At 72.8% G+C, this 51,376-nt stretch carries 52 protein-coding genes, 1 tRNA gene and 1 pseudogene; 19 read left to right on the plus strand and 35 right to left on the minus strand.

Features of this window, described 5'->3' with window-relative positions:
- The 3 genes and pseudogenes from MCBG_RS15415 to mca all read right to left on the minus strand — a co-directional run.
- Positions 1 to 729 (minus strand): annotated as a pseudogene (locus tag MCBG_RS15415) (GGDEF-domain containing protein); the annotation flags it as partial.
- A gap of 222 nt (positions 730 to 951) precedes the next feature.
- On the minus strand, positions 952 to 1,236 hold the full coding sequence (locus MCBG_RS15420) for a hypothetical protein (RefSeq protein WP_043326501.1): 285 nt from the start codon (positions 1,234 to 1,236) through the stop codon (positions 952 to 954).
- Positions 1,237 to 1,284: 48 nt separating this feature from the next.
- Positions 1,285 to 2,166 carry a mycothiol conjugate amidase Mca gene (mca, locus tag MCBG_RS15425; protein ID WP_043326504.1) on the minus strand — a complete coding sequence of 294 codons (882 nt, stop codon included), beginning with the start codon at positions 2,164 to 2,166 and terminating at the stop codon, positions 1,285 to 1,287.
- A 238-nt stretch (positions 2,167 to 2,404) separates the two neighbouring features.
- Between mca and MCBG_RS15430 the strand changes: the two genes are divergently transcribed.
- Both MCBG_RS15430 and greA read left to right on the plus strand, forming a co-directional pair.
- Entirely contained in the window at positions 2,405 to 2,839 is a 435-nt protein-coding gene (locus MCBG_RS15430; RefSeq protein WP_043326506.1) for a DUF4307 domain-containing protein, read from the plus strand.
- 144 nt (positions 2,840 to 2,983) lie between these two features.
- Positions 2,984 to 3,484, plus strand: a complete 501-nt coding sequence (greA, locus tag MCBG_RS15435; RefSeq protein ID WP_043326508.1) for a transcription elongation factor GreA — start codon at positions 2,984 to 2,986, stop codon at positions 3,482 to 3,484.
- 151 nt (positions 3,485 to 3,635) lie between these two features.
- Here greA and ilvA read toward each other — a convergent pair whose 3' ends face one another.
- The 4 genes from ilvA to MCBG_RS15455 all read right to left on the minus strand — a co-directional run bounded on the left by ilvA (position 3,636) and on the right by MCBG_RS15455 (position 8,384).
- Positions 3,636 to 4,856 carry a threonine ammonia-lyase gene (gene ilvA, locus MCBG_RS15440; RefSeq protein WP_043326509.1) on the minus strand — a complete coding sequence of 407 codons (1,221 nt, stop codon included), beginning with the start codon at positions 4,854 to 4,856 and terminating at the stop codon, positions 3,636 to 3,638.
- Entirely contained in the window at positions 4,853 to 5,665 is an 813-nt protein-coding gene (locus tag MCBG_RS15445) for a DUF4328 domain-containing protein (RefSeq protein ID WP_223201235.1), read from the minus strand. Before MCBG_RS15445 ends, ilvA begins: the two co-directional genes overlap by 4 nt.
- Positions 5,666 to 5,812: 147 nt before the next feature.
- On the minus strand, positions 5,813 to 7,225 hold the full coding sequence (locus tag MCBG_RS15450) for an amidase (protein ID WP_043326513.1): 1,413 nt from the start codon (positions 7,223 to 7,225) through the stop codon (positions 5,813 to 5,815).
- Between the two features lie 16 nt (positions 7,226 to 7,241).
- Complete coding sequence (locus MCBG_RS15455) at positions 7,242 to 8,384, minus strand: cystathionine gamma-synthase (protein ID WP_043326515.1); 1,143 nt, start codon at positions 8,382 to 8,384, stop codon at positions 7,242 to 7,244.
- A 100-nt stretch (positions 8,385 to 8,484) separates the two neighbouring features.
- Here MCBG_RS15455 and MCBG_RS15460 point away from each other — a divergent pair, with 100 nt between their 5' ends.
- The 4 genes from MCBG_RS15460 to msrA all read left to right on the plus strand — a co-directional run bounded on the left by MCBG_RS15460 (position 8,485) and on the right by msrA (position 10,780).
- On the plus strand, positions 8,485 to 8,814 hold the full coding sequence (locus MCBG_RS15460; protein WP_223201236.1) for a hypothetical protein: 330 nt from the start codon (positions 8,485 to 8,487) through the stop codon (positions 8,812 to 8,814).
- A complete protein-coding gene (locus tag MCBG_RS15465; RefSeq protein WP_043326519.1) occupies positions 8,814 to 9,506 on the plus strand; it encodes a nucleotidyl transferase AbiEii/AbiGii toxin family protein in 693 nt (230 codons plus the stop codon). The genes MCBG_RS15460 and MCBG_RS15465 overlap by 1 nt, the downstream gene beginning before the upstream one ends.
- 124 nt (positions 9,507 to 9,630) lie before the next feature.
- Positions 9,631 to 10,044 carry an HIT family protein gene (locus tag MCBG_RS15470; RefSeq protein WP_043326522.1) on the plus strand — a complete coding sequence of 138 codons (414 nt, stop codon included), beginning with the start codon at positions 9,631 to 9,633 and terminating at the stop codon, positions 10,042 to 10,044.
- A gap of 76 nt (positions 10,045 to 10,120) precedes the next feature.
- Positions 10,121 to 10,780: a peptide-methionine (S)-S-oxide reductase MsrA gene (gene msrA, locus MCBG_RS15475; protein ID WP_043326524.1), complete on the plus strand. Its 660-nt coding sequence runs from the start codon at positions 10,121 to 10,123 to the stop codon at positions 10,778 to 10,780.
- A gap of 348 nt (positions 10,781 to 11,128) precedes the next feature.
- Here msrA and MCBG_RS15485 read toward each other — a convergent pair whose 3' ends face one another.
- Positions 11,129 to 11,596: a hypothetical protein gene (locus tag MCBG_RS15485; protein WP_043326527.1), complete on the minus strand. Its 468-nt coding sequence runs from the start codon at positions 11,594 to 11,596 to the stop codon at positions 11,129 to 11,131.
- Between the two features lie 206 nt (positions 11,597 to 11,802).
- Between MCBG_RS15485 and MCBG_RS15490 the strand changes: the two genes are divergently transcribed.
- From MCBG_RS15490 to MCBG_RS15510, 5 genes are all read left to right on the plus strand, one after another.
- Positions 11,803 to 13,593, plus strand: coding sequence for an N-acetylglutaminylglutamine amidotransferase (locus tag MCBG_RS15490; RefSeq protein ID WP_043326529.1), 1,791 nt, complete (start codon positions 11,803 to 11,805; stop codon positions 13,591 to 13,593).
- A 2-nt stretch (positions 13,594 to 13,595) separates the two neighbouring features.
- Positions 13,596 to 15,434, plus strand: a complete 1,839-nt coding sequence (gene ngg, locus MCBG_RS15495) for an N-acetylglutaminylglutamine synthetase (RefSeq protein WP_043326531.1) — start codon at positions 13,596 to 13,598, stop codon at positions 15,432 to 15,434.
- Positions 15,431 to 16,615, plus strand: coding sequence for an osmoprotectant NAGGN system M42 family peptidase (locus MCBG_RS15500; protein ID WP_030501323.1), 1,185 nt, complete (start codon positions 15,431 to 15,433; stop codon positions 16,613 to 16,615). Before ngg ends, MCBG_RS15500 begins: the two co-directional genes overlap by 4 nt.
- Before the next feature lie 309 nt (positions 16,616 to 16,924).
- Positions 16,925 to 17,854 carry a ribonuclease Z gene (locus MCBG_RS15505; RefSeq protein ID WP_043326533.1) on the plus strand — a complete coding sequence of 310 codons (930 nt, stop codon included), beginning with the start codon at positions 16,925 to 16,927 and terminating at the stop codon, positions 17,852 to 17,854.
- Positions 17,851 to 18,360 carry a GNAT family N-acetyltransferase gene (locus tag MCBG_RS15510; protein ID WP_043326535.1) on the plus strand — a complete coding sequence of 170 codons (510 nt, stop codon included), beginning with the start codon at positions 17,851 to 17,853 and terminating at the stop codon, positions 18,358 to 18,360. Before MCBG_RS15505 ends, MCBG_RS15510 begins: the two co-directional genes overlap by 4 nt.
- Positions 18,361 to 18,449: 89 nt before the next feature.
- On the opposite strand, the gene MCBG_RS15515 is transcribed toward MCBG_RS15510, so the two are convergent.
- Positions 18,450 to 19,820, minus strand: a complete 1,371-nt coding sequence (locus MCBG_RS15515) for a cystathionine beta-synthase (RefSeq protein ID WP_043326537.1) — start codon at positions 19,818 to 19,820, stop codon at positions 18,450 to 18,452.
- 76 nt (positions 19,821 to 19,896) lie between these two features.
- On the minus strand, positions 19,897 to 20,253 hold the full coding sequence (locus MCBG_RS15520) for a YkvA family protein (protein WP_013474058.1): 357 nt from the start codon (positions 20,251 to 20,253) through the stop codon (positions 19,897 to 19,899).
- Positions 20,254 to 20,394: 141 nt separating this feature from the next.
- Here MCBG_RS15520 and MCBG_RS15525 point away from each other — a divergent pair, with 141 nt between their 5' ends.
- From MCBG_RS15525 to MCBG_RS15540, 4 genes are all read left to right on the plus strand, one after another.
- Positions 20,395 to 21,441: an SGNH/GDSL hydrolase family protein gene (locus tag MCBG_RS15525; RefSeq protein WP_043326540.1), complete on the plus strand. Its 1,047-nt coding sequence runs from the start codon at positions 20,395 to 20,397 to the stop codon at positions 21,439 to 21,441.
- A gap of 102 nt (positions 21,442 to 21,543) precedes the next feature.
- Positions 21,544 to 22,356 (plus strand): SGNH/GDSL hydrolase family protein, encoded by an 813-nt coding sequence (locus tag MCBG_RS15530; RefSeq protein WP_043326542.1) that lies wholly within the window; start codon positions 21,544 to 21,546, stop codon positions 22,354 to 22,356.
- Between the two features lie 58 nt (positions 22,357 to 22,414).
- Positions 22,415 to 23,677 carry an acetyl-CoA C-acetyltransferase gene (locus MCBG_RS15535; protein WP_043326544.1) on the plus strand — a complete coding sequence of 421 codons (1,263 nt, stop codon included), beginning with the start codon at positions 22,415 to 22,417 and terminating at the stop codon, positions 23,675 to 23,677.
- A 40-nt stretch (positions 23,678 to 23,717) separates the two neighbouring features.
- Positions 23,718 to 25,202, plus strand: coding sequence for a CYTH and CHAD domain-containing protein (locus MCBG_RS15540; protein ID WP_043326545.1), 1,485 nt, complete (start codon positions 23,718 to 23,720; stop codon positions 25,200 to 25,202).
- A gap of 100 nt (positions 25,203 to 25,302) precedes the next feature.
- Here MCBG_RS15540 and MCBG_RS15545 read toward each other — a convergent pair whose 3' ends face one another.
- From MCBG_RS15545 to MCBG_RS15560, 4 genes are all read right to left on the minus strand, one after another.
- The gene (locus MCBG_RS15545; protein WP_043326547.1) at positions 25,303 to 25,623 is read right to left on the minus strand and encodes a hypothetical protein; all 321 of its coding nucleotides are present in this window, start codon (positions 25,621 to 25,623) and stop codon (positions 25,303 to 25,305) included.
- A gap of 38 nt (positions 25,624 to 25,661) precedes the next feature.
- Complete coding sequence (locus tag MCBG_RS15550; protein WP_043330636.1) at positions 25,662 to 26,420, minus strand: Bax inhibitor-1/YccA family protein; 759 nt, start codon at positions 26,418 to 26,420, stop codon at positions 25,662 to 25,664.
- A 123-nt stretch (positions 26,421 to 26,543) separates the two neighbouring features.
- Positions 26,544 to 27,389, minus strand: coding sequence for a Bax inhibitor-1/YccA family protein (locus MCBG_RS15555; protein WP_043326550.1), 846 nt, complete (start codon positions 27,387 to 27,389; stop codon positions 26,544 to 26,546).
- Between the two features lie 110 nt (positions 27,390 to 27,499).
- Positions 27,500 to 27,580, minus strand: a tRNA-Leu gene (locus tag MCBG_RS15560).
- Between the two features lie 101 nt (positions 27,581 to 27,681).
- Here MCBG_RS15560 and MCBG_RS15565 point away from each other — a divergent pair.
- Positions 27,682 to 29,499, plus strand: coding sequence for a hypothetical protein (locus MCBG_RS15565; RefSeq protein WP_223201237.1), 1,818 nt, complete (start codon positions 27,682 to 27,684; stop codon positions 29,497 to 29,499).
- A gap of 54 nt (positions 29,500 to 29,553) precedes the next feature.
- Here MCBG_RS15565 and MCBG_RS15570 read toward each other — a convergent pair whose 3' ends face one another.
- From MCBG_RS15570 to MCBG_RS15625, 12 genes are all read right to left on the minus strand, one after another.
- The gene (locus MCBG_RS15570) at positions 29,554 to 30,885 is read right to left on the minus strand and encodes an NAD(P)/FAD-dependent oxidoreductase (protein ID WP_043326553.1); all 1,332 of its coding nucleotides are present in this window, start codon (positions 30,883 to 30,885) and stop codon (positions 29,554 to 29,556) included.
- 103 nt (positions 30,886 to 30,988) lie between these two features.
- Positions 30,989 to 31,552 (minus strand): hypothetical protein, encoded by a 564-nt coding sequence (locus tag MCBG_RS15575; RefSeq protein ID WP_043326554.1) that lies wholly within the window; start codon positions 31,550 to 31,552, stop codon positions 30,989 to 30,991.
- Positions 31,553 to 31,607: 55 nt separating this feature from the next.
- Complete coding sequence (locus MCBG_RS15580) at positions 31,608 to 32,969, minus strand: DUF58 domain-containing protein (protein ID WP_043326555.1); 1,362 nt, start codon at positions 32,967 to 32,969, stop codon at positions 31,608 to 31,610.
- Complete coding sequence (locus tag MCBG_RS15585) at positions 32,969 to 33,967, minus strand: AAA family ATPase (RefSeq protein ID WP_043326556.1); 999 nt, start codon at positions 33,965 to 33,967, stop codon at positions 32,969 to 32,971. Before MCBG_RS15585 ends, MCBG_RS15580 begins: the two co-directional genes overlap by 1 nt.
- Complete coding sequence (locus MCBG_RS15590; RefSeq protein WP_043326557.1) at positions 33,967 to 34,551, minus strand: hypothetical protein; 585 nt, start codon at positions 34,549 to 34,551, stop codon at positions 33,967 to 33,969. Before MCBG_RS15590 ends, MCBG_RS15585 begins: the two co-directional genes overlap by 1 nt.
- Complete coding sequence (locus MCBG_RS15595) at positions 34,548 to 35,279, minus strand: DUF4129 domain-containing protein (RefSeq protein ID WP_043326558.1); 732 nt, start codon at positions 35,277 to 35,279, stop codon at positions 34,548 to 34,550. Before MCBG_RS15595 ends, MCBG_RS15590 begins: the two co-directional genes overlap by 4 nt.
- A 20-nt stretch (positions 35,280 to 35,299) precedes the next feature.
- A complete protein-coding gene (locus tag MCBG_RS15600) occupies positions 35,300 to 36,013 on the minus strand; it encodes a uracil-DNA glycosylase (protein WP_043326559.1) in 714 nt (237 codons plus the stop codon).
- Positions 36,014 to 36,032: 19 nt separating this feature from the next.
- A complete protein-coding gene (locus MCBG_RS15605; RefSeq protein WP_043326560.1) occupies positions 36,033 to 36,737 on the minus strand; it encodes a dienelactone hydrolase family protein in 705 nt (234 codons plus the stop codon).
- A 247-nt stretch (positions 36,738 to 36,984) separates the two neighbouring features.
- Positions 36,985 to 38,169, minus strand: a complete 1,185-nt coding sequence (locus tag MCBG_RS15610; protein ID WP_083297081.1) for a DDE-type integrase/transposase/recombinase — start codon at positions 38,167 to 38,169, stop codon at positions 36,985 to 36,987.
- A 142-nt stretch (positions 38,170 to 38,311) separates the two neighbouring features.
- On the minus strand, positions 38,312 to 39,244 hold the full coding sequence (locus MCBG_RS15615; protein ID WP_043326561.1) for an HAAS signaling domain-containing protein: 933 nt from the start codon (positions 39,242 to 39,244) through the stop codon (positions 38,312 to 38,314).
- Entirely contained in the window at positions 39,241 to 39,573 is a 333-nt protein-coding gene (locus MCBG_RS15620; RefSeq protein ID WP_043326564.1) for a PadR family transcriptional regulator, read from the minus strand. Before MCBG_RS15620 ends, MCBG_RS15615 begins: the two co-directional genes overlap by 4 nt.
- 48 nt (positions 39,574 to 39,621) lie before the next feature.
- Positions 39,622 to 39,810, minus strand: a complete 189-nt coding sequence (locus tag MCBG_RS15625) for a hypothetical protein (RefSeq protein WP_223201238.1) — start codon at positions 39,808 to 39,810, stop codon at positions 39,622 to 39,624.
- A 178-nt stretch (positions 39,811 to 39,988) separates the two neighbouring features.
- Here MCBG_RS15625 and MCBG_RS15630 point away from each other — a divergent pair, with 178 nt between their 5' ends.
- Positions 39,989 to 40,177, plus strand: coding sequence for a hypothetical protein (locus MCBG_RS15630; RefSeq protein ID WP_176921700.1), 189 nt, complete (start codon positions 39,989 to 39,991; stop codon positions 40,175 to 40,177).
- A gap of 98 nt (positions 40,178 to 40,275) precedes the next feature.
- On the opposite strand, the gene MCBG_RS15635 is transcribed toward MCBG_RS15630, so the two are convergent.
- From MCBG_RS15635 to eno, 5 genes are read right to left on the minus strand one after another with little or no spacing between them, the layout of a single operon-like run.
- Positions 40,276 to 41,205: a Ppx/GppA phosphatase family protein gene (locus tag MCBG_RS15635; RefSeq protein WP_043326568.1), complete on the minus strand. Its 930-nt coding sequence runs from the start codon at positions 41,203 to 41,205 to the stop codon at positions 40,276 to 40,278.
- A gap of 46 nt (positions 41,206 to 41,251) precedes the next feature.
- Positions 41,252 to 41,761: an amino-acid N-acetyltransferase gene (locus MCBG_RS15640; RefSeq protein ID WP_043326570.1), complete on the minus strand. Its 510-nt coding sequence runs from the start codon at positions 41,759 to 41,761 to the stop codon at positions 41,252 to 41,254.
- A 1-nt stretch (position 41,762) separates the two neighbouring features.
- Positions 41,763 to 42,317, minus strand: a complete 555-nt coding sequence (locus MCBG_RS15645; protein WP_043326573.1) for a DUF501 domain-containing protein — start codon at positions 42,315 to 42,317, stop codon at positions 41,763 to 41,765.
- 23 nt (positions 42,318 to 42,340) lie between these two features.
- Entirely contained in the window at positions 42,341 to 42,976 is a 636-nt protein-coding gene (locus MCBG_RS15650; protein WP_043330639.1) for an FtsB family cell division protein, read from the minus strand.
- Between the two features lie 28 nt (positions 42,977 to 43,004).
- On the minus strand, positions 43,005 to 44,288 hold the full coding sequence (eno, locus tag MCBG_RS15655; RefSeq protein ID WP_043326576.1) for a phosphopyruvate hydratase: 1,284 nt from the start codon (positions 44,286 to 44,288) through the stop codon (positions 43,005 to 43,007).
- 213 nt (positions 44,289 to 44,501) lie between these two features.
- Between eno and MCBG_RS15660 the strand changes: the two genes are divergently transcribed.
- Both MCBG_RS15660 and MCBG_RS15665 read left to right on the plus strand, forming a co-directional pair.
- Positions 44,502 to 45,194, plus strand: coding sequence for a hypothetical protein (locus MCBG_RS15660; protein ID WP_043326578.1), 693 nt, complete (start codon positions 44,502 to 44,504; stop codon positions 45,192 to 45,194).
- Positions 45,191 to 46,030, plus strand: coding sequence for an NAD(+) diphosphatase (locus MCBG_RS15665; protein ID WP_043326579.1), 840 nt, complete (start codon positions 45,191 to 45,193; stop codon positions 46,028 to 46,030). The genes MCBG_RS15660 and MCBG_RS15665 overlap by 4 nt, the downstream gene beginning before the upstream one ends.
- Positions 46,031 to 46,034: 4 nt before the next feature.
- Here the strand turns inward: MCBG_RS15665 and MCBG_RS15670 are convergent, their stop codons facing one another.
- The 4 genes from MCBG_RS15670 to MCBG_RS15685 form a co-directional block, all read right to left on the minus strand.
- On the minus strand, positions 46,035 to 47,654 hold the full coding sequence (locus MCBG_RS15670; protein WP_043326581.1) for a DUF885 domain-containing protein: 1,620 nt from the start codon (positions 47,652 to 47,654) through the stop codon (positions 46,035 to 46,037).
- Between the two features lie 434 nt (positions 47,655 to 48,088).
- Positions 48,089 to 49,063: a nucleoside triphosphate pyrophosphohydrolase gene (locus MCBG_RS15675; RefSeq protein WP_043326583.1), complete on the minus strand. Its 975-nt coding sequence runs from the start codon at positions 49,061 to 49,063 to the stop codon at positions 48,089 to 48,091.
- Positions 49,060 to 49,830 carry a SurA N-terminal domain-containing protein gene (locus MCBG_RS15680; RefSeq protein WP_043330641.1) on the minus strand — a complete coding sequence of 257 codons (771 nt, stop codon included), beginning with the start codon at positions 49,828 to 49,830 and terminating at the stop codon, positions 49,060 to 49,062. The genes MCBG_RS15675 and MCBG_RS15680 overlap by 4 nt, the downstream gene beginning before the upstream one ends.
- A 47-nt stretch (positions 49,831 to 49,877) precedes the next feature.
- The coding region (locus MCBG_RS15685; protein ID WP_043326586.1) for a TRCF domain-containing protein at positions 49,878 to 51,376 on the minus strand (1,499 nt) is incomplete at its 5' end.

A 51,376-nucleotide genomic window follows, 5' to 3' on the forward strand; every position in this document is an offset into this window, starting at 1 on the left:
GGTCCGGCGCTCCTGGTCGGCCCGCAGCCGGTGCCGGGAGGTCTGCTGGAGCAGCCAGAGCGGCGGCGGCAGGAGCAGCAGCCAGCGCGCGTCGAGTTCGAGCAGCGCGACGACCACCAGGCCGACCGCCACGTTGCCGACGAACATGAGCAGCTTGCCGCGCAGCGCGGCGAACAGCGGCGGCCCCATCGGGATGCCGTGCCGCAGCGCGAGCGTCACGGCGCCCAGGAAGGCGGTGGTGAGCAGGTACGTCACCGCGGCGGCGGTGAGCGTGAGCGCGAGTTCCGGGGTGGGCGCGGCGAGCAGCGGCGGGCCGAGGGCGGTCGCGACGGCCGCCGCGAGCGCGGTGGCGGCGGTGAGCGAGCCGGCGATCCCCGCCAGTTCCAGGGCCGGTCGACGGTCCGACACCACCGACATCACGGTCCAGGCGGTGCCCACGCCCAGCAGGGCGGCGGCCGGAAGCCAGCCGGCCGGCACCAGCCAGAGGCAGACCACCAGCGCGGCCTCGCCCCAGGTGATGCTCACCATCCCCGAAGCGGTACGGAAGCGCAGCCGGGCGAGTTGGGCAACCGCGAACGCGACAGTGGCGATGCCGAACCGCGCCGGGCCGGGCAGCGGGTGGTCCACCGGGAGGTGTGGCGGGACGACCAGGCCGAGGACGGCGGCCAGCAGACCGGTGAACGCGACCGCGACGGTCAACACGACGACGCCCGTCGGCGTCCCGCGCAGGCCGACCCGGTCCGGGGGACGGTCGGCCGGCTCGGTGGTCACGGGGCCGCCCCGTCACCGGGCCGGGCGGAGGCATGGCCGGGGGCCGGTGCTGCCTTCGACATCGGCGTCCCCCTTCCGCGCAGGGTCCGGGGCCTGACGGTCCCCCCGGCGGAAGGCTAAGCCAAAGCCGGTGGTCGCAACAGGGGGCGACGACCGGCTTGGGCGTGATTCACGCGGTGTTCAGCTGTTCCGTCGCTGCTGGGAGCCGCTGGGCGTGTTCGTCGGTGAATCCTGCTCGACGAGCCCTTCTGTCGGATCGGCGACTGCGGAATCGGCCCGGCCCGGGGTGCCCTGGTGCGGGAAGCGGTCGGGCAGCCGGCGCAGCCGGGCGTTCATGTTGCGGATCAGCAGGACGGTGACGGTGGCCAGCGCAACGATGAGGAAGAGGCCCATCGGACCGGCCAGACCACCCGTGCGGGTGTCACCGAAGTTGTTCTGTGCGAGCACCTCGACGGCGGTCAGCATGGTGTTCCTCCGATGTGCGACTGCGCACCAGGGTAGACCCCGGCCCGGTCAGTGGGCACGGCACGCCTCCCGTACGCCCGCGAAGAGGTCGGACTCGGGCAGCGGGCTGTCCACCAGCGACCGGGCGAGTTGAAAGTCCTCCGTCGGCCAGGCGCGCTTCTGCAGCTCCATCGGCACCTGGAACCAGAACCCGTCCGGGTCGATCTGGGTGGCGTGGGCGCGCAGGGCGTCGTCGCGGACCGGGAAGTAGTCGGCGCACTCGACCCGGGTGGTGATCCGCGCACCCTTGTCGGGGCGCTCGTCCCAGCGCTTCATCCACTCGCCGTACGGCGATTCGAGCCCGGCTTCGAGCACCGCCTCGTGCAGGCTCATGATCTTGGCCCGGGAGAAGCCCACGTCGTAGTAGAGCTTGAGCGGCTGCCACGGCTCGCCCAGCTCGGGATGGCGCTCCGGGTCACCGGCCGCGTCGAACGCCGCCACGGTGACCTTGTGGGTCATGATGTGGTCGGGGTGCGGGTAGCCGCCCTCCTCGTCGTACGTGGTGACGACGTGCGGGCGGAACTGCCGCATCAGGCGCACCAGCGGCGCGGCGGCGACGTCCACGTCCTGCAGGGCGAAGCAGCCCTCCGGCAGCGGCGGCAGCGGGTCGCCCTCGGGCAGCCCGGAGTCGACGAAGCCGAGCCACGCCTGCTCGACGCCGAGGATCGCCCGGGCGGCGTCCATCTCGGCCCGCCGGATGTCACCGATGTTGGCCCACACGTCGGGGCGGTCCATCTTCGGGTTGAGCACGCTGCCCCGTTCGCCACCGGTCGCGGTGACGACGAGGACGTCCACCCCCTCGGCGACGTATTTCGCCATGGTGGCGGCACCCTTGCTCGACTCGTCGTCGGGATGGGCGTGCACCGCCATGAGACGCAGCTGTTCTGCCACCTTCGGCGCTCCTCGTCTGTGCCCGCCGACCACCCTCCGGTCGGCTGACCTGCCGGAATCTCCCCCCGCGCCCGCGAAAGCCCCCGTGACGGCCGGTCGGGGGCCGCCACCGGAGTGGCCAGGGCCACGCCCGCCGGTCCAGGCCGACCTGCCATCCTTGACTCAGCGCCGGGCTGGGAAGATGGACCTAGCCATTCTTGCCGATGCCGCCGACAACAACGCCAGGAGATACCCGCCGGTGAGCGAGACGCACGCCACAGTCGCCGCGGAGGCGCCGGTCTACCCGCCCGGCCGGTACGGCCGACGCCGGGAGCCGGGGCGCCGCCGGCCGGTCCTGCTCGCCCTGACGGTGGCGGTCCTGCTCGCCGTCCTCGGCCTGGGCGCGGCGAAGCTCTACTACCAGTACGGCGACCCGGAGTACCAGGGCGAGATGATCAGCTACTCCGACATCACCGACTCCCGGGTGACAGTCGACTTCCGGGTCACCGTGCCTCCGGGTGGCTCCGCCACCTGTCTGCTGCGGGCCCGCTCGCACGACGGCGCCCAGGTGGGCAGCATCGAGACCACTGTGAGCGCCGAGCCGGGCCAGCGCCACATCCGGACCCGCCAGGAGGTGCCCACGAGCGCCCGGCCGTTCATCGGTGAGGTGTTGCGCTGCCGGCCGGCCGGCTGAGCCGGAGCGCCGGCGAGCCGCCGGCAACCGCACCCCGGTCCCGTCGCCGGCACCGGGGTGATTGAGCACACCTCGACGTGTGCGGCACTGGTAGCCTTGCAAGTTCACCTGTCAGCCAGTCCGCACCAACCGAGGAGACCGCCTGTGTCCACAAATGGAAACGAGGCGCCCGCCACCTGGCTGTCCCAGGACGCCTACGACCGTCTGCAGGCAGAGCTCGACGAGCTGATCGCCAACCGGCCGGTCATCGCTGCCGAGATCAACGCCCGGCGCGAGGAGGGCGACCTGCGGGAGAACGGTGGCTACCACGCCGCCCGCGAGGAGCAGGGCAAGGCCGAGGGCCGCATTCTCTACCTCAAGGAGCTGCTGCGCACCGCCAAGGTCGGTGAGGCTCCGGACACCGACGCGGTGTCGCCGGGCATGGTCGTGACGATCTACTTCGACGACGACGCGGACGACAGCGAGACGTTCCTGCTCGGCTCCCGGGAGATCGCCTCCACCACCGACCTGACGGTGTACAGCCCCGAGTCCGCGCTCGGCCAGGCCATCCTCGGCGGCAAGGCGGGGCAGACCTGCACCTACACCGCGCCGAGCGGCGCCGATATCAAGGTGACCATCGTCTCCTTCGAGCCGTACAGCGGCTGACCTTCCGGACCCGCGCCGGATGGCTCGGGTCCCGAACCCGACCGAGGCTGACAGGCTCCTCGGACCCGAGCCGCACACCCGAACGCCCCGACCGGATCATCCGGCCGGGGCGTTCGCGTTCCGCTGTGACGTCGGTGTTCCACCGAGGGGCTCAGCCCTCGCCGGTGAAGACCACCTGGTAGCCGCTGGCCCGCAACGCGCTGATCAGGGTGTCCGAGTGCTCCACCCCGCGCGTCTCCACGGACAGGGCCACCTCCACCTCGCCCAGGCGCAGGTGCGGGTTGGCCCGCTGGTGCACCACGTCCACCACGTTGGCGCGGTGCTCGGCGATCTCGCCGAGCAGCGAGGCGAGCTGGCCGGGCCGGTCGACGCAGCGCACCGTGATCCGCAGGAAACGGCCGGCCGCCGCCAGACCGTGCTCGATCACCCGGAGCATGAGCAGCGGATCGATGTTGCCGCCGGAGAGCACCGCGACCACCGGCGCGGTCACCTCCACCGCGCCGGACAGCAGCGCCGCCACCCCTACCGCGCCGGCCGGCTCGACCACCTGCTTGCCGCGTTCCAGCAGCATCAGCAGCGCCCGGGAGATGTCCTCCTCGGAGACCGTGACGACGTCGTCGACGAGCTTGCGGACGTGGGTGAAGGTCAGCTCCCCCGGCCGGCCGACGGCGATCCCGTCGGCGATCGTCGCGAACGAGGGCAGGCGTACCGGCTCGCCGGCCCGCAGCGAGGGCGGGAAGGCGGCGGCGCTCGCCGCCTGGACCCCGATCACCCGTACGTCGGGACGCAGCGCCTTGGCCGCCACCGCCATCCCGGAGACCAGTCCGCCACCGCCCACCCCGGTCACGATGGTGCGCACGTCCGGGCACTGTTCGAGGATCTCCAGCGCGACGGTGCCCTGACCGGCGATCACGTCCGCGTGGTCGAACGGGTGGATGAACACCGCACCGGTCCGCTCGGCGAAGGTCTGCGCCGCGACGAGCGACTCGTCCACCGTGTTGCCGACCAGCTCGACCTGCGCGCCGTACCCCTTGGTCGCGGCGACCTTCGGCAGCGGCGCGTTCACCGGCATGAAGACGGTGGCGTGCGCGCCGACCAGCCCGGCGGCGAGCGCCACCCCCTGGGCGTGGTTGCCGGCGCTCGCCGCGACCACGCCCCGGGCCCGCTCCTCGGCCGAGAGGCGGGAGATCCGCACGTACGCGCCACGCACCTTGTACGACCCGGCGCGTTGCAGGTTCTCGCACTTGAGCCAGACCGGCCCGCCGAGCGCGGCGCTGAGCGGCCGGGACGGCTCCAGCGGGGTGGTACGGGTGACACCGCCGAGCAGTTCCCGCGCAGCTTGAACGTCGGCGAGACCGACCAGTTCCGTCATGCCCCGATCGTGCCACCCGGCCCCGGTGGGATCTGCGCCGACGTGGCCGACGGCGCGGGCGGCACCGACGCGACGGAAGCGGGCCGGTCGGGGTGCCCCGGCCCGCCCGGCTGACCCGGCCACGCCTGCTGACCCGGCCACGCGGGCACGGCCCGGGCGAGCCGGTCCTGCTGGGCGGCGGAGATCCGGCGGATCAGCACGACGAACGCGATCCCGGCGACCAGGCAGGCCAACGCCGGCACCAGCCGGGGCGCGAGCGCCTCCTCGTAGTAGCGCACGTACGTGCCGAACTCCGCGTCGTTGCGGGGCAACTCGGTCAGCCGGTCGTACCGCTGCTGCTGCGCCTGCGCGACGAACCGGTCACCGATCAGGAACACCAGCCAGCTCACCCACCACACCCCGACCAGCCACGACTGGCGGCGCTGCCAGACGCTGTTCCGGAGCAGGTCGGCGAGCACCCGGGCCGGCACCACGAGGTTGGCGAACGGCACCAGCCAGCCGGCGATCGCCCACGCCGGGCTCAGGCTCGGCACGGCGCCCGGGAAGGCGTCCAGGTTCTTGCGCGCCCGCCAGGTCCAGATCACCACGAGCGTCCCCGCGGTCAGCAGGGCGAGCAGGTAGGGCAGGGTGAACAGCACCTCGACCAGCACCGCGCCGAGCAGCACGTCCCGGTCGAGCTGCTCGGCGGCCGAGCGGGCCATCCGCACACCAACCAGCGGGAACAGAGCCGTGAGCAGGTAGCACAGGGTGGCGGCGCCGACCGCGGACGCCCCGGCCACCGCCAGTCCGCGCACGCCGTACGTGGGCACGCCGGGACTCACGGCGGGTTGGCCGACGCGCGTACCGCAGCGCTGGCACTCCTCAAAGGCCGGGGACGTGGCGTCCCCGCAGGTCTGGCAGTTCATCGGGGACCGTCCGAGTTGGTGTGCGCGACAGGGTGCGCACACGCTAGACGATCACGCCGTGGCCGGCGACCCCGTTCCGACGCGGGGGTAGCCGGGGGCGTGCCGCGCCCACGGCGCCTGCATCTCGAACTGACCGGCCACGCCGAGCAGCAGCAGCTCGGAGCCGGGCGGGCCGACGAACTGCACGCCCACCGGCAGCCCGTCCGGGCGGCGGCCGACCGGCACCACGATCGACGGCAGCCCGGCGATGTTCCACGGCGCCGCGTACGGGGCGTACCTGATGTTCGCCGACATGTTCGCCAGCCAGGAGCGGCCGGACCAGCCGGCGGCCTCCGGCGGCGGCCCGGCCAGCGCCGGGGTGAGCAGCAGGTCGATCGAGTTGTCCGCGAAGAAGTTCACCGACCGTTCGCGCCAGGCCGCCCGGTCGGCCTCCCGCACGTACCCCCGGCGCTGCGCCCACTCGCCGAGCGTGACGTGCCGGCGGCTGCGGCGCTGGAGCTGGCGCGGGGCGACCCCGGCGGCGCGCACGTCGGCGGCGGCCGCCGCGAACCAGGTGGCGATGCCCTGCAGGCCGAGCCGGGTCGGGTAGACCGGGTCGGTGGGCACGGTGTCGTGACCGGCGGCGGCGAGCAGGCGGCCGGCGGCGGCCACCGCGTCCCGGTTCGGGGCGTCCGGCGAGACGCCGCGCACCGGCGAGCGCAGCGAGACGCCGACCCGTAGCCGCGCCGGCGGGACCAGCTTGTCCGGCCGGCGACCGGCCAGCACCGAGAAACCGACCACCGCGTCGGCCACGGTGCTGGTGAGCATGCCGTGCTCGGTCAGGCCGAACCAGTCGTCCGCGCCGAGCTGGCAGGGCACCACGCCCCGGCCGGGCTTGAGCCCGACCAGGCCGCAGCAGGCCGCCGGGATGCGGATCGACCCGAGGCCGTCGTTGCCGTGCGCCATCGGCACCAGCCCGGCGGCCACCGCGGCGGCCGCGCCGCCGGAGGAGCCGCCGGGGGTACGCGCCGGATCCCACGGGTTGCGGGTGGCAGCGGTGTCGTCGTCGGTGAGCGCCCACAGGCCCAGTTCCGGCATCCGGGTCACGCCCAGGATCACCGCGCCCGCTCCGCGCAGCCGCCGGACCACCTCGTGGTCGGCCTCCGCCACCGGTGTACGCATGGCGGCCGACCCGTTCCACGTGGGCAGGCCGGCCACCGGCGTGTTCTCCTTGACCGCCACCGGCACGCCGGCGAGCGGGAGGTTCGCCAGTTCCTCCTGCTCGTCGACCTTCTCCGCCTCGGTGATCGCCTCACCGCCGCGTACCGTGCGGAACGCGGCCAGGTCGGCGTCGACCCGGGTGACGTGATCCAGGTGGTCGGCGACGACCTGGGTGGCGGAGACGTCGCCACGGCGTACCGCCCGGGCGATCTGTTTCGCGGTCGCACCGACCCACGTCGTCGGCAAGATCTCCGGCACTGCCACCCTCCCCAGCCAGCGGTCAGCCCAGGGCCTGCTCCAGATCGGCGAGCAGGTCGTCGACCGTCTCGATGCCGACAGACAGTCGCACGAGATCGCCGGGAACTTCAAGCGGCGAGCCCGCAGCGCTTGCGTGTGTCATCCGGCCCGGGTGCTCGATCAGGGACTCGACGCCGCCGAGCGACTCGGCGAGCACGAACAGCCGGGATCGGTTGCAGATGTCCACGGCATGCTCCTCGCCGCCCGCCGCGCGGAACGAGATCATGCCGCCGAACCGCCGCATCTGCTTGGCGGCCACCTCGTGGCCGGGGTGCGAGGGCAGGCCCGGGTAGATGACCTGCGCGACCTTCGCGTGGCCGTCCAGGTAGGCCGCGATCCGCTCGGCGTTGTCGCAGTGCCGGTCCATCCGTACCCCGAGGGTCTTGATGCCGCGCAGGGTGAGCCAGGCGTCGAACGGGCCGTTGATCGCGCCCATCGCGTTCTGGTGGTAACGCAGCTCCTCGCCGAGCGCCCGGTCCGCCGCGACGAGCGCGCCGCCGACCACGTCGGAGTGTCCGCCGACGTACTTGGTGGTGGAGTGCACCACCACGTCCGCGCCGAACGCGATCGGCTGCTGCAGGTACGGCGAGGCGAACGTGTTGTCGACCACCAGCAGCGCGCCGGCGTCGTGCGCCACGGCGGCCAGCGCCGCGATGTCGGCGATGCCGAGCAGCGGGTTGGTCGGCGTCTCCACCCACACGATCCGGGTGGCGCCCGGGCGGATCGCCGCCCGCACGGCGTCCGGGTCGGAGACCTTCGCCGGGGTGTAGTCAAGCCCCCAGCGCTCGGCCACCTTGGCGAACAGCCGGTAGGTGCCGCCGTACGCGTCGTCCGGGATCACCACGTGGTCGCCCGGCTTGCAGACGGTCCGCAGCAGCGTGTCCTCGGCGGCCAGGCCACTGGCGAAGGCGAGTGCCACCTGGCCGCCCTCCAGCGCGGCCAGGCACTCCTGGAGCGCGTCCCGGGTGGGGTTGCCGGAGCGGCTGTACTCGTAGCCCTCGCGCGGCGCGCCGACGGCGTCCTGGGCGTACGTGCTGGTCTGGTAGATCGGCGGAATCACCGCGCCGGTGCGGGCCTCCGGGGCCTGACCGGCGTGGATGGCGAGTGTGTCGAAGCCGTGCCTCATGCCGCAGACGTTAGTCCGCCCGCTTCCCCTTTGCTCCCGGTAGGCCGGGCGCGCCTGTCACAACCAGGACTCTGTCGGGGTGGTCGGCCATACTGGTCCGGTGAGTACGACCGAGGCGCTCCCCTCCCGCCTGCACGGCGTCGCCGACCGGATCCCGGCCTCGCTGGGTCTCCTGATCGGCCCGCGGTCGGGGCGGGTCAGCCTGCCCGTGCGCCTTGCCTGGTCGGGCCCCGGCGACTACGACGTGGGCGACCCGGGTGAGCGACTGACCCTCTACTGCCTCCTGCTTGACTGCGGCCAGCGGGACGACATCATCAGATACGTCGACGCCGCGCTGCTCCGCCAGGACTGGCCACGTATTCGACGGTTGACGGCCCGGCGGGTGACCCGGCTCTGGGAGAGGCAACTGCCCGACCTCGTCGCCGGGTGATGGACGCGCTGCACCGTCGCCTGCTGGAGATCGGTTTCGCCGCTGGTGACGACCTGGGACTGATGCTCGCCGGTGGCTACGCCATGTGTGCCCACGATCTGGTCGACCGGCCTTCCCAGGACATCGACTTCGCCACGGCCGCCGCGATGCCACTCAGTGCCGTGGCGGACCGGCTCGCCGCCGCCTACGTCGCGGCCGGGTTCTCCGCCCGGATCATCGAGGCGACGCCGCGCATGGCTCGCCTGCTGATCTCGGACGACGCCTCTTCCTGTGAGGTCGATCTGCTCAAGGAGGCACTCGCGCCGCCAGCCCGCATGGCGCTGGGCCCGGTGCTGGCCTTCGAGGACGCGGTCGGATTGAAGGTCCGGGCGCTGCACGACCGTGCCGCCCACCGCGACTACATCGACGTCCGCGCAGCCTCCGAACGGCTCACCCGGTCGGAGCTGGAGCATCTCGGCGCCCGGCACACGGCCGGCTTCTCGTTGGACGAACTGGCCGACCGGCTGGGTGGTGTGACGGAGCGGGACAGCCGGACGTTCCGTTCGTACGGGCTCACCGAGCAGCAGGTCGACGAGCTGCGCGGATGGGCGCTGCGGTGGGAGGCGGACATCCGGGCGCGCCTCGCCAACGGCGAGACCGGCCCGACCGGCATCCCCGACGACGACTGGGACGCCTACCTCGATCGCGCCTGACCTACGGCCGGTCTTCTCGTCGATCATGAGGTTGACGGTGGTCGCCGTCCGAATTGTCGCCGCCAACCTCATGATCAACGCTCGCCCGGAGGTGGGGTGGGCGGGCCGGGCCTAGGGTGGGCGGATGAGCGGGTGCGTGTTCTGCGGGATCGTGGCGGGCGAGGTGCCCGCGTTCCGGGTCACCGACGAGCCGGACGGGGTCGCGTTCCTGGACACCCGCCCGGTGTTCAAGGGGCACGTGCTCGTGGTGCCCCGCACCCACCTGGTCGCCCTGTCCGACCTGCCGCCCGACGCACTGCCCGGCTACTTCCGGCTGGTCCAGCGCATCGCCGTGGCGGTGGAGACCGGTCTCGACGCCGGTGGGACGTTCGTGGCGATGAACAACCGGGTGTCCCAGTCCGTACCGCACCTGCACACCCACGTGGTTCCCAGGACGAAGGGCGACGGTCTGCGCGGCTTCTTCTGGCCGCGTACCCGGTACGCAGGTGACGCCGAGGCCGAGGCGTTCGCCGGGCGGATCTCGGCGGCGCTGGCCTGACGTCGCGGTGGGCGGGTAAGGAACCGGGGGGCCACGCTGTTGCACACGCTGGGAAAGCCAAGAGAGGAGTCCCACCGTGTTCCTCCGCCGCATGAAGGCCGAGATGATCTCTCCTGACCAGGCCCTGCCGGGCCGCCCGATCGCGATGCCGATCGCCGACCGGCACGAGGTGCTGCCGTCGACGCTGAAGGGCCCGTTCCCCGAGGGCGCGCAGGTCGCTGTCTTCGGCATGGGCTGCTTCTGGGGCGCCGAGCGGCTGTTCTGGACCCTCCCCGGCGTGATCACCACGTCCGCCGGCTACGCGGGTGGCTACACCACCAACCCGACGTACGAGGAGGTGTGCTCGGGTATGACCGGGCACGCCGAGGTGGTCCAGGTGGTCTACGACCCGTCGAAGATCGCCTACGAGGACCTGCTCAAGGTCTTCTGGGAGAACCACGACCCGACCCAGGGCATGCGCCAGGGCAACGACGTGGGCACCCAGTACCGCTCGGCGATCTACACCACCACCGACGAGCAGGCCGCCGCTGCGAAGGCGTCGCGGGACGCGTTCGCGCCGATCGTGGCCCGGGCCGGCAAGGGTGAGATCACCACCGAGATCGCGCCGCTCGGCGACTACTACTTCGCCGAGGACTACCACCAGCAGTACCTGGCGCCGACGAAGAACCCGAACGGCTACTGCAACCACGGACCGAACGGGCTGAGCTGCCCGGTCGGCGTGGCCCGCACCGCGTAGCCAGACCGAACACTGCCCATTCCATTCGGGCCCTCGCCCCTCAGGGACGGGGGCCCGAACGCACTGCGGTCAATCGGTGACTCTGGGATGGCCGGTTCCGGCGTGCTTGATCCAGCAGGTTCGGGTCTGGTCGTCGACCAGGTACCAGATGCGGCCGCCGGCGGTGACCTCGTACTGCCACTGCGGCAGTGACCGCCCGTTGTGCACGGCTGTGGCGAGGGAGCCCTTGAGGGGGCGCGGCCTGCCGGCACAGTTCCTCCCAGCCCTTCGCCGCGTCGTTTGTGGCGAACCGCAGGGCGTACCCGCCGGGCCGGGGTGGCGGGGCGGCGCGGTCGCCGCGCTTCGCGCTCACTCGTCGGTCGGGCGCGTCACCGGCCCGAAGTCGTCGGCGCTGGGCGCGGCCAGGATCCGATGCAGGTCGGGATCGGCGTGCACCTCAGCGGTGTGCCGCCATTCGGTGAGCAGCTGGGACACCGCCGCGGTGCTGCCGACAGCCGCTGCGGCCTCGGCCGTGGCGATGAACTCGTCGGTCATCTGCTCGGCGTCCCCCTGCGGCAGGAACCGCATCCAGGGCAGCACAGTCGGAAGCGTCTCCCGGACCAGGGCCGGCTCTCGCCGCGCCAGGCCGGCCAGCAGCCGCGCGGTCAGGTCGACCACCTCCCCCTCGGCTTCAGCCCGCTCGGCGGACATCAGCACCAGGTCGGCGGCGTCGCGGCGACGGAGCCGCAGCGCCCGGGTTCGGGCCAGCCGTTCGGCGGTTTCCGTCGGCTGGCGCAGCAGCTCGGAGAACGGCACCGACTCCAAGGGCATCGACATGACATCAATACTACTTCAGAAGTAGCCTGCTGCGGCATTCCTCACACCCCCTGCGGGTGCCGAATCCCGACATCGGGTGGAGTGAGGCAGGAACCGAAGGCGTGACAGGCAACCACGCTGCGTGACGGCGCATCGTAGCAAGCTGTCACACGTTCGTCATCGTCTCAACAGGCGAACCGAAACAACCTCTGGCAGCATTGGCTCGTATGTGCGGACTTGCGGGAGAGTTCCGCCGTGACGGTTCACGCGCCGATGTCTCGGCCGTGGAGCGGATGGCGGCCACGATGAGTGACCGAGGGCCCGACGACAGCGGCGTCTGGTCGCAAGGGCCGACCGCGCTGGGACACCGGCGCCTGAAGATCATCGACCTGTCCGCGGCGAGCGGCCAACCCATCGTGGACGCCGCCGCCGGGCTCACCGGTGTCTTCAACGGCTGCATCTACAACTACCGGGAACTACGCGCCGAACTGCAGGCCAAGGGCCACCGGTTCTTCTCGTCCGGCGACAGCGAGGTAGTGGTCAAGGCGTACGCCGAGTGGGGGCTCGACTTCGTCGACCACCTGATCGGCATGTTCGCGGTGGCGATCAGCGAGCGCGACACCGGCCGCCTGGTGCTGGCCCGGGACCGCCTCGGCATCAAGCCGCTCTACCTGGCCGAGAGCCCCGGCGTGGTCCGGTTCGCCTCGACCCTGCCGGCCCTGCTCGCCGGTGGCGGCATCGACACCACCATCGACCGGGTGGCGCTCGCCCACTACCTGAGCTTCCACAGCATCGTGCCGCCGCCGCGCACCATCCTCGCCGGCGTCACCAAGCTGCCGCCGGCCACGGTCCGGGTGTACGAGGCGGACGGCTCCACCCACGAGCGGGTCTACTGGGACCCGTCGTTCGGCCGCGCCGCCGAGCGGGCCGGCTGGTCCGAGCGGGACTGGCAGGACGCGCTGCTCGACTCGCTGACCACCGCCGTACGCCGCCGCATGGTGGCCGACGTTCCGGTGGGCGTGCTGCTCTCCGGCGGCCTCGACTCCAGCCTGGTGGTCGCGCTGCTCGCCGGCGAGGGGCAGGCCCAGTCCGGCCTGGCCACGTTCTCGATCGGCTTCGACGCGGTGGGCGGGCGGGAGGGCGACGAGTTCGTCTACTCCGACCTGGTCGCGAAGACGTTCGGCACCGACCACCACCAGATCCGGGTGCCCACCGGCGACCTGCTGCCGCCGCTGGAGGCCGCCGTCGGGGCCATGAGCGAACCGATGGTCAGCCATGACTGCGTCGCGTTCTGGCTGCTCAGCCAGGAGGTCGCGAAGCACGTCAAGGTGGTGCAGTCGGGTCAGGGCGCGGACGAGATCCTGGGCGGCTACCACTGGTACCCGCCGCTGGCCGGGGTGGACCGGGAGCAGGCGCTCGAGACGTACGCGAAGGCGTTCTTCGACCGCGACGCGGCCGGACTGGCCCGGGTGCTCAACCCGGCGTGGCTGGCCGACGGCGACCCGGCGCGGGAGTTCGTCGCCGCGCACCTGGGCCGCCCGGGCGCGCAGACCGCCGTCGACGCCGGCCTGCGGATCGACACCCAGGTCATGCTGACCGACGACCCGGTGAAGCGGGTCGACAACATGACCATGGCGCACGGGCTGGAGGCCCGGGTGCCGTTCCTCGACCACGAGTTCGTCGAGCTGGCCGCGAGCTGCCCGCCGGAGCTGAAGCTGGCCCAGGGCGGCAAGGGCGTGCTCAAGGAGATCGGCCGGCGGGTCCTGCCCCACGAGGTCATCGACCGGCCCAAGGGCTACTTCCCGGTGCCCGGACTCACCCACCTGGAGGGCAAGCTCCTCGACCGGGTACGCGACGCGCTCACCGCGCCCGAGGCGCGCCGTCGCGACCTGTTCCGCGCCGACTACGTCGACGCGCTGCTCGCCGACCCGAACGCCGAACTGACCCCGTTGAACGGAAACAAGCTGTGGCAACTGGGACTCCTGGAAATGTGGCTCCAGAGCCACGGAATCGACTGACCGTGACCGACACCCTCGCCACCGGAACGGCACGTACCGACCGGGAACGGGTGCTGGGGCGCCGCCGGGAACGCATCGGCCCCGGCGGTGACCCGGTCGCACCGGGTACGCCGGAGCAGCGGCATCCGGAGCCCACGTCCACCGACGCCTCGGGCGTGGTGCTGGACTGCGGCTGGGGCCGGCTGGTGTTCGGGCAGACGTTCGACGACCAGGTGCACGTGGCCGACGTGCTGCGCTCCGAGGCGGTCGGCGCCCGGGACATCTGCATCTACCTGCGCGACCCGCACGTGCTGGTGTCGCGGCTTCCGGACGAGCTGTTCATCGACCCGTCGCTGACGTACCGGCTGCCGCTGGGCGAGAAGCGGCCCGCCGCGACCGAGGGCGGCGAGGTGCCCGGGCTGACCGTCCGGCCGCTGCGTGACGCCGTCGACGCGGAGGCGGTGAACCGGATCTACGCGCGCAACGGCATGGTCACCGCCCCGGTCGAGGTGCTGGTGGACAACGCCGGCACGGACCGGTTCCTGCACCTGGTGGCCGAGGACACCACGGGTGAGGTGGTCGGCACCATCACCGGCGTGGACCACGTCGCGGTGTTCGGCGATCCGGAGAACGGCGCGAGCCTGTGGTGCCTCACAGTCGACTTCAACACCGCCCCGCCCGGCACCGGGCAGGCGCTGCTCACCGCGCTCGCCGACCGGCTCGACGGGCGCGGCCGGGCGTTCGTGGACCTGTCCGTGCTGGCTGAGAACTCGGGCGCGATCCGGCTGTACGAGCGCCTCGGCTTCCACCGCACCGGCACGCTCTGCGTGAAGCGGAAGAACCCGATCAACGAGCGCCTGTTCCTGCCCGCCATGCCCGAGGGGTACGACGAGCTGAACCCGTACGCGAAGATCGTCGCGGACGAGGCGATGCGCCGCGGCATCCGGGTGGAGGTGACCGACCCGCACTGGGGTGAGCTGAAGCTGACCACCGGCGGCCGGACCATCCACACCCGCGAGTCGCTGTCGGAGCTGACCTCGGCGGTGGCGATGAGCCGCTGCGACGACAAGCGGGTGACCCGGCGCATCCTCACCGAGGCGGGCCTGTCGGTGCCGCGCGGGCGTACCGCCACCGGTGAGCCCGACGACGTGGCGTTCCTGAACGACGTGGGTCCGGTGGTGGTCAAGCCGGCGCGGGGCGAGCAGGGCAACGGCATCACCGTCGGCGTGCGTACGCCCGAGGCGCTGACCGCGGCCGTCGAGCTGGCCCGCCGGTTCTGCCCGGACGTACTGATCGAGGAGCTGCGCGCGGGCGAGGACCTGCGGGTCGTGGTGATCGACCACGAGGTGGTCGCCGCTGCGGTACGCCGCCCGGCGCAGATCACCGGCGACGGGGTGCACGACATCACCGAGCTGATCGAGCGGCAGAGCCGCCGCCGGGCCGCCGCCACCGGGGGCGAGTCCCGCATCCCGATCGACGACATGACCCGCGAGGTGGTGGCCGAGGCCGGGTACCGGATGCACGACGTGCTCCCGGAGGGCGAGGTGCTCGCGGTACGCCGGACGGCCAACCTGCACACCGGCGGCACGATCCACGACGTGACCGCCGAGCTGCACCCGGCGATCGCCGAGGCGTGCGTGACCGCGAGCCGGGCGCTGGACATCCCGGTCACCGGGCTGGACCTGCTGGTCCCCGCCCCGGACCGGCCGGAACACGTGTTCATCGAGGCGAACGAGCGGCCCGGACTGGCCAACCACGAACCGCAGCCCACCGCCGAGCGCTTCGTCGACCTGCTCTTCCCGGGTACCCGGGCACCGCAGCGACTCTGGTCGCCGGCCGGTGCGGCAAGCTCTGGGGCATGACCGCACGCAAGCCCCAACCGCTCAAGCTCGACCTCGACTACCTCCGCCAGGTGCTGGTGGAGCTGCTGGAGATCCCCAGCCCGTCGGGGCGCACCGACCACATCCAGCAGTACGTGGGCGAGCGGCTCTCCGCGATCGGGATCAGCTCCACGCTGACCCGTCGCGGGGCGCTGAGCGCCTGTCTGCCCGGCCCCCGGTCGACCGGCGCCGACCGGGCGATCGTGGTGCACACCGACACCATCGGCGGCATGGTGAAGCGGCTCAAGGAGAACGGCCGGCTGGAGGTCAACCCGATCGGTACGCACAGCGCCCGTTTCGCCGAGGGCGCCCACGTGCGGATCTTCACCGACGACCTGGAGCGGGTCGTCACCGGCCAGGTGCTGCCGCTGAAGGCGAGCGGGCACCGCTACAACGAGGCGGTCGACCTGCAGGGCGTCGGCTGGGAACTGGTCGAGGTGCGGGTGGACGAGCCGGTGCACGACGAGGCCGGGCTGCGGGCGCTCGGCATCGACGCCGGGGACTTCGTCGCGTTCCTGCCCAACCCCACCATCACCCCGAACGGGTACGTCAAGTCCCGCCACCTGGACGACAAGGCGGGCGTGGCGGCGGTGCTGACCGCGTTCAAGGCGATGGTCGACGCCGGAGTCACCCCGGCGGTCACCGCGCACCTGCTGGTCACCGTCACCGAGGAGATCGGCCACGGCGCGAGCCACGGGCTGGACCCGGACGTCGCGGAGATCGTGTCGGTGGACGCGGCGGTGGTCGCGCCGGGCCAGCAGTCCCGGGAGACCGCGGCGACACTCGCCATGGGCGACGGGGTCGGCCCGTTCGACTACCACCTGACCCGCAACCTCGCCTCGATCGCCAAGGAACACGGCGTCGACCTGGTCCGGGACGTGTTCGACTACTACCGCTCGGACGTGGCCGCCGCGGTCGAGGCCGGGGCGCACGCCCGGGTGGCGCTGCTCGGGTTCGGCGTGGACGCCACCCACGGCCACGAGCGCACCCACCTCGACGGCCTGCACCAGCTCACCCAGCTGCTCTGCCTCTACCTGCAGAGCCCGCTGGTGTTCCCCGAGTGGGACGCCGAGCCGGAGGGCGACCTGGCCGACTTCCCGTCGCTCGCAGTACAGCCGGCGAACGAGGACGGCCCGCGCGAGGGCCCGATCGGCCTGGACTGACCGGGCCTGTGATCGAAATCCGTTGCCGCGGCCGCCGCGAAGTGGATAGCGTGGCGGTACACGGGAAAGGAGGTGGTCCAGACTTGTATAGCAATCGGACTCGTGAGGTGGCTGTCCGCTAGCCGCTGTCCTCGACAGTGAAATCTCGCCCGCCGCGAGGCGGGCACCTGCAGGATCGTCGAGACCGTGTGGCAGCGGTGCGGCGAAACCACGACAGCCACCCGACCCCCGGGGTGCCGGCCCAGTCCAGCCGGCCCGCGCGCGAGCGCGGAAGCCCCGGGGGTCGCTTTTTGCGCTCGGGAGGGTGCGGTGTCCATGCGTGAGCTGGTGGTGCTCGGTACGGCCAGCCAGGCCCCGACCCGGCAGCGCAACCACAACGGCTACCTGCTGCGCTGGGACGACGAGGTGATCCTCTTCGACCCGGGCGAGGGCAGCCAGCGGCAGATGCTGCACACCGGGGTCACCGCCACCGACCTGACCCGGATCTGCGTCACCCACTTCCACGGCGACCACTGCCTCGGGCTGCCCGGCATGATCCAGCGGCTCTCGCTGGACCGCGTACCGCGCCCGGTGGCTGTGCACTTCCCGGCCGGCGGCGCCGAGTACTTCGCCCGGCTGCGCCACGCCTCCAGCTTCTACGAGACCGCCGAACTGGCAGTCGAGCCGATCGACGTCGACGGGCAGCGGATCACGCTCGGCGTCGGCACGCTGGAGGCCCGCCGGCTGCGGCACCCGATCGAGACGTACGGATACCGGCTGGTCGAGCCGGACGGCTGCCGGATGCTTCCGGAGCGGCTGGCCGCGTACGGCATCGCCGGTCCGGACGTGGGGCGGTTGCTGCGCGACGGCCACCTGGACCGCGACGGGCGCCGCGTCACCCGGGACGAGGTGAGCGTCGTCCGGCCGGGGCAGCGGTTCGCGTTCGTGATGGACACCGGGCTCTGCGACGGCGTGTACGCGCTCGCCGAGCACGCCGACCTGCTGGTGATCGAGTCGACGTTCCTGGAGTCGGAGGCGGCGCTCGCCGCCGAGGTCGGGCACCTCACCGCCGGCCAGGCCGCGCGGGTCGCGGCCGAGTCGGGGGTACGCACGCTCGTGCTCACCCACTTCTCCCAGCGGTACGCCGACCCGCGCCGCTTCCACGACGAGGCCCGCGAGCACTTCTCCGGTGATCTGGTGATCGCCGAGGATCTTCAGACGGTACAGGTGCCGCCCCGGCGGGTACCGTCGCCCGGGTGACGATCTCCCTACGTTCCGCGACCGAGGCCGACCTGATGGCGGTCGGCGCCCTGCACCAGCGTTCCCGGGTGGCGGCGTACTCGTCGTTCCTGCCGCCCGAGGCGCTGGCCGACCCGACGCCGGAGGCGATGGGCCGCTACTGGGTGGAACGGCTGACCTGGGAGGGCGCGGACCACCGGATGACGGTGGCCGAGCGGGACGGGAAGCTGGTGGGCTTCAGCTACCTCGGGCCCGACGACGAGGGCGACCCGGCGACCGGGCTGCTCAACGCGATCCACCTGGAGCCGTCCGAGCGGGGCCGGGGCACCGGACGGGCGCTGATGGTGGACGCGCTCGACGCGATGCGGGCCCGGGGCTGGACGCGCGCGGTGCTGTGGGTGCTGCGGGACAACGCCCACGCGCGCCGTTTCTACGAGCGCGGCGGCTGGACCGCCACCGGTGATGAGCGGGACGAACACATCGGCCGGGTGCTGGTCCCCCAGCTCCGCTACGCCCGCCGCTTGTAAGGAAGGGCCCCTTATTAACGCCTCCGGTAGAGGAAGGGGCCCCTTTTAACACCGCGGTGTTAAAAGGGGCCCCTTCCTTACAAGCAGGGTCAGCGGGCGCCGAGGTGGGCCAGCAGGTCCTGGCGGGTCAGCACGCCCTTGGGCTTGCCGTCGACCAGCACCAGCGCCGCGTCCGCCTTCTCCAGCAGCCCGACCGCCTCGCTCACCGGCTGGCCGCCGCCGATCATCGGCAGCGGCTCGCCCATGTGCCGCTCGATCGTGTCGTGCAGGTGGGCCTGGCCGGTGAACAGCGCGTCGAGCAGGTCCTTCTCGGCGATCGAACCGGCCACCTCACCGGTCACCACCGGCGGCTCGGCCTTGAGCACCGGGAGCTGCGAGACGCCGTACTCGCGCATGTAGTCGATCGCGTCGCGGACCGTCTCGGTCGGGTGCACGTGCACCAGCTCGGGCAGGCCACCGGGCTTGCCGGCGAGCGCGTCGGCCACCGTCGGCTCGGTGCCCGAGTCGTCCAGGAAGCCGTACCGGGCCATCCACTTGTCGTTGAAGATCTTCGACAGGTAGCCCCGGCCGCCGTCCGGCAGCAGCACCACGATCACGTCGTCCGGGCCGGCCTTGCGGGCCACCTCCAGCGCGCCCACCACGGCCATGCCGCAGGAGCCGCCGACCAGCAGACCCTCCTCGCGGGCGAGCCGGCGGGTCATCTCGAAGGACTCCTTGTCCGACACCTCGACGATCTCGTCGGCGATCTTCCGGTCGTACGTCTCCGGCCAGAAGTCCTCACCGACGCCCTCGACCAGGTACGGCCGGCCGGTGCCGCCCGAGTAGACCGAGCCCTCCGGGTCCGCGCCGATCACCTTGACCCGGCCCTCGGACGCCTCCTTGAGGTAGCGGCCGATGCCGGAGATGGTGCCGCCGGTGCCGACGCCCGCCACGAAGTGGGTGATCCTGCCCTCGGTCTGCTTCCACAGCTCCGGGCCGGTGGTCTCGTAGTGCGAGCGCGGGTTGGCCGGGTTGCTGTACTGGTTGGGCTTCCACGCGCCGGGGATCTCCCGGGCCAGCCGGTCGGACACGTTGTAGTAGGAGCGCGGGTCCTCCGGCGCGACGGCGGTCGGGCAGACCACCACCTCGGCGCCGTACGCGCGCAGCACGTCCTGCTTGTCCTGGCTGACCTTGTCCGGGCAGACGAAGACGCAGCGGTAGCCCTTGAGCTGGGCCACCAGGGCCAGCCCGACGCCGGTGTTGCCGCTGGTCGGCTCCACGATCGTGCCGCCCGGCCGCAGGATGCCCGCCTTCTCGGCGTCCTCCACCATGCGCATCGCGATCCGGTCCTTGACCGAGCCGCCCGGGTTGACGTACTCCACCTTCGCCAGCACGGTGGCCTGGATGCCCTCGGTGACGTTGCGCAGGCGGACCAGCGGGGTGTTGCCGATCAGCTCGACGACGTTGTCGTAGTACTGCACCTCGTTGTGCCCTTCGTCGCGCCGCCGTCGTGGGGCGGTCGGTCAGCCGTCAGTTCGCCGACCAGCGTACGTGCCGTCAGGGCACCACATGCCCCGGGATGACCGAGCTGCGACGTGCCTCCCACTCCAGGAACCGTTCCGTCTCGGCGAGCACGCTGCCGGCCAGCCAGGTGACCATCACCGCGTCGTCGGCCAGCCCGAAGATCGCCAGCGGGATCTCCGGCAGCAGGTCGATCGGGCTGACGATGTACGCGGTCGCGCCGGCCATCAGCGCCAGGCGCAGGCCGCCGTCGTACTCGCCCCTGGTGGTGGCGCGGATCATCCTCGGCAGCGCCGCCAGCCGGGCCCCGAGCGACGGCCCGCCCCGCGTACCGGCCGCCAGCGCCCGGGCCAGCGCGGCGAACGCGGCGCTGCGCTTCAACGTCTTCCCCATGTCTTCGCCCCTCTCCGCCCGACCATGGTGCGGCCCGGGGGCAAGCCCGCGTCCGCCACCCCCATCGGTACCCAGTCCGGGCGCCGCCCAGCCATCCGATCAAGGACAGCAGTGGTCGTACCGGCGCGATACTGTCGGTTCATGGGGGACGCTGGTTCCGTCGCGCCGGTCCACTGGCAGCGCGTCCGGCAGATCGCCCGCCTCGCGGCGATCGGCACGGGCGCCACGGTGGCGGCCACCGCCGCCACCGGCGGGGTGCTGCTCGGCCAGGCCCGGCAGGCCCGGCGCACCATCCCGATGGCGCAGGCCCCGCCACCGCGCTGCGACGGCGTGTACGGCGCGAAGCTGCCCGGCCCGCCGGTCACCATGGTCATCCTGGGCGACTCCTCGGCAGCCGGCTACGGCGTGCACAGGCGCCGGGAGACACCGGGCTCGCTGCTGGCCACCGGGCTGTCCCGCCGCCTGCACCGGCCGGTACGCCTGCACCGGTTCGCCGTGGTGGGCGCGCTCTCGTCCGGGCTGAAACCGCAGGTCGAGTCCGCCCTGGAGGTCGAGCCGGACGTGGCGGTGATCCTGGTGGGCGGCAACGACGTCACCAACCGCACCCCGCCGGGGCTGGCCGTGCGCTACCTGGTGGACGCGGTCCGCACGCTGCGGGCGGCCGGCTGCGAGGTGGTCGTCGGCACCTGTCCCGACCTGGGCACCATCCGGCCGATCCAGCCGCCGCTGCGCTGGCTGGCCCGGCGCTGGAGCCGCCAGCTCGCGGCCGCGCAGACGGTGGGCGTGGTCGAGGCCGGCGGCCGGGCCGTCTCACTCGGCGACATGCTCGGGCCGCGGTTCGCCGCCGAGCCCGCCCGGATGTTCGCCTGGGACCGGTTCCACCCCTCCGCAGAGGGGTACGCGATAGCCGCGGCGGCGTTGCTGCCCACCGTGCTGTCCGCGCTGGGCGCGGTCCCGGAACGCAGGCCTGTCCTGCCTGGCGTGGAAGGCGTACGGTCGCTCCCGGAGGCGGCTCACGAGGCGGCCCGGCACGCCGGCACGGAGGTCAGCGGCGCCCAGCTCCGGGGTCGCGACCGCGGGCCCGGCGGACGCTGGGCGCAGCTTCGCCGACGGGCCTTCTTCGGCGTCGGCGCGCTGCCCCCGACCGGCAGCGCCGCCGACTCGGCCACCCTGGAGGAAACGGCATGAGCGAGCGAAGCGGAGTGCTGTCATGAGCGAGCGCAGCGAGCGAATCGGCCAGCTCAGCGCAAACGTGCCTCATGACGGCACGGAGCGAAGCGGAGTGCTGTCATGAGCGAGCGGAACGAGGTGGCCCGGTGGGGCCGGGCGGCGGCCCTGTCGCTGCTGGCCGGCACGGTGGGCGGCGCGGCGGTCCTCGCCGGGCAGGCCATCGCCGCCCGCAGCCGGGAGTACGCCCAGCCCGAGCTGGGTCTGGTGTTGCGCGCGACGGTCGGCCGGGCGGACGCGCCGCCGCTGCGGCTGGTGCTGCTCGGTGACTCGTCGGCGCTCGGTGTCGGCGTCGACCGCTTCGAGGAGACGATCGGCGGTCAGCTCGCGAACCTGCTCGCCGAGGGGCCGCACGGCCGCCGGGTGCATCTGTCCAGCGTCGGGGTCTCCGGCTCCCGCGCCACCGACCTGGCCACCCAGGTGGCCCGGGCGCTGCTCGGCGAGCGGCCCGACGTGGCGGTGGTGCTGATCGGGGCGAACGACGCGACGGCGCTGAGCCGCCCGGGTGACGCGGCCGCCTATCTCGGCTCGGCGGTGCGCCGGCTGCGGGAAGCGCACGTCGAGGTGGTGGTGGGCACCTGCCCCGACCTCGGCGCGGTACGCGCGGTCGCCGCCCCGCTGCGTCAGGTGCTCGGCTGGTCCGGCCGGCGGATGGCACGGGCCCAGACGGCGGCCGTGCTGGACGCCGGTGGCACGGTTGTCGACCTGGGCACCGAGACGGGCCCGGTGTTCCGCGCGGATGCCGGCACGCTCTGCCGCGACGGCTTCCACCCGTCCGCCGACGGCTACCGGGTCTGGGCGCACGCCCTGCTGCCGGCGGTCGAGGCGGCGGCGACTGTCGCGTTCCGGCACCACCGCCGACCGCCCACGGGGTGACATTTCCCGCCCACCGCACACCTTCCCGCGCATGTTACCGGCGCGTTAACGTTGGCTCATGCCGATTGAGTCGCCCCGCGACGCCGTCATCGTCGCCACCGCCCGGTCCCCCATCGGCCGCGCGTTCAAGGGTTCCCTCCGCGAGGTCCGCCCGGACGACCTCGCCGCCACCATCGTCCAGGCCGCCCTCGACAAGGTTCCGGCGCTCGATCCCACCACCATCGACGACCTCTACCTCGGGTGCGGCCTGCCCGGCGGCGAGCAGGGCTTCAACATGGCCCGGGTGGTCGCCACGCTGATGGGCCTGGACGGCCTGCCGGGCGCCACGCTGACCCGCTACTGCGCGTCCTCGCTCCAGACCACGCGGATGGCGATGCACGCGATCCGGGCCGGTGAGGGCGACGTGTTCATCTCCGCCGGTGTGGAGATGGTCTCCCGGTACGCCCGGGGCAACTCGGACACGCTGCCGCCGGAGGCGCAGGCGCTGGTCGGCGGCGGCTGGGAGAACCCCCGCTTCGCCGAGGCCCGGGAGCGTTCCGCGGCCCGCGCCCAGGGCGGCGCCGAGGTGTGGGCCGACCCGCGCGAGGCCGGGCAGCTCCCCGACATCTACCTCGCCATGGGGCAGACCGCGGAGAACCTGGCCCAGGTGTACGACGTGACCCGCGAGGACATGGACGCGTTCGGCGTCCGCAGCCAGAACCTCGCGGAGAAGGCGATCGCGGACGGCTTCTGGGCCCGCGAGATCACCCCGGTCACCACGCCGGACGGCACGGTGGTCAGCACCGACGACGGCCCGCGTGCCGGGGTGACCCTGGAGGCCGTGGCCGGTCTGAAGCCGGTGTTCCGCCCGGACGGCCGGATCACCGCCGGCAACTGCTGCCCGCTCAACGACGGCGCCGCCGCAGTAGTGATCATGAGCGCCGAGCGGGCGTCCGAGCTGGGTCTCACCCCGCTGGCCCGGATCGTCTCCACCGGCGTCAGCGCGCTCTCTCCCGAGATCATGGGCCTGGGCCCGGTCGAGGCGTCGAAGCAGGCGCTGAAGCGGGCCGGCATGACCATCGACGACGTCGACCTGGTCGAGATCAACGAGGCGTTCGCCGCGCAGGTGATCCCCTCGTACCGGCAGCTCGGCATCCCGGAGGAGAAGCTGAACGTCGCCGGTGGCGCGATCGCCGTCGGCCACCCGTTCGGCATGACCGGCGCCCGGATCACCGGCACGCTGCTCAACGCGCTGGAGTGGCACGACAAGACCATCGGTCTGGAGACGATGTGCGTCGGCGGCGGCCAGGGCATGGCGATGGTGCTGGAGCGACTGAGCTGAGACCGGTTCGCCGGCGCGCGGGCCGGGTACGGGAGGCCGTATGGCGACCGTCGTGGAACGTGAGCGCAAGTACTCCGGCGACGAGGGTTTCCAGCTGCCCGACCTGACCGGGTGCGGTGGCGTCGTGACCATGTCCGACGCCACCGTCTCGGATCTGGACGCCGTCTACTGGGACACCGATGACCTGCTCCTGCTGCGCAGCGGGCACGCGCTGCGTCGGCGTACCGGGGGGCACGACGCGGGCTGGCATCTCAAGGTGGGCGCGGTCGGCGGCGCGCGGGTCGAGCACCAGTTCCCGGCCGGGGCGTCCGACGACGGCCCGCCGGCCGAGATCGTCGCGCTGATCCGGGGCGCGTCGCGGGGCCGTACCGTCGCTCCGGCCGCCCGGGTGGTCAACCGCCGCCGGGAACGGCGGCTGCTGGACGCGGACGGCCGGGTGCTGGCCGAGGTGGCCGAGGACGACGTCCGGTCCGAGGATCTGGTGGACGGTGCCGCGCGGACCTGGCACGAGATCGAGATCGAGCTGGTCGACGGCGACGAGGCGCTGCTCGACGCGCTGGGCGAGCGGCTGCGCGCAGCAGGTGCCCGGGAGGTGGCGGTCAGCAAGTCGCACCGGGCCGTCGCGGGCCGGATCGAGCGCTTCGACGACCGGGAACCGGACGGCCCGGCGGGGCCGGTCCTCACGTACGCCAGGGCGCAGCGGGACGCGATCGTCGGCAACCACGCGGCCGCGTACCAGGGTGACGAGGACGCGGTCCACGACATGCGCGTCGCGGCCCGCCGGTTGCGGGCGACGCTGCGTACGTTCCGAGGGTTGTGGGACCGCCGGGAGAGCGAGGCGGTCCGGGCCGAGCTGCGCTGGCTCGGCGGCGAGCTGGGCCGGGTCCGCGACATCCAGGTGATGGCGGCCCGGCTCACCGAGGCGGTGCACGAGCTGCCGGACGAGCTGGTGCTCGGCCCGGTGGCCGCGCGGATCGGCGAGCGGTTCGCGGCCGACCTGGCCGGGACGACAGCGGCGCTGCGGTCCGCGTTGGACTCCGACCGCTATGCCGAGCTGCTGGCCCGCCTGGGTCGGCTGGTCGACGGCGCACCTGCCGACGTGGGCCGGCGCTGGGTGGACCGGCGGATCCGCAAGGCGGTACGCCGTGCTGACGAACGGCTGGACCGGGCGCTCACGCTCGAAGGGACGGCCGGGGACGCGGCGCTGCACGAGGCGCGTAAGAAGCACAAGGCGGCCCGGTACGCGGTGGAGGTGCGGGAGCCGAGCGCCGGCAAACCGGCCGCCCGCCTGGTGAAGCGGTTCAAGGCGCTCCAGGATCTGCTCGGCGCCCACCAGGATTCGGTGGTGACCCGGGAGACGCTGCGGCGGCAGGCGCTCCAGGCGTACGCCGACGGCGAGAACACGTTCACCTACGGCCTGCTGCACGGGAGGCAGGCGGAGGCCGCCGGCCACGACCGTCCCGCCGTCCTGCGGGCACGCGACCGGGCCCGACGCCGCAAGGCACGCCGCTGGCTCAAGCCCTGACCGCCCCCGCCACCCGGTCGATCATGAAGTTAGCGGGGATCCGCGTCCGTTTTGTCGCCGCCAACTTCATGATCAACGCGACGAAAGGGCAGGGGGCGAGTCAGAGGACGGTGCGGGTTCGGGTTATCGCCTCGGCGGCCTCGGCCAGGACGGGGGCGGGGGGATCGGCCAGCGTCAGGTCGGCGGTTACCACGCGGAGCTGGTCTGGGAGGGCCTGGTCGCTGGGGAGCCGGGGCACCTCGCGGCGCGGCTCGCCCGCCGCGTCGGCGGCCAGGTTGGCGATCTCCTGGACCAGCTTGTGCACCAGGTCGGCCCGGGACACGTTGCCGCCCTCGGCCTTGGCCGACCAGCGCGGCTGCTGCCAGTGCCCCACCTGTCGGACCAGCAGGGTCACCGCCCGGTCCAGTTCCGCTGCGCTCATCGCCGCCGAGTCTACGGCGACGCCGGGCTGGAGCGTGCTCAGCGGCGTACGTAGCTGAGCAGGCGCAGGATCTGCCAGTACAGGAAGATCAACCCGACGAGCAGCCCGAACGCGCAGTACCAGGCGTAGCGGCGGGGCAGCCGATTCGCGGCCGACCGCTCGACCAGGTCGAAGTCGAGGATGAAGCTGAGCGCGCCGGCGATGATCGCCACCACCGAGAACACGTACGGCAGCCAGCCCACCCGGTCGCTGAGGCTGTAGACGGCCACGCCCTGCCGCCCGGTGAACAGGTACGCGAACAGGTTGACCAGGCCGATCGCCACGATCCCGACGAGCGTGCCGATGACCAGGCGGGCCAGGCGCGGCGTGGCGCGTACCAGCCGGGCCCGGTAGAGCACCGCCATGCCGAGGAAGACGCCGAACGTGCCGACCACCGCCTGCGCCACGATGCCCGGGTAGACCAGTTCAAAGGCGCGGCTGGCCACCCCGAGCAGCAGCCCCTGCAACATGGCGTACCCGACGATGACCGGCGGACTGGTGATCTGCTTCAGCGAGATGACGAGCACCAGGGCGAGGCTGGCCAGCGCGCTTCCGGCCAGCGCGGCGGAGATCCACGCGGCCTGCGGCACCAGCACCCAGGACAGCGCCGCCGTGACGCCGGTGACCAGCAGCAGGCCCACGGTCCGGCTCACCACGTCGGCCACCGTCATCGCGTCGGCGGTTCCGACCCCGAGCACCTGCCGCTCGGCGCGGCCGACGTCGTCCAGCCGGTCCAGCACCGGATTGGCACTGCGCACCGTGACCACCTCCCGCCCACGTACCCGAGTCCCACTCTGCCCCGGTCGGCACGGCAGGGACGGGAAAACGGCGACGCCCGCCGCCGCGGATGCGGCAGGCGGGCGTCGGCGGAAAGCGAGACGTCAGTCGTCGCCCTGGAAGTAGCTGAGCAGCCGCAGGATCTCGATGTAGAGCCAGACCAGGCCGACCACGATGCCGAAGGCGGCCGTCCACGAGTAGCGCTGCGGGAGTCCCATCCGGACCCCCTCCTCGATGTCGGCGAAGTTGAGCACGAAGCTCAGCGACGCCACCACGATGCAGACCAGGCTGAAGCCGATGGCCAACTTGCTGCCATCCCGCAAGCCGGTGTTCACGCCGGCCAGGGACAACACGAAATTGATCAGCATGACCGCGAAGAGGCCTGCCATGATCGAGACCAGGATGCGGGCGAACTTCGGGGTGGCCCGGATGATCCGCGCCTTGTAGATCATCGCCATGAGGAAGAAGACGCCGAAGGTCGCCACCACGGCTTGGAGCACGATCCCGTCGTACCGCGCCTCGAACGCCTTGCTGACCATGCCGACGAAGACGCCCTCGATGATCGAGTACGCCACCACGAGCGCCGGGTTGGCCATCCGGGAGAACGAGATGATCAGACCCAGCACCAGGCCGACCACCGCGGCGCCGATCCACGCCACGCCGACGAGCGAGTCCGGCACGAGCACCCAGGCCGCAGCGGCCGAGGCGCCGAGGATGGCGAGCATGAGGACCGTCTTGACGACCACGTCGTCGAGCGTCATCGGGGTCACGGTGGGCGGTGCCACCGGCTGGCCGTAGCCGCCCGGGTAGGGCTGGGCGTAGGGCTGCTGCGGGTACTGCTGCTGGGGGTATCCGGGCTGACCGTAAGGCCCGGGCTGGGCGTACCCGGCCGCCCGCTCACGCTCTGCCGCCTGGCCGAGCCGGGCGAGCACCGGGTTCGAGGTCTTCACTTCTCAGGCCTCCCTCAGGGGGTCGATCGCACGTAGACGTGCTACTCCAGGGTAGACGTGGCCGCAATCGCGCGTGCGACGGCTAGCTGTGGGAAACCTGAGAGTTCGTGTGCCCGGGGCGGGGGTCGAACCCGCACGCCTTGCGGCAGCCGCTTTTAAGGCGGCCGTGTCTGCCGTTCCACCACCCGGGCGGGTGACACCGGCGCGCCGACACGCGCGGTGCAGATCTCACCGTAGCGGCTCGGCCGCGACCCGGCGTACCCCGACGGCTGCGGCCGTTATGGTCGAGGCCGTGACCAGCGCCGCCCGCACGGCCTCCGGGCCCGACCAGGTCCGGGCGGCCCGCCCGGCGACGGTCACGCGGAGGATGACGGCCGCCGTCCGGCGGCGCCGCGCCGACCTGCTCGTGGGGCTGGCGTTCGCCGCGTTCGCCGCCTGGCTCACCCACGGCCTCTGGCCGGCGCCGGGCGCGCGGGTACTCGCGCTCAACCCGGCCGACCAGACGCTGTACGAGTGGTTCCTGGCGCTCGACGCGCGTGCCCTGCGCGGCGAGCTGAGCCTGGTCAGCGACCGCCTGAACGCGCCGGACGGGGTCAACCTGATGGCGAACACCTCGGTCGTCGCGCTCGGCGTGCTGCTCGCCCCGGTCACGCTGGCGTTCGGCGCGCCGGTCACGTTCGCGCTGCTGGTCGCGCTCAACCTGGCCGGTACCGCGCTGGCCTGGTACCTGCTGTTCACCCGCGTCCTACGGGCCCGTCCGCTCGCGGCCGGGCTGGGCGCGTCACTGTGCGGCTTCGGGCCGGGCATGGTCTCGCAGAGCAACGGCCATTTGCACATGACCGCGCAGTGGCTGGTCCCGGCGCTGGTCTGGCTGGTCGTCCGGCTGCTACGCGCCGCCGACCCGGCCGGGCGCCCGGACGGCCCGGACCGCCGCCGGATGATCTCGTCGGCGGCCGGGCTCGCCGCTGTCGTCACCGTGCAGGTGTTCGTCGGCGAGGAGGTGCTCTTCCTCACCGCGCTCACGCTGGCGGTGATGACGCTCGCGTACGGGCTGGCCGACCGGGAACTGCTGCGCCGGGCCGGTCCCGGCTTCGCCCGCGGGCTGCTGGGCGCGGCCGGGCTGGCGCTGCTCGTGCTGGCGTACCCGCTCTGGGTGCAGTTCGCCGGTCCGCAGGGCGTCGCCGACGGGATGTTCCCGCCCGCCTACTTCTCCGCCGACCTGGCCGGCTGGACCCGCCTCTCCGCGCTGACCGTGTTCGGCAGCCCGGAGGCGGTCCGGCTGACCACCGGTCCGGCCGAGTTCACCACGTTCCTCGGCTGGCCGCTGCTGCTGGTCGCGGTCGGCTGCGCGGCCTGGCTGGGCCGGCGGCCGCTGGTGGTGGCGCTGGTGGCAGGCGCGCTGGTGACGGCCGCGCTCGCGCTCGGCCCCGAGGTCGTGGTCGGCGGCGAACGGACCGGGCTTCCCGGCCCGTACCGGCTGCTGGCCGGGCTGCCGGTGGTGGACGGCGCGCTGCCGATGCGCTTCGCGCTGGCAGTGCTGCCGCTGGTCGGTACCGTGCTCACGCTCGCCGTGCACCGGGCGCTCGGCGAGTCCGGCCGGGCCCGCCGGGGTGTCCCGATCGCGGTCGGCGCGGCGGTGCTCAGCGTCCTGCCGACGCCGCTGCCCACGATGGACCGGCCGCCGCTGCCCGAGTTCGTCACCGGCGGCCACTGGCGGCAGTGCGTACGCCCCGGTGGGGTGCTGGTGCCGGTGCCCACCGCCACTCCGCAGACCCCCTGGCCGATGCGCTGGGCCACCGCCACCGGCGTCGGCTTCGCCATGCCGGAGGGCTTCTTCATCGGCCCGTACGGGCGGGGCGGCTCGGCCACCATGGGCACCTGGCAACGCCCCACCTCGGCCCTGCTCGCCGACGTGGCCCGCCGGGGCGTGGCGCCGGCGGTCGGTGACCGGCAGCGCCGCCAGGCCGCCCGGGACGTCGAGTTCTGGCGCGCGTCCTGCGTCGCGGTGACCGACGACGCGCCGCACGCGGACATGCTGCGCCGCACCCTGGAGCAGTTGTTCGGGCGGCCGGGTACGCGGCTCGCCGACGCCTGGACCTGGCGGTTCTGAGCCACGAAAACGGCGCGGGGACCTTCCGTTCGGAAAGTCCCCGCGCCGGATCCGTCAGACGCGCGCGGCGACCGGCGGGGCGGACGCCTCGGCGAACTCCTCACGCGGGTCGTGCAGCTGACCCAGCGCCACCACCTCACGCTTGAGGAAGAACGCCAGCGTCCAGTCGACCACCACGCGCACCTTGCGGTTGAACGAGGGGATCCGCGACATGTGGTACGTCCGGTGCATGAACCAGGCCGGCCAGCCGGTCATCTTGATGCCGTAGACCTGCGCCACGCCCTTGTGCAGGCCGAGGCTGGCCACGCTGCCGGCGTGCTTGTGCTTGTAGTCGACCGGCTCGCGCCCGCGGATCACGTTGGCGATGTTGTCGGCCATCCGCGCCGCCTGCCGCACCGCGTGCTGGGCGCTCGGCGAGCAGAAGTTGCCCGGCTCCTTGGTCAGGTCCGGCACGGCGGCGCAGTCGCCGGCGCTCCACGCGCCCTCGACCACCCGGTCGCCGTCCACGATCTGCAGCGTCGGCCGGCAGGTGACCCGGCGGCGCTCGTCGCGCGGGAAGTCCGTGGCGTCGAGCATCGGCGACGGCTTCACACCGGCGGTCCAGACGATGGTGTCGGACGGGAAGCTGTCGCCGTCGGAGAGCTTCACCACACCGTCGACGCAGGACTCCAGCCGGGTGTCCAGGCGGATGTCCATGTCCCGCTTCATCAGCTGCTGCACCGTGTAGGCGCCCATGTCCCGGTCGACCTCGGGCAGCACCCGCTGGGTCGCCTCGACCAGCACCCAGCGCATCTCCTCCGGCTTCAGCTCCGGGTAGTAGCGCAGCGCGTCGCGGGCCATGTCCTCCATCTCGGCGAGCGCCTCGATGCCGGCGTAGCCGCCGCCGACGAAGGTGAACGTCAGCGCGCGGCTGCGTACCGCCGGGTCGGTGGTGGAAGCCGCCACGTCGAGCCGGTCCAGCACGTGGTTGCGCAGGTAGATGGCCTCACCGATGGTCTTGAACCCGATGCCGTGCTCGTGCAGGCCGGGAATCGGCAGGGTGCGGGAGACCGAGCCGGGCGCGACCACCACGTGGTCGTACTGGATCTCCCGGGCCGGGCCGCTGATCGGCTGCACCACTGCGGTCATGCGGTCGTGGTCGATCCGGGTGACGGTGCCCGCCACCACGGTGCACTTGCGCAACTCCCGCCGCAGCGGCACGACGGCGTGCCGCGGGGAGATGTTGCCCGCCGATGCCTCCGGGAGGAACGGCTGGTACGTCATGTGCGGCTGCGGGTCGACGACGATGACCTCGGCCTCACGCCTGCTCAGCTTCTTGGACAGGCGCAGAGCGGCGTACAGGCCCACGTGACCGGCACCCACGACAAGGATCCGCTTCGGGTTCACGTCATCTATCTTTCCCCGGGGGCCCCCGGTAATCCCGCGCGAGACCCCCTTCTGTGACGGAGCACAACCCATGTGACCTGCGCAACGTCATCGGAACGCTGCGTCACTTGCGGCGCAGCAACCAGCCCAGCAGCGCGCTCAGCCCCACCGCCACCAGCAGCCCCACCACCGTCGCCGCCTGCGAGCCGTCCGTCCCGCCGACGCCACCCAGCCACGCCAGCACCACGCCGAGCACAGCGCTGGCAAGCACCACCCCGCCCGCCCGGCTCAACCACCGGAACACCACGTCCGGGTCGATCAGTCCGTCGTAGGGCAGCAACGCGGCGAGCGCGCAGAGCGAGTGCGCCAGATAGAGCAGCGTCGCCACGGCGAGCAGCCGCCACAGCGCCGGCGGCCGGTCGAAGCCGAGCGTGGCCAGCAGCCAACCGCCGACCGTCACCAGCGCGGCGAACGTCGGCCAGATCCGGCGCGGACCGAACGCCGGCAGCACCGCGGCCACCGCCAGGGCCAGCAGCGAGCGCGCGGTGAGGGCCTGCACCGGGTACGCGAGCAGGAAACCGGCCAGCACGGTGAGGAAGATGCCGCCGCGTACCAGCAGCGGCAGCGGGCTGACCCGGGCGGCCGCGTACCGCAGCGCCCGTACCCGCTCGACCAGGGCGTCCGTCACTGAGCCGGCCTTTCGTTCGCGACTGCGGGACTCCGCTTCGCTGCGTTCCTCGCGCTCACCGCAACCCTGCCTTCGGGGCGGTCGCCAGGCGGGCCACGTCGCGGAGCACCTCGTCCAGGCTGCCCGCGCCGGCCCAGCGCACCACCGGCACGCCGTGCTCGCGGAGCTGGCCGATCATCGTGTCCCGGTCCAGCCGCCACAGCCGGTACGCCACCTCGGCCCAGCCCCGCTCCTTCGGCACCGGCAGTTCGGCCGGCAGCGTGTCCACCGCCACCACGAACCGGCCGCCGCGGGCCAGCCGGGCCAGCATCTGCGCGGACCGCTCGTCGAGCAGCGGGGTGAGCACCACCACGAGCGCGTCCGAGGAGAGCAGTTGCGGGCCGAAGACCTGGTCGTACGGCTCGTGCGGGGACGACTCGGCGTGCACGTCGAGCAGCCACTCCAGCACGGTCAGGTACTGCCGCCGCCCGGTGGCCGGACGCAGCCGGCGCGCGGCCGGGCCGTACTCCAGCATCGACACCCGGTCACCGCGGTGCAGGTAGTGCTCGGCGATCGCGGCGGCGGCCCGAACCGTGGTGTCCAGCACCGACGCCGGGCCGTTCACGCCACCGGAGCGGCCCGCCTCGGCGAGCACGTCCAGCAGCACCACCACCTCGGCGTCCCGGTCCGAGAGCGTCGCCGCCACGTGCAGTTGGCGGGCCCGCAGCGACACCCGCCAGTCGATGCGGCGCAGCCGGTCGCCGGGCGCGAACACGCGTACCCCGGCCAGCTCGCCGCCCTCCCCCGGCCGCCGCGATCGGTGCGCGCCGACCAGCCCGGCGGCCCGGGGCATCGCCTCGACCGCGTCGAACGGCTCGGTACGCGGGTAGACCCGGGCCCGGATCGGGTCGGTGATCACCGCGCGGGAGACCAGCAGCCCGTCGGCGACGGCGACCCGCACCCCGGCCGGGCCGATCGGGTGCCGCCCCCACCGCAGCGCCGTGCCGGTCAGCTCCAGGTCGACGGCGCTGCCCCGGGGTACGGAGGTGACGAACGGGCGGTCCGCCCCGCCGGAGCGGCTCACGTCCAGCCCGGTGCCGCCGAAGCCGACCTGCTCCACGCGCAGCCAGCGCGACATCCGCGTCCGCACCACCGCGAGGTCGTACCCGACCAGGTCCGGGTTGGCCACCGCGACGGTCGCGGCCAGCGGGGAGCCCTCGACCAGGTGGGTGTCCGCGACGCCCAGCTCCAGTTCCGGCAGGCCCGCGGGGCGGCGGCGCAGCGCGTACGCGGTGCCCAGCGCGAACGGCGTGGCGAGCACCACCAGGTCGATGCGGCCGAGCAGGACCGCCGCGACGAGCAGCACGCCGGTGAGCAGCACGGCCCGGCCGAGCGCCCAGGTGGGTGCCCAGCCGCTCGCCGCCTCGGCCCGATCCATCAGCGCCCGGCGGCGTAGCTGGGCAGCGCGCCGCTGGCCGGGGCGGGCGTGGACTCCAGCACCTCGCCGACCACGAACGCCGGATCCACCCGGCGCAGCCACATCTCCGGCCGCAGCGTGATCCGGTGCGCCAGCGCGGGCGCCGCCACCGCCTTGACGTCCTCCGGCACCACGTAGTCGCGGTTGGCGAGCACCGCCCGGACCCGGGACAGCAGCAGCAGCGCCAGCGAGCCGCGCGGGGACGCGCCGACGAGCACCGACGGGTGCTCCCGGGTGGCGGCGGTGAGTGCCACGATGTACCGGCCGACCGAGTCCTCGACCACCACGTCCTCCAGCGCCGCCTGCATGGCGCGCAGCGTCGCGGCGTCCACCACCGGCTTGATCTCCGCCTCCTCGCGGCGGCGGGCGATCCGGCGGCGCAGCACGTCCCACTCCTCGTCGTGGCTGGGGTAGCCGAACGACACCCGCAGCAGGAACCGGTCGAGCTGCGCCTCCGGCAGCGGGTACGTGCCCTCGTACTCGATGGGGTTGGCGGTGGCGAGCACGTGGAACGGCTCGTCCAGGCGGTAGGTCACGCCCTCCACCGACACCTGCTTCTCCTGCATCGCCTCCAGCAGCGCCGACTGCGTCTTCGGCGGCGTCCGGTTGATCTCGTCGGCGAGCAGCAGGTTGGTGAACACCGGCCCGGCCCGGAACGCGAAGTCGCCGCTGCTCTGGTCGTAGAGGAACGAGCCGGTCACGTCGGCGGGCAGCAGGTCCGGCGTGAACTGGAGCCGCCGGAAGTCCAGCCCGAGCGCCTGCGCGAAACAGCGCGCGGTGAGCGTCTTGCCCAGGCCGGGCAGGTCCTCCAGCAGCACGTGACCACCGGCGAGGATGCCGGCCAGCACCAGCTCCAGCGCGTCCCGCTTGCCGACCACGACGGTGCCGACCGCCTCCAGGACGGCCCGGGCGAGCCGGCCCACCTCGGCGGGGGCCATGCTCCGGTCCACGTCGTTCATCAGATCTTCTCCAGTTCGGCGACGATCGCCGCGAGGTCGCGCGGCGACGGAGGGCGGCGGGCGGGGGTGGTGAGGAACGTCCACAGTGGCTCGCCGAGCACCGACCGGGCGCGGGCCGGATCGGACTCGCGGGTGACGCCGTGGCGCTGGCGCAGCCGCTCGTCGGCCAGCTCGCCGAGGCGCGGCAGGATGCGTTCGGTGAACCGCTCCCGGTTGTCGGCGGACCAGTCCAGCGGGCGCTCCCAGCCGTTGATCGCGGTGCGCAGCGCGTCCCGGGCGGACCAGTTCCAGGTGCCGGGCTCCTCACCGGCGGGCGTCCGGGCGCCGGCGCGGGGCGGCGGCGGGGGCGACAGCGCGGCGGTGACCCGGCGTACGGCGAGCACGGCGAGCACCCCGGCCACGATGATCCAGATCGGCACCTTCAGGCCGACCGCGCGCAGCCCGACCACGACCACCACCACGACGGCGGCGGTGACCGCGGCGGTCCGCAGCAGCAGGCGTGCCCGGCCACCGCCCGAGGGGCGTACGTCCTCCCCGGCGGGCTCCTCGCCGAACGACAGCAGGTCGTCGATGCTGGTGCTCACGACGCCTCCCCCGCCAGGCTGGTCAGCTCGCCGCGCAGCCGGCGTAGCGCGGCGCGGGCCTGGTCCCGGGTGTGCTCGTCGACCGGGTGCGTGGCGTACCGGGCCTCCCGGTAGACGTGCGCGAACCCGTCGAGCACGTCGGCGCTGGCGATCGCCGGGATGCCGGCCTCCGGGTCGCCGCGCAGCAACCGGGCCACCAGGTCGGTCGGGGTGTCGCCGGTGTGCCGGGGCACGCCCGCGTCCTCGGCGGCCTCCTCCAGGCGCACCCAGCACGCGATGACGGCGGTACGCGGGTCGGTGGAGCGGTCGTCCAGTTCGACGAGCCCGGCGTCGAGCGCGGCCACCACCTCACGCGCGGTCCCCTCGGCGGTACGCCGGGAGCGCCGCACCGGCACCGCCCGGGTCGTCCGCCGCAGCGCGCCCCGGAGCACGTTCCACAGGACGTACCCGATGGCGCCCAGCACCACCGCGAACAGCAACGCCACGGCGGCGGTGGCCAGCCAGTCGGGCACACCGCCCGACGTGGACTCACCCACGTCGCGGGGTTCCACCGGGTACGACGGCACCGCCTCGGGCGACGGGTACTCCGGCACGTACGGGATGGTGTCCGCGGCCGGCGGGATCCGGCTGGCCCCGATGGCGGAGTGACCGGCGGCGAACGCGGCGAGCGCGAGCAGCACCGTCACCGCGGCGACCGGCCACCACCTGCGCAGTACGCCGAAATCCATCCCACCGCCTCAGGTGTTCCTCAGTCCACCCCGGCCAGGTCCTTCGCCCGGGTGAACACGTCGTCCAGCATCGCCGGTGTGAGCCGGCCGGTGAACGTGTTCTGCTGGCTGACGTGGTAGCAGCCCAGCAGGTCCGGCACGGACTCGCCGGACCAGTGTGCCCCATGGCCGAACGCCGGTCGCGGCGTGGGCGGTCGCTGCCCGTACACCTGACGGAGCACCGGCCACCACGCGGCCCACGCGAAGGCACCCAGCGCGACCACGACGCGCAGCGTGGGCCGGATCAGTTCGACCTCGCGGTGCAGCCACGGCGCGCAGGTGTCCCGCTCGGCCGGGGTGGGCTTGTTGTCCGGCGGCGCGCACCGCACGGCCGCGAAGATGCGGGTCTCGCGCAGCGTCAGGCCGTCGTCGGAGGCGACGCTCGTCGGCTGGTTGGCCAGCCCGGCGCGGTGCAGCGCGGCGAACAGCACGTCACCGGACCGGTCCCCGGTGAAGATCCGGCCGGTGCGGTTGCCGCCGTGCGCGGCCGGCGCCAGACCGAGAATGGCGATGCGCGCGTCCGGCGGGCCGAGGCCGGGCACCGGCCGTCCCCAGTAGTCCTGGTCGCGGAACGCGGCGCGCTTGACCCGCGCCACCTCCTCCCGCCACGCCACCAGGCGCGGGCAGGCGAAGCAGTCGCTGACCGCGCCGTCGAGGTCGGCCAGGTCGGCCGCCCGCGCGGCGCGGGCGACCACGTCCTGCGGGGTACGCGACTCAGCCAAGCTTCGCCCGGAACAGTTCCAGCGTGCGGGCCCAGGCGGTGGCGGCGGCCCGCTGGTCGAAGTGCTCCGGCCGGTCCTCGTTGAAGAACGCGTGCGCGGTGCCCGGGTAGTCGAACGTCTGGCAGGTGCCACCGGCCGACTCGATGGACCGGCGGACGCTCTGCACCCCGTCGGCGGCGGACAGGCCGTCCGCCTCGGAGCAGTGGATGAGCGCGGCCTTCCCGGCGTAGCCGGCCCAGCCGCCTTCGTCCGCCGCTCCCACGGCCATGCCCTCCCAGGGCAGGCGCGGGTAGAACCCGGCGGTGGCCACGATGCGCTCGGAGAACGTGCCGGACCACAGGGCCAGGCTGGCGCCCGCGCAGAACCCGGCGCAGCCCACCTTGCCGGCGACCTCGGGCCGGCTCGCCAGGTATTCGGCGGCAGCGGCGATGTCGCTCGCCGCCTCGTCCATCTGGGAGCTGTTGAGCATCAGCCGCGGCTCGGTCGGCTTCACTGCCGGTCCGCCGTGCCGGAAGTCGGGCGCGAGCGCGACGAAGCCGGCCTCCGCGAAGCGGTCGACCACGGCCCGTACGTGGGGTACGAGACCCCACCAGTCCTGGATGACGATGACCGCCGGGCTGGCCACACCGCCGGAGGGTATCGCGAGATACCCCTCGCTCGTCCCCCCGTTGCCGGTGAAGCTCACCATCTCGCCCATGGGCCCGTCCTCCTTGCGGTCAGTCAACGTTGGCTGGTCGCACAGTTGGCTGTTACGTGCCGGTAGCGTGCCACGCGGTCAGCGGCCCGGGGAAGACAGAACAACAGTGGCATTCACCTCCTGTAGACCTCACAGACCAGTGGCCGACGCCCCGCACCACAACCCGGCGAGATCTTGGAAGCTTGCGGCCCTTATGAGGGCTGTCATGTCCCGGGACATGTGTCAACGGGAAGTCCCGATAGATGTGTCAGGGGTTGTGGATCGTGGGGGTGGGGGTGAGGGGGATGTAGTTCTTGTCGGGGTTGAGGTGGAGGTAGCCGATGGGTTGGCCGTCGGGGTGGTAGATGGTGACGTGGTTGTTGTCGCGGATGGCGGTGACGGTGGTGCCGGCGTGGGTGGTGCCGACGCTGGTGCGGTGTCCGGCGACGGCGATGGCGCCGTTGCTGGCGACGGGGCAGTGGTGCAGGGTGGCGTCGGTTTGCAGGGGTGGGCTGGTGGGTCCGCCGAGGGTGGGTGCGTGGGTCCAGGCGTGGGCGGGTGTGGTGCGGTGGGGTAGGGCGCTGTGGCGGCGTTGGGTGTTGTAGTAGCGGCGGTAGGTGTCCAGGAGTGTTTGCAGGGCGGTGAGGGTCTGTGGTGGGGGTTGGGTGCTCAGCCATTTTTTGAGGGTTTGGTGGTGGCGTTCGACCTTGCCGCAGGTTTGTGGGTGGTAGGGGCTGGAGTTGATCGGGCGGGTGCCGTGGTCGATCAGGGTCTGCACGAAGGTGGAGATTGATCCGGGTCGGGTGCGGCGGCTGGTGAACGCGATGCCGTTGTCGCTGAGCACGATGGCCGGCACGCCGTAGGCGGTGAACGCCTGTCTGATCGCGGTGATCGCGGCTCGGGCGGTCTCCGCGGCGGCGGCGTGGCAGGCGACCAGGGTGCGGGTGCAGTCGTCCAGGACGTCGAAGACGACGACAGTGCGGCCGTCGGCGAGTTTCACTTCGGTGGCGTCGATCTGATAGCAGTCGCGGGGCCGGGCATAGCTGAAACGCCGCCACGAGCTACGCGGTCGTTTAGCCGGAGTAGCCACGAGCAGGTCATGCCGGGCCAGCACCCGGTTGACCGTCGAGCGTGACGGCACCGACCAGGACGCGTCGGTGCGCCGGCGCACATCGTCCAACGCGTCTCGGATGAAGTCAGCCCCGTTGTCCGGGCCCAGTTCAGCGCGCAGTTTGCAGATCCACGCGTCCACCTCCGGCGGCGTGACCCGCGGACTGGTACGCGGCCGCCGGGATCGTTCCTGCCACTGACCCTCGGCCCGGATACGTGCGCGGTGCCGGTACACCGTGCGCACCGACACCCCGTGCTCACGCGCGAACTCGGCCGCGTTCACCCGAACCCCCGCCGCCAGCAGCGCGTCCAGCAGGTTCATCACATGCCGCCGAGAAGCCATGCCCGGCAGCACATACCACCCGACCCAAGATCCCTACCACGTGACACATGTATCGGGACTTCAACGCTGACAGATGTCATGGGACTGAACAGCCCTTATGAGGGCCGTTTCCTTCCAAGATCTCGCCGGATCGAGCGCGCGCTCAGGGAGTTGACGTGGGTTCCGGGGAAGCGGTGGGGGTGGCACTGCCGGTGGGCGCGAGTGCGGGCGGAGCGATCGACGGCGAGGCCGGCGGACCGAACGGGGCCAGCTCCGGGCAGTACGGGTAGGTGTTACGCATCTCCGGCACCGCGCCGGCGTCAGCCATGCAGCTCGGCCAGCCGAGCCGGATCGGCACGCCGTTCTGGTCGAAGAGCCGCGCGTCGCGGATCAGCCGCCCCTGCTGGTCGTAGACGAAGACGTCCTCGATCCGGTCGTACCTGTGGTCCACCGACGTCTGCTCGTAACTGCCGTAGCTGTCGGTGTCGGCGCGCTCGTCCACCTGGGCCAGCACGGCGAAGGAGAACAGCAGCAGCGCGGCGGTGGCGATCTGGTGCAGTTGGCGCCGCCACCCGGTGATCCCGGCGGATCGGCGACCCCACCACATGGACGCGACGATCGCGCCGATGAGCAGCAACAGCCCCGTCGAGCTGTTGCCGTCCAGCCGGGGCACCAGGCCGGACCGGCCGTCCACCATCCACGCCACGATCAGCGCGGCCAGCCATCCGCGCACCAGCCACCAGGCCGGGCGCAGCGGGCGCAGGAAGTCGCTCACCGTCTCGTGCCCGAGCACCGGGCCGAGCTGGCGGTCGAGCAGACGCAGCTGGGTAGCCGCCTCCCGCCGGGCCTCGGCGAGGCGGTGGAAACGCGCCGGCCGCCGGCTCGGCTGGGCACCGGCGACGGCGCGCAGCTCGGCGGCGTACGCCTCGGGGGCGCCCAGGCGGTCGACCAGCGTGCCCTCGCCCTCGGCGGCAACCTCGGCGAGGTGTTCCGGCAGTTCCTCGGTCAACTCGTCGCGGACCTCCGGCGGCAGGTCGGCGAGCGCGGCCCGCACCCGGTCGACGTAGTCCGTGATCTCCTGCCCCATGACGGTCATGCCGCCATCCCCCGATCGTCGAGCAGCGCGTCCATGGTGGTGGCGAACGAGCGCCAAATCTTGCCGGAGCGGGTGAGCTGGTCACGCCCGGCGGCGTTGAGCGAGTAGTACTTGCGGTGCGGCCCGGACTCGCTCGGCACCACGTACGTGGTGAGCAGACCGGCCGCGAACAGCCGGCGCAGCGTGCCGTAGACCGAGGCGTCGCCGACCTCGGTGAGACCTGCCTCGCGTAGCCGCCGCAGGATGTCGTAGCCGTACCCGTCCTCGTCCTTGAGCACGGCGAGCACCGCGAGGTCGAGCACGCCCTTGAGGAGCTGCGTGGTATCCACGCTCCGCACAGTAGTGCGCAATACGCACTACCGTCAACGACACAGCACCTACAGGCGGGCGGTCCATCCGATGAAACGGTCGAACAGATCGGCCGGGTTCGGGTTGGTGCGCAGCAGGTCGGCGGTGGCGTGGAACAGGCAGCCGGCCATGTGGATCGACAGGGCGACGCGGTCGCGCCGGTAGTCGAGCAGCAGCAACAGGCGGGCCGGCTGGCACGGCCAGGGGGCCGCGCACACGCGGCACAACCACAACGGCCGCATCGGGACGTGCGGCCGCACGACCCGGCGACCGCGATCGGGTACGGGAGAACAGTTCCCCATGCTCATCCCCCGATCGTGTCGCCTCCTATTGTCAGTGTCAATATCCTCCGTAGTTGTCGCTGTTCGGCGACGTCGACGCTGCCATCGTCAACGTGTGGAGCTGGTGGGCGTGTCGGAGATCCGGGCGATGCTCGGCAACGTGTCGCGTCAGCGCGCATCCGTGATCGCCAACCAGCGCAACTTCCCGGAGCCGATCGCCGTGCTGGCGATGGGCAAGGTCTGGCGGAAGTCCGACGTCGAGAAGTGGATCAGGGAACACCGCCCCGACCTGGCGACGGACTGACGCCGCCCGCCCCTTCTTGTTGACCAAGGAGTTGGCGTCCCCGGAGGCGTCCGAACCGGACAAAAACTCCTTGATCACCGCCGGAAGGGGCCAGAGGGCTAGGCGAGGCTCCAGGCGATGCCGTCGAGGATGTCGTGCTCGGAGGCGACCACCGACGGCATCCCGGCCCGCTCCATGATCACTCGCAGCACCAGCGCGCCCGCGCCGATCACGTCGGCCCGCCCCGGGTGCATCACCGGGTACGCCAGCCGCTGCTCACTGCTCTTGCCCAGCAGGTCGGCGGTCACCTCGGCCACCTGCTCGTACGAGACGCGGGCGTGGTGGATGCGGCTCGGGTCGTACTCCTGGAGCCCTTGCGCCAGCGCGACCACTGTGGTGACCGAACCGGCCAGCCCGACCAGCGTGGCGGCCTCGCGGCCGGGCACGGCGGCGAGCGCGCGGTCGACGGCGGCGGCGATGTCGGCCTCGGCGGCGGCGATCTGTGCCGCGGTCGGCGGGTCGCCGTGCAGGTGGCGTTCGGTCATCCGGACGCAGCCGATGTCCACCGAGATCGCGCCCCGGACGCCGTCGGCGCGGGTGCCGACGACGAACTCGGTCGAGCCGCCGCCGATGTCGACCACCAGGTACGGCGGTTCGGCGTCGGCGGGCAGGCCGCGCACCGCGCCGGTGAACGACAGGCGTGCCTCCTCGTCGCCGGTCACGACCTCGGGCGGTACGCCGAGCGTGCGCTCGACCATCGTCCGGAAGTCGGCGGCGTTGGAGGCGTCCCGGGAGGCCGACGTGGCGCACATGCGGACCCGGTCGGCACCGGACTTCTCGATCTCGGCCGCGTAGTCGGCGAGCGCCACCCGGGTCCGCTCGATGGCCTCGGGGGCGAGCATGCCGGTCTGGTCGACGCCCTGCCCCAGGCGGACGATCTCCATCCGCCGGCTGACGTCCACGAGCGGCACCGTTTCCCCGGCCGAGGGGCCGGGCAGGTCGGCGATCAGCAGTCGGATCGAGTTGGTCCCGCAGTCGATGGCTGCCACACGCGCACTCACGGCGCCCACCCTACGGCAGCCCGCCCGGGGCAGCTCAGAGGCGCAACAGCATGCGGGAGTTGCCCAGGGTGTTGGGCTTGACCCGTTCCAGGTCCAGGAACTCCGCGACACCCTCGTCGTACGAGCGCAGGAGCTGCTCGTAGACCGGCTGCGGCACGGGCGCGCCGTCGATCTCGCGGAAGCCGAACGAGCCGAAGAAGCCGGTCTCGAACGTGAGCACGAAGATCCGGGCGATGCCCAGGTCGCGCGCCGAGTCGATCAGCTCACCGACGATCCGGTGCCCGATCTTGTGGCCCCGGCAGGACGGGTCGACCGCCACCGTCCGGATCTCGGCCAGGTCCTCCCACATCACGTGCAGCGCGCCACACCCGACCACCGTGCCGTCCGGCGTCACCGCGACCCGGAACTCCTGCACGTCCTCGTACAGCGTCACAGTCGCCTTGCTGAGCAGCCGCCGGTCGTCGGTGTAGGTGTCCACCAGCCGCCGGATGCCGCGCACGTCGGCGGTGCGGGCCCGGCGCACAGTGATCTGGTCGGCGCTCATCTCACTCCGCCGGCACGTCCACGCAGGGGCCGGCGGCCCACCACTTCTCCACCAGCGCCAGCGTCTCGTCGCCGAACGGGTTGACCCCCGGCCCGGCGGCGAGCGCGTGCCCCAGGTGCACGTGCAGGCACTTCACCCGCCCCGGCATGCCACCGGCCGAGATGCCGGCGATCTCCGGCACCTCGCCGATCGCCTCCCGGCGGGTCAGGTAGTCCTCGTGCGCCGCCCGGTAGCGCGCGGCCAGCTCCGGGTCCTCGGCGAGCCGTTCGGCCATCTTCTTCATCAGCCCGGCCGACTCCAGCCGGCTGCACGCCGCCGTGGCACGCGGGCAGGTCAGGTAGAACAGCGTCGGGAACGGCGTGCCGTCGGCCAGCCGGGGCGTCGTCTCCACCACGTCGGGCAGGCCGCACGGGCACCTGTGGGCCACCGCACGGGTGCCGCGCGGCGGGCGTCCGAGCTGCGCGGCCACCGCGGCCAGGTCGGCCTCGGTGGCCGGCTGGCGTTCCGGCGGGGGTACGGAGTCCGCCGCCGGCTCCTGCGGTGGTACGACGCTCAAGGTTGTGCCTCTCGAATCAAAGCTCACTTGTCCTGGCGCTCGGCGTTCGCCGCCCGCACGCTCGACCACAGGGTGTCGTACCAGGGCTCCGGCGCGGTCGGCGCCCCCGGCTTCGCGTCCTTGCCGGCGTCCTTGGCCGCGCCCTCCGGGTCGGAGAGCACCACCAGCAGCGTCTCGCCCGGCTTGCCCATGAAGAACCGCTCCCGGGCCTGCGTCTTGACGTACTCCGGGTCTTTCCACTTGGCCGCCTCGGCGGTGAGCCGCTCGATCTCGGCCCGCTGGGCGGCCTGCGCGGCCTCCATCCGCTCGATGTCCGCCTGCTGGTCCAGGTAGACCCGGACCGGATAGGTGTACGCCAGCGCGAGCGCGATCAGCACCGCGAACAGCACTGTGGCGCGCCCGGTGAAGCGCCGGGGTTGGGGTGCGGTGAGCCGCTTGACCGGACCACCGGCAGCGGTACGCCGGGCCGCGGCGGGGCGGCTCGCGGAGCGTACGCCGTCGCTGGCCCGGGACGCGCCGGGTGACCGGCCGGCGGCGCGCGTCTCCGCGCGGACGCCGTTGTCGCGGGCCGTGGACCGGACCCGGGCGCCGCCCGTCCGGCCGGGCTGACCCGGCCGACGGGCGGGCCGCTGGCCACCCGGTGTGCGGCGCTGCTGCATCGTCACACCCCTCCCCCGGAGCGCTCGCTCAGGCCGAACGGTAACGCGGGAACGCGCCGACGCCGGCGTACCGCGCCGCGTCGGCCAGCTCCTCCTCGATCCGCAGGAGCTGGTTGTACTTGGCCACCCGGTCGGAGCGGGCCGGGGCGCCGGTCTTGATCTGCCCGCAGCCGGTGGCGACGGCCAGGTCCGCGATGGTGGTGTCCTCGGTCTCGCCGGAACGGTGGCTCATCATGCACTTGAAGCCGGCCCGGTGAGCCAGGTCGACGGCGTCCAGCGTCTCGGTGAGCGAGCCGATCTGGTTGACCTTCACCAGCACCGCGTTGGCGGCCCGCTCGGCGATGCCCCGGGCGATGCGCTGCGGGTTGGTCACGAACAGGTCGTCGCCGACGATCTGGATCCGGTCGCCGAGCGCGGCGGTCAGGGTGGCCCAGCCGCTCCAGTCGTCCTCGGCCAGCGGGTCCTCGATCGACACGATCGGGTAGTCGCCGGCGAGCTTGGTGTAGTAGTTGCTCATCTCCTCGGCGCTCTTCGCGGTGCCCTCGAACGTGTACGTGCCGTTGTCGAAGAACTCGGTGGCGGCCACGTCGAGCGCGAAGACGATGTCGGTGCCGAGCCGGTAACCGGCCTTCTCCACCGCCTCGGCGATGAGGTCCAGCGCGGCGGCGTTGGTGGGCAGGTTCGGGGCGAAGCCGCCCTCGTCACCCAGGCCGGTCGACAGGTCCTTCTTCTTCAGCACCGACTTCAGCGCGTGGTAGACCTCGGCGCCCGAGCGCAGCGCGTCCCGGAACGTCGGCGCGCCGATCGGCGCGATCATGAACTCCTGGATGTCGACGTTCGAGTCGGCGTGCGCGCCACCGTTGAGGATGTTCATCATCGGCACCGGGAGCAGGTGCGCGTTCGGGCCGCCCAGGTAGCGGAACAGGCTCAGCTCGGCGCTGCCCGCGGCGGCCTTGGCCACGGCCAGGGAGACGCCGAGGATGGCGTTCGCGCCCAGCTCGCCCTTGTTGTCCGAGCCGTCGATGTCGATCATCTTCTGGTCGATCAGCCGCTGCTCGCTGGCCTCGTAGCCGATGAGCTGGTCGACGATCCGGTCCTCGATGTTGGCGACGGCCTTCTCGACACCCTTGCCCAGGTAGCGGTCCTTGTCACCGTCGCGCAGCTCGACCGCCTCGAAGGCGCCGGTGGAGGCGCCGGACGGCACCGCGGCGCGGGCGATCGTGCCGTCGTCGAGCCCGACCTCGACCTCGACCGTCGGGTTGCCCCGCGAGTCCAGGATCTCCCGGGCGACGATTCCCTCGATGGTTGCCACTGAGTCGCTCCTCGTTTGTGTGGTTCCGGTCCGATATGGGCCGCGACGGTGCGGCTGAGGCAGGTGTTGAACGCAGCGTATCGGTCCCCGCCCCGCCGTACGCCGCTCGGGGCGGCCCCCGAGGCGCTTGCTGAGACGGACATTCCCGGATTACCGGTCGTCAACCGGCAACCGGTTTGCGAGAGGTTGCGTCGATCGACAAGGCTGGGCATCATGCCTGCCGCCTCGACGACTCTCCGCGTGCTCGCCGCCTCGGTCATCGCGTCGCTCTCGGTCACCGGCTGCCAGGCCCTGGATGACGCGGGCGTCGCGCTCGGTCGGGCCGACCTGGTCAACGACCTCGCCGCGCGGATGGACCGGGCGCTGGAGCAGACCTGGGCCGCCGACTACCAGCTCGACGGCGGTCGCACCGCCTCGATCGCGCAGACCAAGAAGCCGCTGCGCTCCACGTACACCTGGCCCGGCGGCAAGATCACGGTGACCCAGGAGTCGGTGACCCGGTGCGCGAGCACCGCCGCCCGCACCTCCTGCACCGTGTCTCCGCCCGTCCTCACCGCCGGAAAGCCCTCGGTGATCGTCTACGACGAGGCACGCAAGCAGGGCCTGGTCACCCCGCCCGCGGTGATCCGGCTGCTCACCGAGGCCGCGCTCGCGCCGGACGCGGTCATCGAGCAGAGCGACACCACGCTGGCCGGGCACCACGCCACCTGCGTGAACGTCACCCACGACGGTGAGCGCTTCAGCACCTGCGTGACGAACGAAGGCGTGCTGGGCAGCTTCTCCGGCACGATCGACGGCAAGCCGGCCGAGGTGACGCTGAGCCGCTACACCGAGAGCGTCGAGGCCGCCGCGTTCGCCGTACCGGCCGGCGCGGGCGTGGTGGACCGTCGACCCGCCACGTCGTGACCCCGCCCGACGGCGCCGGGTTCCGGCCCGCCGCCGATCACGGGCGGCCGCCGCAGCCGGGCGACCTGGCGCTGCCGGTCGCCGGCCGGAAACTGCTGACCGGCCCGGACGCCGCGCAGCCGCTGCGCATCGGCGCGCTGCCCGGCGACCTCGCCTGGACACCCGTCGGCACGCTCGACGGCACCCCGGCGTGGGCGGCCGAGGTCACCGACCCCGAGTCGCTGCCCGGCCGGTGGCGCGGCTGGCGCGGCCTCGCCGCCGAACTGCCCGCGCCCCACGCCGACCTGGCCGGACGGGCGCTCGCCGTGGTCACCTGGCGGCGTACGCACAGGTGGTGCGGGGCGTGCCGGGCCGAGCTGGCCGACGTGCCGGGCGAGACCGCGCGGCGCTGCCCGGACTGCGGGCTGACCGTGTTCGTGCCGCTGTCCGTAGCGGTGCTGACCGCGATAACCCGCCCCGGCCGGGCCGGCGGAGCAGACGAGCTCCTGCTGGTCCGGCACGCGCACGGCCCGACCGGGTTGTGGGCGCTCGTCGCCGGGTTCGTCGAGGCCGGCGAGTCGCTGGAGGCGGCGGTGCACCGCGAGGTCGCCGAGGAGGTCGGCCTGACCCTGCGCCGCCCCGCGTACGTGGACAGCCAGCCGTGGGCGCTGACCGGACCGGGCACACTGCTCGCCGGGTTCACCGCCGAGGTGACCGACCCGGCCGCAGAACCGGTGGCCGACGGCACGGAGCTGACCGAGGCGCGCTGGTTCCCGGTCGACGCGCTGCCCGCCGAGCTGCCGCCCGCGTACTCCCTGTCGCGCTGGCTGATCGACGCGGTCGCCGCCCGCCGGTGAGCCCTCACACCCCCAGCAGGGTGCGCAGGTGGCGCGGCGGCGGGCAGTCGTACGCCAGCATGGCGTCGTGCCAGTCGCGCACCGGCACGCCGTCCGGCCGGGCGGCGGCGATGTCGGCCATCTCGCTGTAACCGACGAAGTACGTCGACAGCTGCGTGGAGGTGAGCAGCGCCCGCCGCCACTTGCCGGCCGCCTCCCCCTCCTCCTGGAAGCCGCGCCCGGTCATCAGCGCCATCGCCTCGGACTCGGGCAGATCGTCGCAGTGCACGAGCTGGTCGAGCAGCGCGTTGATGGTCATCCGCAACTGCATCTTGAGCTGCTGCAACCGCACCGGCAGCCCGCCGAAGCCGAGCCCGGCCATCAGCTCCTCGGTGTAGACCGCCCAGCCCTCGATGAACACGCCCGACTCGGTGAGCGCGCGTACCCGCGTCGGCCCGTCGTAGCGGCGGGCGTGGGCGAGCTGGAGGAAATGGCCGGGCATCGCCTCGTGCACGGTCAGGTTGCGGATCATGTGGTCGTTGTACTCCCGGTAGAACGACTCGACCCGCTGCGCCGGCCAGTCCGCCGGGGTGGGCGCGATGCAGTAGAACGTCGGCACGTCGGCCGTCTCCAGCGGCCCCGGCGAATCGCAGTAGGCGACCGCCACACCCCGCGCGAACTCCGGCATCTCCTGGATGACACACGGGTCACCGACCATGCTGACCAGGTCGTGGTGGCGCACGAAGTCACTCGCCTCGTCCAGCGTCACCGAGGCGAGGTCGACGATGGTGGCGTCGTCCGGGTGCTCGGCGGCCAGCAGGTCCAGCGCCCGGCGTACCGTCTCGTCGTCGGCCGGGCCACCGACCAGCTCGACGGCCGCCGCGCGGATCTCCTCGGTGACCCGTTCCAGGTTGGCCCAGGCGCGGCGCTGCACCTCGGCGGCGCTCAGCTCGGTGTCGAGCGTGTGCCACAGCCGCGCCTCCCAGCGCCGCCGGCCCAGCCGCGGGTCACGCCCCGGGCCCGCGTCGGCCGCCAGACCCTGCCGCAGCCACGCCACGAACTCCTCCAGCGCGGCGATCGCCTCCGTGGCCGCCGGGCCGACCCGGTCACGCAGCGCCGGCGCCTGGGCGAGCAACGCCGGCACCTCGTCGCGGATCAGCGCCGCCGTGCCGGTGAACTGCCCGACCGCCGTCTCCGCGTGGATGCGCGGCATGTCCCGCAGCGTCGCGCGCGCCGTCGCAAGCGCATCGGGTACGGCCGACAGGCGCCCGGCGAGGCTGGTCAGGCGCTCCTCGGCGGGGGCGAAGGGACGGGCCAGCAGGGCGTGCAGCAGCGGCCCCGGATTGTGGCGCAGCGGATCCCACTCGTGGGCGCGAATCTCGGTGGCCTCGAACAGCCCTCTGTCGATCATGCTGGTGAGCAGCGCGTGGTCGACGCTCTCCGCCACGTCGAGCGCGTCCGGGTCGATCTCGGCGAGCGCGTCCGCCGCGTCCTTCAGCATCGCCTGATCGGCGGCGAGCGCGTCCGCGGACAGATCGGGCAGCCGGTCGTCGTAGCGGTGGTCCCCGGCGGAGGTGGCCAGCCCGGGCCGGCTCTCCAGCAACGCCTCCACGATCCGCTCCGCCAGCGGTACGAACGACTCCATACCCGGCACCCTACCGATCACCCCCGACCCCTTCCCCGACCCAGCTCCCGCCCGCCGGGCCACCCTCCGCGTTGATCAAGGAGTTCGCGTCCCCAGTAGTGCCCGCCGCGACCCCAAACTCCTTGATCACCGACACGGCCCGCCGGGTGGCTGGGCAGATCTTGGTACGGAACGGCCCCTATGAGGGCCCTTTCGTACCAAGATCTACCGCCGATCCCGAGATGCGGTCTACGAGTCTCGGGAAGCGAGAGGGCTCGAATCAACCCCCATCAGCCTGTCCCGCCACCACGCAACCCGACCCGGCAGCCCTCCGCGATCTTGCACTTCCTGCCCGGACGGAAGGGACATTTGCGATGCCCAGTGGGCCGCAAGTGCAAGATCGCGGGGCGGGAGGGCGGGAGGGCGGGGCTGGAGGGCGGGAGGGGTGGGCGGGGTCAGGTGGGGCGTTCGGCGGCTCGGACCGCCTCGGCGTACGCCAAGGTGGCACGACGCAGGGCGGCCTCCGGGTCGATGCCGGCCTGCCGGGCTGCGGCGACAGTTGCCAGCAGGCTCGCCCCCAGCCGCGCTTCCGGGTCCACCTGCGACTCGGCCAGCGGGGGCGGTACGGCGAGGCCGACCCGACCGGCGCGGTCCAGGATCTTCGCGGCCAGCGCGAGCGCGGGCTGGCTCAGCGCGATGCCGTCCAGCACCGATTCGCGGGTCTTCTCGGCCCGCTTGATCCGTTCCCAGTTCGCCTCGATCTCCTCGATCGAGCCGGCCGGCTCGCCGGAGAACACGTGCGGGTTGCGCCGCACCATCTTGTCGACAAGCGTGCCCGCCACGTCGTCGACGGTCCAGCTCTTGCCGTCCGGTAGGTCCTCGGCCAGCCGGGCGTGCAGCAGCACCTGGAGCAACACGTCGCCCAGTTCCTCGCGGAGCGCGTCGGTGTCGTCGGCGCTGATCGCGTCGTACGCCTCGTAGCACTCCTCCAGCAGGAACCCGGCCAGGCTGCGGTGGGTCTGCGCCCGCTTCCACGGGTCGCCGCCCGGGGAGGCCAGCCGGTCCATCACCTCGACCGCGTCGAGCAGCCGGGCGCCGGGTGGGTCCCACGAGCCGTACATCAGTTCCAGCTCGGCCAGCCCGGGCTCGCGGGCCAGCCGCAGCCCCAGCTCACGGGCCAGCGTCTCGTCGCCGGCCGGGCCGGCCAGCCACACCGCCCCGCCGTGCGTGGCGGCGGCGTCGAGCAGCGCCTGGGTCGCGCCCTCGGTCACCACGCTCACCTCGGCGCCGGCCGTCCGGACCGCCCGGGTCAGCTCGCTCTCCGCACCGGCGAGGACCGGCGCGGAGCGTACGGCGTCCCAGGCGGCCGAGGTCAGCAGGCCGGCGGGCAGCCGGGGCGAGGTGACGAGCAGGACGATGCGCGCGGTCATGCGGTTCCGGGGGCCGGCGAACCACCGGCCGGCGCCTCCGGCGTCGAGATGTCGGTGACCGGGCCGTCCTGGTTGACGTAGGGCAGGGAGTAGAAGACGAGCGACTGGCCGGTGTTGACGAGCGACGGCACGCCGCTCACCCCGAACCGGGGGTTGACGCTGACGTCCACCTTCTCGGCCTGCTGCTGCAGCACGTTGCTGAGCGCGGTGGCGCTGCGCACGAACCCGGCCTCGCCGAACGCCTGCCGGACCTGGTCGACGGTCAGGCCCGGCTGGATCGCCCCGGTCTTCTCGATGGCGTGGTAGACGGCCATCAGGGACTCGTCGCTGAGGTCGGCCGGCGGCAGGCTCTGCTGGAGGGTGGCGGAGAGGTCCACCCACTCGCCCCACAGCTTCGTGTACTCGGTGGTCGCCGGCATCCGCAGCGGCTGCTGAAGCTGCTCCGGGGACACCTCGTCGGTGACCTGGAGGCCCTTCTCGGCCGCCACGCGCTTGCCGAGGTCGAGCGCGACGAGCAGGTTCAGCACGTCCTGCCGGGTCACCGGGGACCGCAGCTCCTCCGGCGACGGCGTCTGCGGCGCCTGGTTCCGGACGGCGTCCGCGTACTGCCGCTGCGCGTCGTCGTAGATCGCATCGACCCGCTCGACGGAGTAACGGGTGTCTCCGACGTAGGCGGCGACGTCCGGGGCGGACCGGCCACAGGCGGCGAGAGAGAGCGCGGCAAGGGCCGCGACGCTGACGGCGACGAGGGAACGACGTGCACGCATGTGGCTCACTCTCTCACGCCCCGTACCGGCCTGTGACTCCACCCACCTCATCGCGCACCGGCCGGGACCGCACGAGCCAGCTCCTCGGGCTTGCCCAGGACATCCGCCAGGAGCTGCTCGCACCACTCCAGCAACGCCTGGTCGCGCAGCGGCTCGCCGCCGATCCGCCGGGTGCTGGGCCGGGGCACGCTGACCTGGTCGAGCGCCTGCTTGTAGACCGAGTCCGGGTGGTAGCGCTTGAGCCGCATCTGCTTCGAGTCGGGCAGCGGCAGCGGGCCGAACCGGATGTGCTTGCCCTGCATCGACACGTCGGTGAGCCCGTAGCGACGGGCCAGCAGCCGGAACCGTGCCACCGCGACCAGGTTCTGCACCGGCGCGGGCGGCTCGCCGTACCTGTCGGTCATCTCGGCGACCACCTCGCGCAGCCGCTCGGCGTCGCGGGCCTCGGCGAGCTTGCGGTACATCTCCAGGCGCAGCCGCTCCACTCCGACGTAGTCGTGCGGCAGGTGCGCATCGATCGGCAGGTCGACCTTGACCTCCGTCTCCTCCTCGGTGCTCTCGCCCTTGAAGGCGGACACCGCCTCGCCGACCATCCGGACGTACAGGTCGAAGCCGACGCCCTCGATGTGGCCGGACTGCTCGCCGCCGAGCAGGTTGCCGGCGCCGCGGATCTCCAGGTCCTTCATCGCCACGTACATGCCCGCGCCGAGTTCGGTGTGCTGGGCGATGGTGGCCAGCCGCTCGTGCGCGTTCTCGGTGAGCGGCTTCTCCGGCGGGTAGAGGAAGTACGCGTACGCCCGCTCGCGGCCCCGGCCGACCCGGCCGCGGATCTGGTGCAGCTGGGCCAGGCCGAGCAGGTCGGCCCGCTCCACGATGAGCGTGTTGGCGTTCGGGATGTCGATGCCGGACTCGACGATGGTGGTGCAGACCAGGACGTCGAACTCCTTCTCCCAAAAGCCGACCATCACCTTCTCCAGCGCCTCCTCACCCATCTGGCCGTGCGCCACCGCGACCCGGGCCTCCGGCACCAGCTCCCGCAGCTTGCGGGCCGTCTTCTCGATCGACTCGACCCGGTTGTGCAGGTAGAAGACCTGACCGTCCCGGAGCAGCTCGCGGTGGATGGAGGCGGCCACCTGCCGGTCGTCGTACGCGCCGACGAACGTGAGCACCGGGTGCCGCTCCTCCGGCGGGGTGGCGATGGTGGACATCTCCCGGATGCCGGTGATCGCCATCTCCAGCGTGCGCGGGATCGGGGTGGCCGACATGGCGAGCACGTCGACCGAGGCGCGCAGCGTCTTCAGGTGCTCCTTGTGCTCGACGCCGAACCGCTGCTCCTCGTCGATGATCACGAGGCCGAGCTGCTTGAACCGGGTGGACGCCTGGAGCAGCCGGTGGGTGCCGATGACGATGTCGACGGTGCCGGCGGCGACCATCTCCAGCGTCTGCTCGGTCTCCTTCGGCGTCTGGAACCGGGACAGCTGCCGGATCGACACCGGGAACTGGCTCATCCGCTCGGCGAACGTGTTGTAGTGCTGCTGCACCAGCA

The organism is Micromonospora sp. M42, from assembly GCF_000568915.1.
GTDB classification, from domain to species: Bacteria; Actinomycetota; Actinomycetes; order Mycobacteriales; family Micromonosporaceae; genus Micromonospora; species Micromonospora chalcea.

Excerpts from the sequence above, each read along its gene's own strand:
- MCBG_RS15640 (WP_043326570.1), bottom strand. The coding sequence starts at position 41,761 with ATGAGCGCCGACCAGATCACTGTGCGCCGGGCCCGCACCGCCGACGTG.
- MCBG_RS15670 (WP_043326581.1), bottom strand. The coding sequence starts at position 47,654 with ATGGAGTCGTTCGTACCGCTGGCGGAGCGGATCGTGGAGGCGTTGCTG.
- MCBG_RS15500 (WP_030501323.1), top strand. The coding sequence starts at position 15,431 with ATGACCGCACGCAAGCCCCAACCGCTCAAGCTCGACCTCGACTACCTC.
- MCBG_RS15595 (WP_043326558.1), bottom strand. The coding sequence starts at position 35,279 with ATGGATTTCGGCGTACTGCGCAGGTGGTGGCCGGTCGCCGCGGTGACG.
- MCBG_RS15585 (WP_043326556.1), bottom strand. The coding sequence starts at position 33,967 with ATGAACGACGTGGACCGGAGCATGGCCCCCGCCGAGGTGGGCCGGCTC.
- MCBG_RS15545 (WP_043326547.1), bottom strand. The coding sequence starts at position 25,623 with ATGAGCGCAGCGGAACTGGACCGGGCGGTGACCCTGCTGGTCCGACAG.
- ilvA (WP_043326509.1), bottom strand. The coding sequence starts at position 4,856 with ATGACGGAACTGGTCGGTCTCGCCGACGTTCAAGCTGCGCGGGAACTG.
- MCBG_RS15525 (WP_043326540.1), top strand. The coding sequence starts at position 20,395 with ATGGGGGACGCTGGTTCCGTCGCGCCGGTCCACTGGCAGCGCGTCCGG.
- MCBG_RS15680 (WP_043330641.1), bottom strand. The coding sequence starts at position 49,830 with ATGCGTGCACGTCGTTCCCTCGTCGCCGTCAGCGTCGCGGCCCTTGCC.
- MCBG_RS15605 (WP_043326560.1), bottom strand. The coding sequence starts at position 36,737 with ATGGGCGAGATGGTGAGCTTCACCGGCAACGGGGGGACGAGCGAGGGG.
- MCBG_RS15540 (WP_043326545.1), top strand. The coding sequence starts at position 23,718 with ATGGCGACCGTCGTGGAACGTGAGCGCAAGTACTCCGGCGACGAGGGT.
- MCBG_RS15610 (WP_083297081.1), bottom strand. The coding sequence starts at position 38,169 with ATGGCTTCTCGGCGGCATGTGATGAACCTGCTGGACGCGCTGCTGGCG.
- MCBG_RS15580 (WP_043326555.1), bottom strand. The coding sequence starts at position 32,969 with ATGGATCGGGCCGAGGCGGCGAGCGGCTGGGCACCCACCTGGGCGCTC.
- MCBG_RS15660 (WP_043326578.1), top strand. The coding sequence starts at position 44,502 with ATGCCTGCCGCCTCGACGACTCTCCGCGTGCTCGCCGCCTCGGTCATC.
- MCBG_RS15490 (WP_043326529.1), top strand. The coding sequence starts at position 11,803 with ATGTGCGGACTTGCGGGAGAGTTCCGCCGTGACGGTTCACGCGCCGAT.
- MCBG_RS15530 (WP_043326542.1), top strand. The coding sequence starts at position 21,544 with ATGAGCGAGCGGAACGAGGTGGCCCGGTGGGGCCGGGCGGCGGCCCTG.
- MCBG_RS15675 (WP_043326583.1), bottom strand. The coding sequence starts at position 49,063 with ATGACCGCGCGCATCGTCCTGCTCGTCACCTCGCCCCGGCTGCCCGCC.
- MCBG_RS15520 (WP_013474058.1), bottom strand. The coding sequence starts at position 20,253 with ATGGGGAAGACGTTGAAGCGCAGCGCCGCGTTCGCCGCGCTGGCCCGG.
- MCBG_RS15465 (WP_043326519.1), top strand. The coding sequence starts at position 8,814 with ATGGACGCGCTGCACCGTCGCCTGCTGGAGATCGGTTTCGCCGCTGGT.
- MCBG_RS15420 (WP_043326501.1), bottom strand. The coding sequence starts at position 1,236 with ATGCTGACCGCCGTCGAGGTGCTCGCACAGAACAACTTCGGTGACACC.
- MCBG_RS15485 (WP_043326527.1), bottom strand. The coding sequence starts at position 11,596 with ATGTCGATGCCCTTGGAGTCGGTGCCGTTCTCCGAGCTGCTGCGCCAG.
- MCBG_RS15650 (WP_043330639.1), bottom strand. The coding sequence starts at position 42,976 with ATGCAGCAGCGCCGCACACCGGGTGGCCAGCGGCCCGCCCGTCGGCCG.
- MCBG_RS15615 (WP_043326561.1), bottom strand. The coding sequence starts at position 39,244 with ATGACCGTCATGGGGCAGGAGATCACGGACTACGTCGACCGGGTGCGG.
- MCBG_RS15470 (WP_043326522.1), top strand. The coding sequence starts at position 9,631 with ATGAGCGGGTGCGTGTTCTGCGGGATCGTGGCGGGCGAGGTGCCCGCG.
- MCBG_RS15455 (WP_043326515.1), bottom strand. The coding sequence starts at position 8,384 with ATGAGGCACGGCTTCGACACACTCGCCATCCACGCCGGTCAGGCCCCG.
- MCBG_RS15535 (WP_043326544.1), top strand. The coding sequence starts at position 22,415 with ATGCCGATTGAGTCGCCCCGCGACGCCGTCATCGTCGCCACCGCCCGG.